A 54848-nucleotide genomic window follows, 5' to 3' on the forward strand; every position below is an offset into this window, starting at 1 on the left:
GAGGCATTGACGGTCTGGAGTTCATCAAGAGGCTGCACGTCCTGCATCCTTCGGTGCGCTGTCTGATCCATACAGGCTCCACGGATTTTCAGCTGGACAATGAATTGCGGACCATCGGCCTGACGGAGCGCGAGGTGCTTTTCAAGCCGGTCCTGGATATGGGCATTTTCGAGACCCTTATTCTGGAAAAGGTCGCGGAGGGCAGGTCATGAACCAAGATGGGAGGCCCGTGGTCCTGACCATCGACGACGATCAGGCGGTGCGCGAAAGTCTGGCTAATTTTCTTGAGGACTTCGGATACGGCGTGCTGCAGGCCGGGGACGGTCAGCAGGGCCTGGAAGTCTTTGCGGCCAACCGGCCCGATCTGATCCTGGTGGATCTGCGCATGCCGCGCATGGACGGATTGCAGGTTCTGGCCAAGGTGCGGGAGCTCTCCCCGCAGACGCCCATCATGGTGGTTTCCGGGGCCGGAGACATCCGCGACGTGGTCGAGGCATTGCGGCGCGGCGCCTGGGATTATCTGGTCAAGCCCATCCAGGACATGAATATCCTCCTGCATTCCGTGGAGACTTGCCTTGAGCGGGCCAGGCTGCAGCGTCAGAACCGGGAGTACCAGCAGAGTCTTGAGGAATCCCTTGAAAAATTGCACCGCACCCAGAAGGAGATGATCCAGTCGGCCAAAATGGCGGCTCTGGGCGATCTGGTGGCAGGGGTGGCCCATGAGGTGAACACGCCCATCGGGGTGAGCGTCACGGCGGCGTCCTTTCTGTCCGAACGGACGCGGCAGTTGCGGGAGCTATACGAGAAGGGGGATATGAAGCGTTCGGATCTGGAGAAGTACCTGGCCCTGGCCGAGGAATCTTCCGGATCGGTGCTTTCCAATCTGGAGCGGGCCGCTGAGCTGGTGCAGAGCTTCAAGAAGGTCGCCGCGGATCAGAGTTCCGAAGAGAAGCGCGCCTTCGAGATGAAGAATTATCTGGAACAGATTCTCCTGAGCCTGCGGCCTCAGTTCAAGCGCACCCCGCATCAGGTGCGAATGCAGTGCCCCGATGACCTGATCCTTGATTCCTACCCCGGGGCGATCATGCAGATCATGACCAACCTGATCATGAACTCGCTTATCCACGGTTTCGCGGACGGACGGCCCGGGGAGATATCCATCAATGTGGAGTCTGCTGGCGAAAAAGTTTTGCTGACCTATCGCGATACGGGCATGGGCATGGACCGTGAGCAAAAGGAGCGGATCTACGATCCGTTTTACACCACCACGCGCGGATCTGGAGGAACGGGTCTGGGCATGAACATTGTCTACAATCTGGTCACCCAGACCTTGAGAGGGTCCATCCTGCTGGAGACCAGCCCCGGGCAGGGCGTCGTATTCATGCTGACTTTGCCCAAGGATCCGGACAGAGCCGCTGCCTTGTCCGAAACCCCGTCATAGGTCGTTTGTTCCGGCTTGCTCCGCGTCCAGGGTTTGCGGCAATCCGGCCACGAAATCCCGGATTTCGTCGCGTACCCTCCGGTAGACCGCCAGGATCTCATCTTCATTCGTCATTTCCGCGCACAGGCTCGGAGGATCGTCAAAGCCCCGGTGCACACGCCTGACCTGTCCTGGAAAGAAGGGGCAGGTTTCATTTGCATGTCCGCACAACGTGACCACCACCTCGAAATTTTGGTCCGGCAGTTCGTCCAGGGTTTTGGATGAATGCCCGCTCATGTCCACTCCGGCCTCTTCCATGACGCGCACGGCATGGGGGTTCATGCCGTGGCGCTTGATGCCCGCGGAACAGGCCTCCACTTGTCCTTTCTTCAAGTGCTTGGCCCAGCCTTCGGCCATCTGGCTGCGGCATGAATTGCCTGTGCATAAAAAGAGAATTTTCACGGATAGCTCACTGGTTGGCGAATTGGTCAGGACATGGAGGAGTTATGATGTCTCAGTCACAGGATTGTGACGATTTGGTTGCAAGAAAGTCGAAATATCGCCGGTCGTCCTCAAGGCAGACGGGGTGTGTCACGATATGCGTCGTGAGGGCCTCGGCGACCGAGGATTGCAGGGATGGCTCGGAGCCTAGGAGTTGGTAGTAAACCCATTTTCCGCTGCGGCGTGCCTTGACCCAACCGGCGTTCTTCAGAAACGCCAGATGCCTTGAGACCTTGGACTGCGGCGTTTGCAGGGCTTCCGTCAGATCGCACACGCAGAGTTCGCCGTGCCGGAGCAGGCTGACGATGCGCAGTCGGGTGGGATCGGACAGGGCTTTGAGTGTTTCGGCTATTTTTTCCATGTCCGCAACATATCCGCATGGGCAAATATGTCAAGTACTCAAAATCGCTTGTGCCGCCTCCACATTCCGGGGTAATTGCAAGAACTTACGGATCCGGATGGATTCAAAAATGTCGCATGAATCAAGGAGGAGGATTTGCTCACACATTCTTGCAGGTTGCCTCAAGGCATGTTCCGGGCGCATTTCTCGCGGTCGCGGCAGCCGCTTGCGGCGAAACGCATCGCGCCGGAGGAATCCAGATCATGAGCGCGGATCTTCTGTTGCTTGTCCTCGTTGTCTTTCTGGCGCTGGGCTTTTCTTTTCTTTGCTCCGTGGCCGAGGCCGTGCTCTTGAGCATCACCCCGTCCTACATCGCGAGTCTTCGGGAAAAGAATCCGGGGCGAGCGGACGTTCTGACGCAGCTTCGCCTCGACAAGGTGGACCAGTCCCTGTCCGCGATCCTGACGCTGAACACCATCGCCCACACCGTGGGCGCCATAGTGGCCGGGGCGCAGGCGCTTGTGGTTTTCGGCAATGCGTGGATCGGCCTTTTTTCGGCGGTGATGACGCTGCTCATCCTGTTTTTGTCCGAGATCGTGCCCAAGACCATCGGCGCGATTTACTGGCAGTCGTTGACCGGAATGACGGCATATTTCGTCAGCGCGTTGATCAGGATTCTCTTTCCCCTGGTCTGGCTCTCCAACGGGCTGACCAAGCTGATCTCCCGGGGAAAAAGGGAGCATGTCTTCAGTCGCGACGAATTCATCGCCATGGCCGGCATCGGAGAGCAGTCGGGACATCTGGAGGAGCATGAGTCACGGATCATCCGCAACATTTTCCGTTTCGGTTCCGTGGCAATCACCGCCGTGATGACTCCTCGCACGGTCATGACGGCCCTTCAGCAGGACATGAGCATCGCAGACTCCCTGCCCTTTGTCACCAAGACTCCGTTTTCCAGGTTGCCTGTCTACGGCGCGGATCTGGATGACATCACCGGTCTTGTGCTCAAGGACGAGGTGCTGATCTGCATGTCCAAGGGGGGCTGTGAGGGTTCTCTGGAATCATTGAAGCGTCCGATACTGTCGGTGCCCGACAGCCTCTCTCTTTCCGATCTGCTGGAATTCTTTCTCGATAAGCGTCAGCATTTGGCCATTGTCTTGGACGAATATGGCGGAACCCGGGGGGTGGTGACGCTGGAGGATGTGGTTGAGACCCTCTTTGGGATGGAAATCGTGGATGAAATGGACAGCGTGGCCGACATGCAGGCCCTGGCCCGGCAGCAGTGGGAAAAAAGAGCTCGCTCGTTGGGCATTTTCGAACAGGAACAGGACCAGGAAATTGAGTCCGAGAAACATATCCGCCCGTGACGCAGCAAGGAGTTCTCGCCCATGAATGACGTATGGTTTGCCCTGGCTCTGACCACGTTTGCGGGCCTGGCCACGGGAATAGGCAGCATCATAGCCTTTACCGCCAAGCTTTCCAGCTACCGTTTTCTGTCCGTGGCCACGGGGTTTTCGGCGGGAGTCATGCTCTATGTCTCCTTTGTGGAAATATTCTTCAAGGGGCAGGAATCCCTGGTGAACCATTACGGGGATCCTCTTGGATATTGGGTCAACGTGGGGTCGTTTTTCGGGGGCATGCTCCTCATAGGACTCATCGACAACCTCATCCCCGAAGAGACCAATCCGCATGAGATTCCTTCCGAAGCCGAGGCTGACCGGCTGCATGGCAAGGTCGCAACCCTTTTGAACATCGGGGAAAACAGCTGCGGTCCGGCCAAGACTTCGTTCAAGCCTCAGGCCGGCCATGAAAAAAAACTCATGCGCATGGGGCTTTTCACCGCGCTGGCCATCGGAATCCACAATTTTCCCGAAGGGTTGGCAACTTTTCTGGCCGCCCTCGATGACCCAAGCCTTGGTGTCGCCATCGCCATCGCCATTGCCCTGCACAATATTCCGGAGGGCGTGAGCGTGTCCGTGCCCATCTACTACGCCACAGGGAAGCGCAGGACGGCATTCTTCTATTCCTTCCTGAGCGGCCTGGCCGAACCGATCGGGGCGGGCATCGCCTATCTCGGCATCCTCTATTTTGCCGGGGGGCCGGACGGAGTTCTGCCGCCGCAGCTCATGGGCATCCTTTTTGGAGGGGTGGCCGGGATCATGGTCTACATCAGCCTCGACGAACTCCTGCCGACCAGCCAGGCCTACGGGGAAGGCCATGACAGCCTCTTCGGACTGGTGGGCGGCATGGCGGTCATGGCGCTCAGCCTATTGCTGATGCGCTAACAGCTAAGTTGCGGGATATTTGGGAAGCATTTGAAGCGCTGGAAGATGACGGTAGCCTGACGCGGCGTGACGACGGGTAACGGCGCAAAATAGCCTGGAATGAAGCGTGGCAAGTCGGTCCCAGGCATCCAATGATGGCCGGGACCGGCTTGCCACGCTTGCGTTCACTTCCTGGCTTCAAGAACGGTCATGAAGGCGGCAAGTCCTGGCTTGCCGTCCTTGGTGGTGACGCCTTCAAGCCATTTGGGCGCCATTTCGGGATGGGCCGCCACCCAGTCGAGAGCGGCGTCGCGGGCCTTCATCTCGGGGCTTTCGTGCATGGTGACCATGATCGAGTTCATCATGCCGACCGGGACGACGTAGTTTTTGAGAAAGCGGGCCACGTTCGGCATGTCCTCGGGGAGACCCTTGCGCACGTTGGTGTAGACCGTGGCCGTGCCGTCGTCGGGACCGAAGGTCTCATCCGTGCTGCCCGTCAGGTAGCGCATGTCGATCTTCTCGTTCATGCTGTGCGGGGACCAGCCCAGAAAAATGATCCATTTCTTTTCGCGCATGAAGGACTGCACCTGCGCCAGCATGCCGGATTCACTGGATGCGACCAGCTCGAACTTGCCAAGGCCGAACATGTTCGTGTCGATCATGGACTGGATGATGTCGTTGCCGTCGTTTCCTTCCTCGATGCCGTAGATCTTCCATTCCAGTTTGTCGCCGTATTTGGCGATGTCCTTGAAATCCTTGATTCCTCCGTCCACGACATAGGCCGGAGCGGCCAGGGTGTATTTCGCCCCGGTCATGTTCGGCACGAGCTGGATCACGTTGCCGGAGTCGAAATGCGGCCGGGCCACGCTTTCCATGGACGGCATCCAGTTACCAAGGAACACGTCGGCTTCGCCGGTGGCCAGGGCCTGATAGCAGATGGGCAGGGATGTCATCATGTTGGAGGAGGAGTAGCCGAGGCTCTGCAGGATGGCCACGGCCAGTTCGCTGGTCACGGTGACGTCGGTCCAGCCGACGCTGGTGATGCGTACATCGTCGCGGCTCGCCTGAGCCGGGGCGGTGAAGAGGGCCAGAAGCAGGACAAGGACGGGGATGGTTTTTTTGAGTGTGGCGATGGTCATGGATACTCCCTTGTTGAGATGAAAGGGTCGCTGATGCGGGGCCGGGACATCCCGGCCCTGCGTGCTACACGCCGAACCAGCGGATCGGGCGTGCGTTGTGGTTCTGGAAAATGTGTTTGACTTCCGTGTATTCCTCAAGGCCCATGCGGCCGAGCTCCCGGCCCAGGCCGGACTGCTTGTATCCGCCCCAGGGCGCCTGGGTGAAATAGACGTTGAAGTCGTTGACCCAGACCGTGCCGAAGCGCAGGCCCGCCGACATGCGCCGCATGCGGTCGGGGTCGCGGGTCCAGAATCCGGCGGACAGGCCGTAGATGGTGCTGTTGGCCCGGGCAAGGGCCTCGTCTTCGGTGCTGAAGCGCTCCACGGTGATGACCGGTCCGAAGACCTCCTCCTGTACGATGCGCATGTCGTTCGTGCACTCCGTGAACAGGGTCGGTTCCACGAAAAAGCCATTGGCCAGGGCCGGATCAGCCGGACGATTTCCGCCAAGCCTCAGCCGGGCTCCTTCCTCGCGGGCGATGCCGATATAGCTTTCCACCTTGTCGCGGTGCGCGGCCGAGATGAGCGGCCCCATCTGGGTGCCGTCCGTCATGCCGTCTCCCAAGCGGATCTTGGCCATGCGGCCTGCAAGGGCCTCAACCATGCGGTCGTGGATGCCGTCCTGCAACAGGACCCGGGCTCCGGCGGAACAGATCTGCCCGGCGTGGAAGAACACGCCGTTCAGAATGTAGTCCAGGGCCGTGTCGAAGTCGGCGTCGTCGAAGATGATGTTCGGATTCTTGCCGCCAAGCTCAAGGGCGACCTTTTTCACGTTTGCCGCCGCCGCGCGCATGATGGTCTTGCCGGTCTCGATGCCGCCGGTGAAGGAGATGAGGTCCACATCGGGGTTCTCGGCCAGTTCCGCGCCCACCGTGGCGCCGGGCCCGAGAACCAGATTGACCACGCCCTCCGGAAATCCGGCCTCCGCGCACAGTTCGGTGACTTTTATGCTGGTCAGGGGCGTGATTTCACTTGGCTTCATGACCACGGTGCACCCGGCGGCCAGCGCCGGAGCAAGCTTCCAGGCGGCCTGCAGCAGGGGATAGTTCCAGGGCGAGATCTGGCCGCAGACCCCCACGGGCTCGCGAACCACGATGCTCGTTGAATCCGGGACCGGGGACGCGATGACCTCGCCCCCGTCCTTGTCCGCAAGCCCAGCGTAGTAGCGGAAGATGCCCGCGATGTCGGCCATGTCCCAGCGGCTCTCCTCCAGGGTTTTGCCCGTGTTCAGGGTCTCAAGCCTGGCCAGTTCCTCGGTGTCGCGTTCGATCAGGTCCGCCAGGAGCAGCAGCTTGCGCCCGCGCTCCGGTCCGGTGGTCCTGGACCACGGGCCACGGTCGAAGGCGCGCCGCGCCGCATCGATGGCGTCACGGGCATCCGCGCGCCCCCCTTCCGAGACGGTCGCGATGACGCCCTGGTCGAAAGGGTTGATGATGTCCCGTGTGGCCGTCGATTGGGCGCGGGTCCAGAGGCCGTCTATGTGCATCATTTTTTCGGTCATTTCTTCTCCTTGGCCGAGGCCTTGCCTCCGTGGCGGTAGAAGGGGGCGGTGTCGGGCGCCAGCGGCGTGTTGCCGAGGATCATGTCCGCCGCCTTCTCGGCGATCATCATCACCGGGGCGTAAATGTTGCCGTTGGTCACGTAGGGCATGATTGAGGCGTCGACCACGCGCAGTCCCTGCACGCCATGTACGCGCAGCTCGTTGTCGACCACGGCCATGTCATCGTAGCCCATCTTGCAGGTGCAGCTCGGATGATAGGCGCTCTCGCCTTCGCGGGCCACGAAATCGAGGATCTCCTCGTCGGTCTGTACGTCCTCGCCCGGAGCCAGTTCCCGTCCGCGCAAGCTGTCGAAGGCGGGCTGGGTCATGATCTTGCGGGTCAGGCGGATGGCATCGACCCAGTCTTTGCGTTCCTGCTCCGTGGACAGGTAGTTGAACAGGATGGACGGGTATTCCTTTGGATCGGAGCTCTTGATCTTCACATGGCCGCGTACGTCGGTGTTCATGGGGCCGACGTGAACCTGATAGCCATGCCCTTCGTTGGGGGAGGACCCGTCGTAGCGGATGGCGATGGGCAGGAAGTGATACTGGATGTTCGGGTATTCGACCTGATCATTGCCGCGAATGAAGCCGCCGGCCTCGAAATGGTTGGTGGCCGCCTCGCCGGTCTGGCCGAAGAGCCATTTCAGGCCGATCCAGGGCTGGTTCCACCACTGGAGGGCCGGGAACATGCTGACGGGCTTGGTGCAGGCGTACTGCACATAGAGCTCCAGGTGGTCCTGCAGGTTCTCGCCAACGCCGGGCAGGTCGTGGACCACGGGGATGCCCAGTTCGCGCAGCTGAGCCCCGTTGCCTATGCCGGAGAGCTGCAGGAGCTGCGGGGAATTGATGGCCCCGCCGCAGCTGATGATCTCACCGCCGTTGACGCGGTGCATGCGGCCCAGGCGCTCGTATTCGACGCCCACGGCGCGGGTGCCTTCAAAGAGGATGCGATGGGCCGTGGCCTTGCACTTGACGGTCAGGTTGCGCCTGTTCTTGACGGGATGGACGTAGGCCCGGGCGGCGTTCCAGCGCCGGCCGCGGTACGTGGTGCGGTCGAACTTGCCGAAGCCTTCCTGCTGGTAGCCGTTGACGTCGGTCAGGGGGTACCCGGCCTCCTGCACGGCCTGGAAAAAGGCGTCGAAGAGCGGGTTGTCGCAATCCGGGCTGGTCAGATACAGGGGGCCCGCGCCGCCCTGATATTCGTCCGTGCCCTTGAGCCGGTATTCGAAGCGCTTGAAGTAGGGCAGGCAGCGGGCGTAATCCCAGTTCTCAAGGCCCTTTTCGCGCGCCCATTTTTCGAAGTCCATGGCGTTGCCGCGAATGTGGATCATGCCGTTGATGCAGCTCGACCCGCCGAGCACCTTGCCGCGCGGCTGATAGATGCGCCGGTTGTGCATGTGCGGTTCCGGCTCGGATTCGTACCACCAGTTGTAGGTCTTTCCGGCCAGGGGATAGGTCAGGGCAGCGGGCATGTGGATGCGGAAATCAAGGCGAAAGTCGGGCAGGCCCGCTTCGAGGACCAGGACGCTGGTTTTGGGATTGGCGCTCAAACGGTTGGCCAGGACGCTGCCGGCGGAACCGCCACCGACAATGATGTAATCATAGAACTTCATGTAATATCCTTATAAGATGAGGGTTGCCCCGCTTTAGGAATCGTCGGGCGAAACACGGGGGGAGGAAGACGCCGCTGCGCGCTCGTTCAGGCAGGACCTGAGCATCGCGTAATGGTAGCCGATGAGGCTTCTGGCGCGCAGGGGGTCGTTTTCAGCAATGGCGCGGGCGGTCTCGGCCCAGTTGGCGGCGGTGCGCTCGCGGTACATTGGCGTGTCGTAAAGGGTGTAGTCATGGGAGCTGAAGCCGCGTTGCAGCGCCTGCATGATCCACTCGAAAATCGGGTTGGCGGCCATGCCGGCCAGAGTCAGGTTCAGGTCCCGGTCCAGATGCCCGATCCTGTCGGCGTCGTGCTCGTCCTGCCGCAGGCAGGCCTCGAACTCTTCGGCCATGGACACCAGGGTCCGCTTGGCTTCGGCCGAGCCCCGGGCAATGGCCAGCAGGACCAGGGTCTGATCCACGCTCTCGCGAAATTCGATGAGGGCCGAAGGCGCGACATCGTGCTGCTTGAGAAAGAGGGCCAAGGACTCCCCGATGCTGACCATGCCGACCTTGCACACATAGGCTCCGCCCTTGACTCCCTTGCGGATGTCTAGGAGCCCTTTTTGCTTGAGCGCCCGCAGGGCCTCGCGGATTGCGCCGCGTCCGGTGCCGAACTGTTGCTGCATCTCGCGTTCGCTGGGCAGGCGCTCTTCGGGCGCCAGTCGCCCGGCCAGGATGGCAGCTTCGATCTGCAAAGCGACGTCTTCGCTGGCGCGTCCGGCCTTGGCCGGAAAGAAGAGGGGTTCAGAGGTGGTCATTGGTAGTACCTTTTGGTGATATTTTGCGCAAAAACGGGTAAAAAATGGCATTGAAGAGCTTTTTACTCGCAAATGGTAGGACCTTTCTGCCCAAGTAAGACTCAGGTGTCAACCCGGTTGGTGGAAAAAGAGGGAAAAGGTCGGACCATTTGGTCCGCAGGACGGGTTAAAAGCCGTTTTCGGATTGGCCAATGCGGTTTTTGAGACGGGCGCGGGTCATGCGTTCGGACTGGCCCCCGTCTTCGACGAAGGCTTTTTCGAGCTGCCTGATTTGGCGGTCGAGCAGGTAGTTGGTCTGGTGGATGAGGCAGACGAGGATGTTGGCGACGGTTTCGGGCGGGCGGGTTTGAATATAGGACCTATAGGTCTCATAGGACGTATTTTTTTGGCTGCCGAGTTTGCGGACGTACAGGGCCTGTTCGCTGGACTTATGCCAGAGCGTTTGTCCGCGTACGCGCAAGTAGTCGCGGTAGTCTTCGAGCAGTTCTTCCAGGCTGGCGCGGGCAACATTGATCAGCTTGATCTCGCTTTTCTTCGAAGTCGCCGAGGCCATGCAGCCTTCGATGATGTTCTGCTTGCCCGACCGCGCCGCTTGGACCATCTGGTCCACGGTGCGGTCCCGCCTGTGCATGAACCGCTCACAGAAGCACACCGTGCCGTCATAGACAATGACAGCCTTGCGGTAGGAAAGAAGCTCTTCGTAGGCGCCGTGTTTGGAAATAAAGTGCTGCGTCATGGCGCAGCATTCTTACTATGGGTCCTATAGGTCGTATATGACCTATGGGACCTATTTTTTTACAAACGAGGTAAGTACTTTTCCAACTCGTAATTCGTCACCTGCGAGCGGTACTGGTCCCATTCGATGTGTTTGTTTTCCACGAACTTGGTGAAGATGTGCTCGCCCAGGGCTTCGCGGATCAGGGTGCTGCCTTCCAGGGCCTCGAGGGCCGTCTCCAGGCTGCCGGGGAGGCTGCCGATGCCGCGGTCCCTGCGCTGGCCCGCCGTCATGACGTAAATGTCCTCTTCCACGGGCGCCGGCAGCGTGTAGTTTTCCTCGATGCCCTTGAGACCGGCGGCGAGCATGCAGGCAAAGGTCAGGTACGGGTTGCAGGCCGGGTCCGGAGATCGCAGCTCCACACGGGTGGCGGCTTCCTTGCCGGGCTTGTACATGGGCACGCGGACCAGGGTGGAGCGGTTGCGCCGGGCCCATGCGATATTGGTCGGGGCCTCGAAGCCGGGCACGAGGCGCTTGTAGGAGTTGACCCACTGGTTGGTGATGGCCGTGAACTCCCTGCAGTGCGTGAGCAGTCCCGCGATATAGGCCTTGGCCTCACGGCTCAGGTGATGATCTCCGTCGGCATCGTAGAAAAGATTGCGTCCGTTCTTGAACAGGGACTGATGTACGTGCATGCCGCTGCCGTTTTCGCCGTATAGAGGCTTTGGCATGAAGGAGGCGTAGCAACCGTTCTGGCGCGCGATTTCCTTGACCACCACGCGGTAGGTGATGGCCGTGTCCGCCATCTTGAGGGCGTCGGCGTAGCGCAGTGCCAGTTCGTGCTGGCTGGGCGCGACCTCGTGATGCCCGTATTCAACGGGAATGCCCATGGAACGCAGGCAGGATATGATCTCGCGGCGGATGTCCCCGGCCAGGTCCAAGGGCGGGGCGTCGAAATAGCCGCCCGCGTCGAGAGGCTTGGGAGACGTCGAGCTCTCGAACAGAAAGAATTCCAGCTCCGGGCCGACATAGAAGGAATAGCCCTTGCTCGCCGCGGCCTGCAGGTTCCGTTTCAGGCAATGACGGCTGTCTCCGGCAAAGGGGGTGCCGTTTGGTTCCAGGATGTCGCAGAACATGCGCGCGATGGGTGCGGCTGTCTGCCGCCAGGTGACCAGCTGAAAGGTCGCCGGGTCCGGGATGGCGATCATGTCGCTTTCTTCAATTCTGCAAAATCCTTCCAGGGAAGAGCCGTCGAAACCCATGCCCTCCTCGAAGGCCGCCTCCAGTTCGCCGGGCAGGACCTGGAAGCTTTTCAAGGTTCCAAGCACATCCACGAACCAGAACTGGACCAATTCGATCCTGTGTTCACGCACGGCTTTGACGACATCGTCGGAATTCTTGCAGTTGAAGATGGGAAATTCGGGCATGGGTGTTCCTCCGCGACATGGTGTTTGACTGCGCGGAACCTAGCAAAGAGAGGGGCGCTTGTCTTGTTTTTGGCGGTGATTTGCAAAATTGGAAAATCGTTGCGTGGTGGCGCGAGGTGTTTTGCAATGCGATATGTTGTGTGGGTGCGGTGTGTTTGCCAAGACGACACGTTGTAGGGGCAGGCCTACGTGCCTGCCCTCTTCGTTCCGCCCCTGTCCGATTTCAGGACCTGGGGTGCCAGGGTGGTCACGCAGGGCGAAGAAGGGCGGCCACGTAGGGCCGCCCCTACGGTGTGTGGATTTTCGGAAATGGGTAAATCATGACGTTCGATTGGCGTGGGGCAGGCCTGCGTGCCTGCCCTCTTCGTTCCGCCCCTGTCCGATTTCAGGACCTGGGGTGCCAGGGCGGCCACGTAGGGCCGCCCCTACGGTGTGTGGATTTTCGGAAATGGGTAAATCATGACGTTCGATTGGCGTAGGGGCAGGCCTGCGTGCCTGCCCTCTTCGTTCCGCCCCTATCCGATTTCAGGGCCTGGGGTGCAGGGGCGGCCACGTAGGGCAGAAGAAGGGCGGCCACGCAGGGCCGCCCCTACGGTGTGTGGATTGTTGGAAATGGGTAAACCGTGGCGTTCGGTCGGCGTAGGGGCAGGCCTGCGTGCCTGCCCTCTTCGTTCCGCCCGTACGGTGTGATTATCGGCGCCATGTGCATTCCCGGTTTTTCATCCCTGGCACGCCGCCAAAAAATCATCCACGGCCCCAAGACCATCAGCGTCCATCAGATTGATGATGTGGCTGCCGATTACGGCCACGTCGGCCAGGCCGTCCAGCATGCGTACGTGCTCGGGCCGCGAGATGCCGAATCCGGCGGCGATGGGCAGACCGGCCTTGGCTTTCAGCGCCTTGACGTAGTCGACCCCGGCCTGATCCATGCTTGTCCCCGCGCCGGTGATGCCGACCTTGAGCGTCGTGTAAAGAAGGCCCGAGGCGCGTTCGAGAATGCCCGCCAGGCGTGGAGCCGGGGTGTCGGGGGAGATGACCATGATCGGGTGCAGACCTCTTTGTCGCGCGGCTTGCGCATAATCCCCGTCCGCCTCGTCCCAGGGCAGGTCGGGCAGGATGGTTCCGCTGGCGCCGCTGGCCGCTGCCTTGTCGAGAAAGGCCTCCATGCCCAGCGCGTAGGGAATGTTGGCGTAGGTCATGAGCATGAAGGCCACGTCGAGTTCCCTGGATAAGGCCGCGCACAGTTCAAAGCAGTGCGCGGGGGTGATCCCTGCGTCCAGGGCGGCCTGGTTGGCGCGCATGATGGTCGGCCCGTCGGCCAGGGGGTCGGTGAAGGGGATCTGGATTTCGACCAGCCGCACCCCTCTGCGGGCCATGAGGCGGATCAGGTCGGCGTTGACATTAAGGCTCGGGTATCCGGCCACCACGTGGGTCATGAGCTGGATGCCCTTCGCCTCTTTGAGGGCCAGGTCGATTCTATTTTCCATGACGTACCTCGTTTTCCAGAAAGGCAATCCAGTTTTCGCGGTCCAGCTCCATGGCCGTGATGAAGATGTCCTTGTCGCCCCGGCCTGAGATGTTGACGATCATGATCTCGTCCCTGGGCAGCGTCGGGGCCAGTTCGATGGCCCGGGCCACGGCGTGGGAGGATTCAAGGGCCGGGATGATGCCTTCAAGGCGGGTCAGCCGCTTGAAGGCGTCCAGGGCTTTCACGTCGGTGATGGGCGAGAACTCAACGACGTTCTGATCGAACAGCCAGGCCAGCTCTGGCCCGACTCCCGCATAATCGAGGCCTGCCGAGACCGAATGGGTGTCCTGCAGCTGTCCGCTCTCGTCCTGCAGGAAATAGCTCTTGTAGCCCTGCACGATGCCGACCTTGGGGCTGCCGCCGAAGCGGGCCGCGTTGTCGCCGATTTCGGGACCGCGCCCGCCCGCCTCCGCCCCGTGGAAGCGGATGCCCTTTTCCCCCAGGAAGGGGTGGAAGAGGCCGATGGAATTGGAGCCGCCGCCCACGCAGGCCACGAGATGGCTCGGCAGCCTGCCTTCGCGTTCCATGATCTGGGCGCGCGCTTCGCGGCCGATGACGGACTGGAAGTCGCGCACCATGACCGGGTAGGGGAAGGGCCCCAGGGCCGAGCCCAGGATGTAGTGCGTATCCTTCAAATTCTGAATCCAGTATTTGAGCGTGGCGTTGACCGCGTCCTTCAGCGTCCGCGTGCCATCGGTGACCGGGACGACCTCGGCCCCCAGAAGCTTCATGGCGTAGACGTTGGGGTACTGACGACGCACGTCCACCTCGCCCATGAAGACCTTGCACTCAAGGCCGAAGCGCGCCGCAACGGTGGCCGAGGCCAGCCCGTGCTGGCCCGCGCCCGTCTCGGCGATGACCTTGGTCTTGCCCAGGCGTTTGGCCAGCAGGGCCTGGCCCAGGGCGTTGTTGATCTTGTGCGCGCCGGTGTGCGCCAGCCCTTCGAGTTTCAGGTATATCTTGCAGCCGCCAAGCTCGCGGGTCAGATTTTCCGCGAAATAGAGGGGCGTGGGACGGCCGCAGTAGTTCTGGTACAGGTCGGCCAGTTCGGCCGTGAATTCGGGGTCGTCCTTGTATTTCAGGTAGCCCTGTTCCAGTTCCTCAAGGGCCGGGACAAGCATTTCCGGCACATAGCGCCCTCCATAAGGGCCGAAATGGCGCGGGAGCATGTCTGATATCGTACTCATGGTTTTCCTCGCAGCAGTTGTAAGGCGTGGCGTATCTTTTCGTGATCCTTGATTCCGGGGGCGCTTTCCACTCCGGAGTTCAGGTCGAACCCGGCCGCGCCGGTGGTTTTCATGACCGTCAGGTTGTGTGGGCCAAGGCCCCCGGCCAGGTACCAGGGATGCGGGCATTGCAGGCGTTGCAGATCCTTGGGGGCGAGACTCTTGCCGTGTCCGCCGCCGCTTTTGCCGCTGTCCAGCAGAATGGCCCGGCAGGCCGGAGCAAAGAGCAGCATGTCCGCGGCCAGCCGCTCCACCGTTGGGTAGCGCTCGGGCCACATGGTCTTGATGACTCGCTCTGGACCCAGGGCGAGGCATTGTTCCACGGTGTGCCCGCCGTGAAGCTGGAGCAGATCGAGGCCCGCCTTGGCGGCGATGGCCCGGATTTCCTCCACGCCCTGACGCACGAAGACTCCGGTCTTGAGGGCGCGTCCGGGCTTTTGGGCGGCGACCCAGTCCTGTACGACGTTTCTGGGGCTCTCGGGGTGAAAGATGAAGCCCAGCAGGTCGATGCCGAGCGCGTCGCAGAATTCGACATCCTCCGCTCTGGTCATGCCGCAGACCTTGATGATCATGATCGGCCTCCGCTCAGCCGGGCCAGGCCCAGACCGGGACTTTCGTGTTGCATGAGCGCCGTGCCGATGAGCAACGCGTCCAGGCCGGCAGCCTTGAGCCTGCTTACCTGTTCAGGGGTGCTTATGCCGCTGGCGCCGATCCAGATCTCTCCATCCTCCTTGCGTCGGACCATGTCCAGACAGCGTCCGATGTCCGTGGTCAGCGTGTCCAGGTCGCGGTTGTTGACCTGGATGATGGTGCTCCCGATTTCCTTGGCCCTGTCCAGGTCACGTTCATCGAAGACCTCGACCACCGGTTCAAGACCGCTTGTCAGGCACAGGTCGTGAAGTTGAGCCAGCTCGTCAAGGTCCTCGAACATGCGCACGATGAGCAGGATGGCCGAGGCCGAAGTGGCCACGGTTGCCTCCACCTGCAGGGGATGGATGATGAAATCCTTGCGCAGCAGAGGCAGGCCCAGCGGTGCTACCTCCGACAGAAAGCCGAGGCTCCCCTTGAAATAGTTCGATTCCGTCAGGATCGAGAGGGCGCAGGCTCCGGCCTCTGCGTATCCCCGGCAGGCTTGCAGGGGCAGGACATCAAGATTGATGTCGCCCTTGGACGGGGAGGCGCGCTTGTACTCGGCGATGATCCCCGAGGTCCCGGGCCGGGTCAGTGCCGCGCCGAATTCGGGGCGGACGCCCTCATGCGGGATGTGCCTGTGCCCCGCGTCACGGAGGCGGATGAGTTCGTCGACTTCAGCTTGCTTGGCCCGGCGGAATTTCTCAAGCATGGAGCGCTCCGCCGAGGAGCCCTTGCTCCACTTTGGCTTGGGCCATTTCCATGGCCAGTTCCAGGGGCAGGTCGTCTTCCAGCAGGAAAAGGGCCACGCCCAGATTGAGGGTGACCATGTCCTGGAGGGATTTTGGTCCCTGTCCGGCCAGAACCTGGCGCTGGAGCTTTAGTGCATCTTCCTTGCTGTCGCAGGCCAGGTCCCTCGGGACGCAGGTGGAGAGTCCGAAATCCGCAGGGTCAATGACCGTCTCGCGGATCTTGCCGTGTTCCACGAAAATGACCTGACCGGGTCCGCAGGGCGTCAGTTCGTCGAATCCGCCCGCGCCGTGCACGATGGCCGCGCGTTCGAGACCTTTTCTGGCCGCCAGCACCTGGGCGATCATGGGCGCGAATCGGAAGTCCGGCACGCCGAGAATCTGGTGGGTGGGCAGGGCCGGGTTCAAAAGCGGGCCCATGAGGTTGAAGATGGTGCGTACTCCCAGTTGCTGCCGTACCGGTCCCACGTGTTTGAAGGCCGGATGGAAATGCGGGGCGAAGAGGAAGACGAAATTGCGTCGCGCAAGCTCGTCCCTGACCGCTTCGGGGTCCGTGACCAGGGGGTAGCCCAGATCTTCGACCACGTCGGCGCTGCCGCATTTGCTCGACACGGCGCGGTTGCCGTGCTTGACGACCTGATAGCCCATGTCGGCCAGGAAAAAGGACACGGCCGTGGAGCAGTTGAAGCTCTGCTGCCCGTCTCCGCCCGTGCCGCAGGTGTCGATGCGCTTGCCCGAGAGTCCGGGGATGAGCCGGGCCTGTCCCAGGGCCGCATCCACGGCGGCCGAGAGTTCGGCGGCGGTTTCGCCCTTGGCCCGCAGGCCCATCAGAAAGGCCCCGGCCTGCACCGGGGAAACCGCGCCGGTCAGCAGGAGATCGAAAGCCTCCTTGGCCTGAATGCCGGAAAGATCGGCGCCCGTGGTCAGATATTCAAGAATATGGCTGATGGTGTTCATGGCTTACTCCGCTTGGATGTTGCACATTTTCAGGAAGTTGTTCAGCAGTTTCGGCCCTTCCGGCGTGAGCACGGATTCGGGGTGGAACTGCACGCCGACCCAGGGGCGGTCCTTGAAGGCCAGGGCCATGATCTCATTGTCTTCGGTGCGGGCGGTGACGGTGAAGGGCAGGTCCCCCTCCCCATGCACGGCCAGGGAATGGTAGCGGCCGATCTGCATCGGGTTTTGCACCCCTTCGAAAAGCCCGGTCTCGTCGTGTCGGATGTTTGAAGTCTTGCCGTGCATGATCCGCTGGGCCGCGCCCACGTTCACGCCGCTGTGATGCGACAGGGTCTGATGTCCGAGACACACGCCAAGGACCGGGACGCTGCGTGGCACCAGATCGAGAAACTTAAGGCACAGCCCCGTGTTGCGCGGATGGCTCGGGCCGGGGGAGATGATCGCTCCTTGCAGGCGCGGGTCCGTGGCCAGGGTCAGGATTTCCGGCTCGTTGTTACGAAGCACCAAGGGGTTTGCGCCCAAAGATTGGAAAACCTGAACCAGGTTGAAAGTAAACGAGTCAAAGTTGTCTATCAGTAAAATCATCTCCGCCTCCGGTGCTGGTGATGGCCTTCAAAATCGCCCTGGCCTTGTTGTGGCACTCCTGCCATTCCTTTTCGGGGTCCGAATCAAAGACCAGCCCCGCCCCCGCCTGCCAGTTGATTTGGCCGTTTTCCACCCACAGGGAGCGGATGGTGATGCCTGTATCCAGATTGACCTGCCCCTGGTCCAGGCCGATCCAGCCGATACCGCCTGCATAGGGGCCGCGATCGAGCTTCTCTTCGTCCGCGATGATCTGCATGGCCCGGATCTTGGGCGCTCCGGAGACCGTCCCGGCCGGGAATCCGGCCTTCAAGACGTCGATGGCGTCAAGGCCCTCGGCCAAGTGCGCCGAGAGGTAGGAGGTCAGGTGCATGACATGGGAGAATCGTTCGACCTGCATGTACTTGTCGACGTGCACCGTGCCGGGGGCGGCGATGCGGCCGAGGTCGTTGCGCCCCAGGTCCACGAGCATGACGTGTTCGGCCCGCTCCTTCTCGTCGCCCAGCAGCTCCTCGGCCAGGGCCTGATCCTCGGCCTCGGTGGCGCCGCGTACGCGGGTCCCGGCGATGGGTCGCAATTGCAGGAGACCGTCCTCGCAGCGGATGAGCAGCTCCGGAGACGAGCCCATGATGGTCAGGTCCCCGAAGGACATGAAGAAGGTGTACGGGGATGGGTTGATCTGCCGCAGCCGTCTGTAAAGCTCGAAGGCGGAGCCGGAAAACGGCGCGCTGAAGCGGGTTGAGAGCACGATCTGGATGGCCTCGCCCTGGGTGATCAGTTCCTTGGCCCGGCCCACGCGGCGCAGGAATTCGTCCTGGTTCGGCGTGGTGGTGATGGCCCCGACGACCGGTGGGGCAGGCGTGCTCGGACGCTGGCAGCCGTTCAGGTTGGTGGAGGAGTCCAGCGTCAGATAGCAGCAGCGGTGGTGCAGATGGTCGAAGAGGATGACCTTGCCCGGCAGGACCATGATGGAGCGCGCTTCTTCGGGGGGCAGCTTGTCGGCCAGCGCCGGCTCGAAGATGCCGCCCATGTTGTAGGCCATGTAGCCGCACACGCTTCTGGTCACCGCCGGAAGCGGGCCCAGATTTTCGGGGCCGGTGACGGTCAGTTCGGCCAGGCAGGCGCGCAGCCCGGAAACGTAATCCTGGCCGCTGAATTCCTTCAGGCCGTGCAGGCGCGGGTCGTAGCTCTGGACGTCGAGCTTGCCGGAGACGCAGGACAGGATCAGCCGAAAATCCCAGCCGATGAGGCTGTAACGGCCAAGCCGTCCGTCCACTTCGGTGCTCTCAAGGAGAAATCCCTGCTTTTCGCGCACCAGCGTCAGATACAGGGAGATGGGCGTCTGTGTGTCCGCCGGGAGCCAGGTCCCCTGTTGGGGTAGGATGATCATGGTGCCTCCATAATCGATTGTTGAATTTCGGATAAAAAAAAGCCGGATCCCCTGGAGGATCCGGCTTTTTATGCCTTTTATGCCTGAACTAACGGCACTACGATGCCGTCAGGAAGCGGGTCCCCCTGCGTCATGCTGCTTGCGCCACCACCAAAGAGCCTTCTGGCTCAAGAGTTCCAGATCGCCGCCGGCAGCGACGTTCAGGTATGAACGGAATATGCGCACGGCCTCAAGGCTGTGCGGATTTGCTTCGAACATGGTGGAGAAGAGGGGAGCGTCCTGGGTGATCATTTTCGTGGCCGCCTCCATGCGTCGCCCGAACGAGGGCGTGAAGAAACGCTCGATTCCGTTTTCCAGAGGGGAAGCACAGAGATAAGCGACGGTGGTCACGAAGTTGAGTCCTTGGATGTAGGCCATGGCTTGGTCATGCTCATCGGCCGTGGTGTTGAACGGGGAGAATCCCAGCGAGCGGAGGCAGTCTGATAGATTATCGCTTGCCTCTTGGTCACGCCCCACGGTTACGGCAATACGCAGCTCCGCGTCAAGTGTTCCGGGCCCGAAAAGTGGATGGGTGCCGACCACGGGCGTCGTGGTCAGCGCCAGCATTTCGCGCAGGGGCTGGACCTTGACCGAGCAGATGTCGGCCAGGATGCAATCCTGCGTAAGATACGGCGCTATCGCCTGGGTGACATCCTTGACCGCCGTGATGGGCACGCACAAGAGGACCAGCGCGGCGGTGCGTACGGCCTCGGGCAGGGCGGCAAGGTCCAGCGGGTGGTCGAATTCCGTGACGGGATTTCTCGCCTCGCGAAAGCGCTGCGCAAACCGCGCGCCCATCTGCCCCTTGGCACCGATGATCACGATGGGCGATGCCGGGCTAAGCCTCATGAGCTTCTCCAAGACCGTTGCCGAGGCGAACCTTGCCCCAGACGTCCCAGAATCCGGGAAAGGATTTGGCCACGCAGGACGGGTTGTCGAGGTGAACGCCGATGCCGCCCAGTTCGAGAATGGCAAAGCTCATGGCCATGCGGTGGTCGCCGTGGGTGAGCATGTCCACGTCGCGGGGCAGGAGTCCGCCGTTGCCGCGAATGACCATGCCGTCGGGCCGGGCCTCAATGTTCACGCCTGCCTTGGACAGCTCCGTGACCGGGCCCTGGATGCGGTCGCATTCCTTCAGGGTCAGATGCGCGGCACCGGAGATGACCGTTTCCCCGGTGGCGAAGGCGGCCATGGCCGCAACCGTGGGCACGATATCGGGGCAGGCGTTCATGTCGACGTGCACGCCGTGCAGCGCGGATGGAAAAACCGTGACCACGTCATCGGTCCATTCGATGCGCGCTCCCATGCGGGTCAGGATCTCAAGCATGAAGCGGTCGCCCTGGGCCGAGGATGGGTTCAGCCCGGAGATGCGCACCGGAGCGACGCCGACGGCTCCGGCCGCCAGAAAGTAGGATGCATTGGACCAGTCGCCTTCCACGCGCATGGTTCCGGCGCGGTAGGGCGCCGGATGGACGATGAGACGGATGTCCGTGGGGGGCAGGTTTGCGGCCTCGGCGTGGGCGCACGGCTGCCAGTCGTCGAGGATCCGGCGCTCCAGGATCACGGGCACGCCGAAGCGGGCCATGGTGTCGAGGGTCAGGGCGACATAGGGCCAGGAGGCCACGGACTTGCCGATCAGCCGGATGGTCGTCGTCCCGGTCGCCAGGGGTGCGGCCAGGAGCAGGCCCGAGAGGTACTGGCTGCTCTGTTCCAGATTGATGGTCACCTCGCCGCCGGACAGGCCGGGGCTGGACATGACCAGGGGCGGGTAGCCGTCCTTTTCCTCGAAGGTGACGCGCACTCCCTGGCGGGTCAGGGCGTCGGTCAGGTGTGAGACGGGTCGGTCGTGCATGCGCCCCTCGCCGAAAATGCGGTAAATGCCGGGGATGGCCGTGACCACGGCGGCCATGAGCCGGCAGGTGGTGCCGGACTCTCCGACGTTCATGGAGACCGGCTCGGATGCGTCTGGCCGCGACGCCGCGCCGATGCCGTGCACGAAGAGCTTGTCTTCCCGGGGTTCGATCGTCGCGCCGAGCAGGCGCAGACACTCGGCGGTGCGGGTCAGGTCCTGGCTGTCGAGCACCCCTTCAAGCAGGGAGTCCCCTGTGGCCAGGGCCGCGCAGATGAGTGCCCGGTGCGACAGGGACTTGGATGAAGGCGCGGTGATGCGGATGAGCGGGTTCATGAGGACTCCTGGGTTATGCCTGCGCCGTAGAGGTGCGGGCCCGTAGGATAGCTGCCGAGCACGCGCATGGTGTGGCAGAGGCTGGTCAGATGCTTCATGGTGTTCTCGTACTGCTCCTGGGACAGGTCGCATTCCACGTCCATGAAGAAGACGTATTTCCACTTTTCGCCCTTGAGCGGCCTCGACTCCAGTTTGGTCAGGTTGAGCCCCTGGTCGGCCAGGAGGTTCAGGATGGCGGCCAGTGCGCCGGGCTTGTCCGGAGTGGTGAAGAGCAGCGACGTCTTGTCGCGGCTGCTGCCCACCGTCGGCGTGGGGCCGATGACCAGAAAGCGGGTCCAGTTGTCGGGCAGGTCCTGGATGTCCAGGGCCACGGCCTTGAGTCCATAGCGCTCCACCAGACGCGGATGGCCGATGGCGGCGGAACCCTCGCCCTCGCGCTCGGCCTGGGCTGCCGCCGCTGCGGTGCTCTCGGTGGGGACGACGACGGCCTGGGGTACGTTGGTGCGCAGCCAGCCCGAGCACTGGGCCAGGGCCTGGGGGTGGGAATAGACCGTGCGCACCGATGCCAGATCGGCGTTTGTGGCCAGCAGCGCGTGGCTTATGCGGCTGAAAAGCTCGGCGTGGATATAGACGTTGTATTGCAGAAAGAGGTCCAGGCTCTGGCCGACGCTGCCCTGCAGGGAGTTTTCAAGCGGGATCACGCCAAGGTCGGCCTTGCGCGAGGCCACGGTCAGAAAGACGTCGTGCAGGGTCGGGCAGGGCGAGAAGTCCATGGAGCGGCCGAGGTATTCAAGGCCCGCCAGATGCGTGAAGGTCCCTTCGGGGCCGAGGTAGGCCACGGTCTGGGGCTGCTGCAGGCGGCGCGAGGAGGACAGGATCTCGCGGTAGATGGCGCGCAGGTGATCTTCGGGCAGGATGCCGGGGCTTAACGCGTTCAGCCGGTTCAGGACCTCCTTTTCGCGAAAGGGCTTGAAGACGATGTCCAGGGAATCGGACTTGAGCTGGCCCACCTCGCGGCTCAGGGAGGCGCGCCGATTGAGCAGGCCCAGGAGTTGTTCGTCCAGGTCGTCGATCTGGGTCCGGATCTCGGTCAGACGCTGCGTGGATGCGCTCATTCCTTGATCTCCTCGGTGATGCGCATGCCGAAATGCCTTCCTGCCTGATCCGTGCGGCACAGCACCTTGTCTCCGGCCTTGAGGTCGACCACGCTGACAGGGCGGCCGTCGGTCCGGACCATGCGGATGGTCTCGGCGTTCTGCAGGAAGAGGGTTCCCATTTTCCCGTTGCACTCGGCCTCGATGAGCAGCATGGGCCGGATTTCGACCTTGCAGCGGCCCACCGTGGCCAGGGTGGTGGCACCGTCGGCCCCGACGATGAGCACTTCGGTGCCGGTCTTGAGTTCATCGAGATACGTGGTCCTGTCCCCGGGCATGGCGGCATAGGCGTGCACGGCCCCGGCATTGATTCGGAACGGGCGGGGCGCCACGTAGGGGTTGGACTCGGTTTCGGCGTTGATGAGGAAGGTGAAGGCGCTCGAATTGCCGACCAGCATGCCCTGACCGGATTTCAAAAGGCTCATGGTGTCCACGCAGACACGGTGGCCGAGCCCGGCGGAGGTGACGGCGGTGATGGTCGCGGTTTCCAGTTCCATGGTTCCCTGGCTCAGTTTGAGTTCACGCACGATGGTCTTGAGATCCTCGGCCGCGCCGGGCAGGACGACGACGGTTTCGACCCCTCGCTCAAGGATGCCGGCGGCCAGCCTGGCGCGGTCGAGGCTGGCGGCTTCAACGGCCAGGCGGTCGGACTGGGCCAGGATGTTTTCCACGGGAATGATCTCCCAGCCTTCACGCAGGATGACTTCCCTGCCCTGGCCCAGGAGACGCACGGCCTCTTCCTCGTCGGCCTTGGAGGACAGGAGCACATAGGGCTGGTCTTCGGCGGCCAGGACCTGGATCTTGCTCAGCGCTTGCACGGAGGCGACATGCTCGCGTTCGACAATGACCGCGTCCACGCCGGATTCCAGAGCCAGGGTGATTTCCCCCTTGTCGAAGGGGACGCCGGAAAAGAGTACTTTTTTCATGACACTGGCCTAGAGTTTGGGTTCTTCGAGCAGCGCCAGGGCCTGTTCGACGGAGTAATCCATGTGCACCACGGCGTGCAGGGCCTGTACGAGCCGGGTCGGATCTTCGGCCTGGAAGATGTTGCGTCCCATGGACAGGCCCGCGCCACCCGCGCTGATGGAGTCGTGGGCCATCTGGATGATGTCGCGCGGGGAGTCCATGCGCGGTCCGCCGGCAATGACGATGGGGATGCAGCAGCCTTCGGTCACCCTGGCAAAGGATTCGGGATCGCCGGTGTAGACGACCTTGATCACGTCGGCGCCCAGTTCTTCGGCCAGACGTGCGCAGTGCGCCACGGTCGCCGGATCCCATTCGGATTTGACCTTGGGGCCTCGTGCGTAGACCATGGCCAAAAGCGGCATGCCCCATTCGGCGCACTTGGAGGCGACCTGGCCCATGTCGCGCAGCATGTCGCGTTCGGACTCGTCACCGAGGTTGAGGTGCACGGACACCGCGTCGGCGCCGAGTTTGATTCCGTCCTCGACTGTCCCGACCAGGATCTTGGCGTTGGGGAAGGGAGAGAGGGTGGTGCTGGCCGACAGATGGATGATGAGGCCCACGTCGCGGCCATGACCCCGGTGCGAGCAGCGCGGCAGACCTTTGTGCATGAGCACCGCGTTGGCGCCGCCCTCGGCTACCTTGTTCACTGTGGAGCGCAGGTCCACCAGACCGTGGATGGGGCCGACGGTGGTTCCGTGGTCCAGGGGCACGATGATGCTGCGGCCCGTGTTGCGGTTGAAGATTCTTTCCAGCCTGACGCTTTTTCCCATGTTCATGATTTCCTCCGGTTTCGGCCGGGCACCCGGGGCCTTAAAATGTAAAAAAGGGCCGCCGGCGTATTGCCTGCGGCCCTAAGGTTGGTTTGCTTCGTCAAAAAGGCTAAAGCAGTCCCCTCAGACCACAGGCTCTGCTAAAATAAAAGTACCAAAAAAAGTACAGGCTGTGATTGAGGGAGAAGTTTGTCATAACGATTGCCTGATTACTCAGTTTGTCCGAAGGCTGTCAAGAATTTTTATGACCGCCGGTCATTTTTATTTTGGGTGGTGATTTCGCCGTTGATGCGCGGCGTCCGGAGTTCTCCATTTTGGGCATTGATGCACGCTGGGTTCGCGCGTATGGTGGGGCAATTCCATTCCGCCAGGACCAAGGAGAGGGGTGCATGGCCGCCAGGAACGCAATGCCCGGAGTGATCCGGAAAATCTGTCTGTGCTGTCAGGGCGGGAGCCCGAAATTTGTCAGGGAGTGCGAGCATGTCCTGTGCCCGCTGCATTCGTGCAGGATGATCGAGGACGGGGAGGACACCGGTCTGCAGAGTTGTATTTCGGCTTTTTGTCTGGCCTGCGCGGGTAGTGCCGAGGCGGTGGCCGATTGCAGCGCGAACGTTCCCATCGGCGCGCAACCGCCATGTCCGGCTCATCCTTTCCGCATGCCCGCAGAGGCTCCTCCAGAGCAACAGGTCCGCCCTTTGCCTGGCCTTGGCGCAGTCCCGGAACGGCTTGCGAAGTCAGGCGCCCGTGGGAATGCGCGAATTTTGGAATCCGTAGTGGATGATTTGCCAAGGGTTTCGGTGACATTGGACCAGTCTCGTCATGAAGGGCTGGCGGGCATTTCACCCGGGCGTGCGCCCGAAGCGTTGGATATTTGATATGACGGAAAAAATCGAAAAGGTGGATGGAATTCTGGGAAATTTCGAGCGGCGGCGGCAGATTGAAAAAGAGGTTGCCGAGTCCAAGTCCGTCGGGCGGACCCGTCCCAGGCAAAGGGAAACTGCCCCGGGTTCCCCGGTCTGGAATGAACTCCATGCCGAGGACAGACTGGTGGATGAGAAGGGGTGATCCCTAGCCGCGAATCAGGTCTATTCCGGCCAGAATCCAGCTTTGTAGCACATGGTAGCCGCTTGCGATGACATCCCACCAATGATTGGCCAGGGAGAGCACGGACAGGACGGACAGGAAAAAGAGGACGGTCCAGACCCTGTGAATGATGGCCCGGAGAATGCGCATGAAAAGGGATGAATTGGAAGCCATGGAACTCCTCTTGATGTCTTGATCGGTCTACTTTCTTCCCCGGCCTTTGCGTCCGCCCCGACCTTTCGGGGGGAAACCGATGTTCTTGATCACCCAATAGGCGGCGTAGCCAAAGGCCGCGAGAAGGAAAAAGCGCGGAAAAAACAGGCAAAACAGTAATCCCGCGATAAGAATCAGGGGATGAATGCCTAGTCGACGGATGAACGTCTGCGCTTGCCGCAGTAAATTTTCAGCTTGTTTCATTGCCGGAATCCTTTATTATTAGGCTCAGCTTACTAAGCCGAATCATCTTGAAAGTAAACGGAAAATACTTTTTTTTGCGAGTCATCGTCCCCTTTCTTTTCGCTCATCACCCTTATCTTCCACAGGAAATCACATGCCTTTCGTTTCGTGTTGTCCCGAGTCGGGTTTCGATATCCGTGCCCTTGAGTCCCTTTTTACCGACCGCATGCCGCGTCTTGCGCACATGCGTGACGCCGCGTCCTTTGCCCAGGATCTGTCGGAGAGCTTTTCCCTGCCGACGGAACATGCGCGGCTGCTGATCCGTTCAGCACTGCTGCACGACATCGGGTACGCCTCAGCGCTGCGCCGTTTCGAATACCATGCCCTCGACGGGGCACTGTTCCTGGAGGAGAAGGGCGAACATCCATGGGTGGTGGAAGGGGTGCTGCGTCATTCCCAGGCGGACAGGAAGGGGGGCGGATGCCTCTCGTGAGCGAACACTACGCCAGTCGGCCGCCGCTGGTCGAGGCGGATTGGCTGGTGCGGGCCGTGACCGTGGCCGATTGGCGCGCCGCCGGTGTGGGCAAGCGGGTTTCCTTTGCGCGGCGCTTCGAGGATATCGCCGCGCGCAACCCGGACAATCCCGGCAAGGTGCGGCAGGCGGCAGCCATGGTGAACGAGGTGCGGGATTCGTTTTTGGAGTGGGCGCGGGACATGGCCACGGAACGCCGCCCCCTGCCTTGGGTTTTTTGCGATGTGGACAACACGCTCATCCGTCCCGGAGACGGGCTCTCGGATGCAAACAAGACGGCGGTCAAGGCCTACGTGGCGGCAGGCGGAGCCTTTTCCGTAGCCACGGGCAAGCATCCTTTGAGCATCGCCCCTCTGGTTTTGCAGTTGGGCCTGAACACCACCCAGGTGGCGGGCAACGGGTCCTGCCTGCTGGACAGGAACGGGATAACCGTCCTTGACGAGCTCAGGGGGACGGAGGAGGCCCTGCGCAGCGCCCTTGAGAGCCGGGGGCTGCCCATCGCCGTGTACCGCCCGCAAGGCATCGAGACGGGAGGACTGTGGCCGGCATCCCTGGATGAGATTTTCGACCGCTACGGAGAGATCCGCCCCACGCGGACGCGCTTGCCGGGCGCGGCGCTGAAGATTCTGTGCATTGTGGATGGTGATGACCTCCGGCGTGAGGATGAGCTGCGCCTTCTGGCTGCGGAACTGGGCGTGGATTGCTGCCGCAGCGACCGGCATTTTCTGGAATTTCTGCCCAAGCGGGGGAACAAGGGACAGGCTGCCCGTACCGTCATGGAACGTGCCCAGTGGCCGGTTTTGCACTCCCTGGCCGTGGGCGACACGGAAAATGACGAGCTGCTCTTTGCCCTCTGCGGAGCTTGCGCCGCCGTGGCCAACGCCGGGGAGTGGACGCGGCGTGGCGCGGACTGGACCATCGGACAGTGCGCGGACAGCGGTGTCGGAGTATTTTTGGACCGGCTGCGTCTCGGTTTGGGCTGGGCCGGGCTGCGCTCGGACATGACCTTCTGAAAAAGGGGGGGGGAGGGCCTGCCGGGGGCCATGCTGTGTCGGCCGCGAGGACCCCGTTGAGTTCAGCGGGCTATTGCTGGGGCGGGACGGGATCGTCGATTCCATCCCGCCCTTCGATATCGGCGTTGCGGATGGTTGTGATGATCTGTTGCAACTGGCCAGCGCTGATCAGGTGCTGGGAATGAAGCCAGTGGAATTTGCGGATTTCTTCCTCGGGATCATTGGCGAAGTTGATGTTGCCGTACCATTCGAGCAGCTGTTTTTTTCTGCGCTCGCGTATGGCCTCCATGATGCGGTCGTAGTGCCTGTCGTGGAGCAGGACGATTTCTCCGGCGTCGGAACTGAGTGATGTCAATTCGATCTTGGTCATGAAATGGAGAAGGAAGCACGCGATTCCGGGGAAGAGGAAGATGATCCCGAGAAGATCGCCGTGGGCCATGGTGTAACCAGCCTGCGCCAGCCCCCAGGCCGAAAGGAGAATCCCTCCGTTGAACAGGGTTGCGTTCCGCTCCGAGGTGCGTTGCGGGTCCATGCCGATGGAGCCGTAGGGCAACTGAAAGGAGTGCGAACCGTAGGCGTCGACCCTGGTGTAGCTCAGGGTGTCGGGTTCGAACTTGAACGTGAAGGTATTTGAAAATCGTCGCTGGGTGATGAGCATGGGCGGAACTCTCCTGATTCAAGGCCGGTCATCCGTGTAGGGTTAGGTGCTTCGGGCCGGTTTCGTCAAGAATTGTGGCGGAGCCGCGGAACGGCATCTCTGGACTGGATGCACGCGGCGGAAAATTTGCGCAGACGGGCGGGCGGTGGGATGCTGAAAAGAAAAAAGGCCGCGTAATGCGACCTTGATTTCATGGTGCCGGGGGACAGAGTTGAACTGCCGACACGGGGATTTTCAGTCCCCTGCTCTACCGACTGAGCTACCCCGGCTCGACGGAAGACCGTTACTATGGAAATCGGCCTGCTTTGGCAAGCTAAAAATTGGGATTTGCAAAATTTGTGGTCGGGAGGAGTCGTTGGCAGGGATCGATGGCTCGCCGGCACATCCGGAAGGTCGATGACGTTTCGTGCCTGGTTCGGCAAAAAAGAAAAAAGGCCGCGTAATGCGACCTTTGATTTCATGGTGCCGGGGGACAGAGTTGAACTGCCGACACGGGGATTTTCAGTCCCCTGCTCTACCGACTGAGCTACCCCGGCAACGTGTGGTGAGAGGTGCTTTTATGCAAAGGCGATGGCGAAGGCAAGAGGGAATTTTGTACTTTCCGAATTTCCTTCATTTTGTTCAAACCAACTTCCGGCAGCCGAGCTGCCGGCGTGAAGATTGGTTAGGCACCTTGCAACTAAGCACTTGGGGAAGGCCGCCCGCCTTGAGTGGAAGGACGGTGATCTGGCTTGGGCAGCGCGACATTTCATGGGACTAGGGCTAGGGCCGTGCCGCCTGTTCAATGACCCGTTCCGCCCACTTGTTCAGGCTTTGCCCTTCATGGGCCGCCTTGCGAAGAGCCGCAGCATGGATTCGTGGATTGACCCGCAGCATCAATCGCCCGCTTGCGGGTTTTTCGGACTTCTGTCCCAGCTTTTCGCAGGCCGCGATATAGTCGTCAATGGAAGTGTGGAACGCGGTTTCAAACTCGTGAACGGATTCAGCATGGAAAACAATGGTGTCTTCAATGTCCAAGACCTTGCCCACAAGAATTTTGTCTTCCACGTCAAAGTCTATGCGGGCAGTATATCCTTTGTATTTCATGGTATTCATGGTTTGACTCCCAGGGTTGCAAGATATTCACGGACAGCACGGACGCGATAGCGCAAGGCTTCACGTTGCGGGTGCGGCCGGTGGAAGTGAGCGCGTTTTCCGTCTTTCTCGAAGGTGATCGAAGAACCACTTCCCCCAATGGCTTGGCAGCCTAAAGAAAGAAGCAAAGCCTCGATTTTCGCCCATTCAAGGCCACCGTTCACAGGGTCCGAAAAAATGGCTTCAAGGATTTTCCTGTGCTTGTTGTTCATGACAAAATGATAGCGCTTTTTAGAATAAGTGCAAGCATCGATGCGTGGAGTTTTTTGGCCGGAGGGTTGGTCGATGAGCCATGCCGCATAGGTAGCTCAGAAATATGATACACGCCGGACGCGAAGGCGGCTGTTTTTGCGTCCCGCTGGTTTGCCCTGGAGAAAATCCGTTGAGCATCGGCTAGGGTCTGGATAGTGATTTCGAGTGAAAAGCTTTATCGTGGGGACAGATGGGGGCAAAATTATTGTAAAGGCAGATAACAACAAAAGGCCTACCGCAATTTTGCATGTAAGCCTATGTTAATCTTGGCCCGCCCTGCATGATTCGAACATGCGACCAACGGATTCGAAGTCCGGTACTCTATCCAGCTGAGCTAAGGGCGGAATTGGGGATTAATGGTGATGCTTGTCGGGTCCGTGTTCCTTGTTCAGGGAATAGACGATAAGGCCGACGCAGCAAAGGCCCAGGGCAAGAATGAGTCCAGAAAACATGGGATGCCTCCTCTTGATTATGATCTAGTCCAAAAACATAGGCGAGATCCTTCTTGACTTCAAGTGCTTTTCTTCACAAGTCGGTAGCAGCTTGAGGCGACGGGGTGGCGTTTTGAAGCGGTGGAGAGTATGTGACCCTGATTGCGGAGAAAACTTTTCAAACAACCGGTTCCGGAGTGTTTTATGAGAATATTGAAATGCGGTTTGTGCATGATTTATTTCTGTTTCTTTTCCCTTCCTGCCTGGGGCGCGGAGACCTTGACCATGCGGGAAGCCGTGGAGATCGGACTGAAGTCGAATCCTTCGGTTCTGGCCGCGCGCGAGGCGCTTATGGCCTCGGACTATGCCGTCAAATCGGCCAAGGCGGCTTTTGGGCCATCCTTCAGTACGCAGTATGGCTACACCCGGCTCGACGAACGGCCGCGTTCCTTCGGGGTCAACGCGGGCACACTGGACAACTGGGAACTTGCCTTCAATGTGCACCAGCCGCTGTTCACCGGATTCAACCTGTTGACGACGCACGAAAGAGCCATCTTGGAGAAGGAGCAGGTCGCATCGCAGATCGACAATGTCGAGCTGCGGCTGATCGTCACCATCCAGGACACGTTCCTGCGTTTGCTGCAGGCGCGGGAGAATGTGCGCTCCGCCGAGGATTCCCTTGTCCGACTGCGGTCACAACTGAAGGTGAACACCGCGTTTTACGAGGTCGGCCTGCGTCCCAAGCTCGACATGTTGCAGGCCCAGGTGGACGTGGCCACGGCCGAGCAGTTGCTGTTGACCGCAGAAAACAACGAAGCGACCTTGATCGCCCAGCTGAACACGTTGCTCGGCAAGAGTGTGGAGGCGGATGTAAGCTATGTCGGAGAATTGCGCTATTTTCCCATGCCTTTGACCCTCGAAGAATGCCTGGAGCGCGCGGGCCGGCATCGTCCGGATCTGCGCATTGCCCGTCAGGCCGTCATGCTGGCGGAAAAGGACAAGGTGCTGGCGGCGGTGCCGTACTATCCGCAGGTGGCCGCCGACTTCAATTACATCCGCCAAGGGGAGGATCCCCTAGTGCACGGCGGAGACTACCATACGCCCAGCCAGTGGAACGCTCAGGTTGGGATGAAGTGGACCTTTTTCGAATGGGGAAAGACCTATTACGGGGAAAAGCAGGCGGAAAAAAATGTGAGCCGGCTGGGGCAGGAGTATCTGAATCTTGAGAATGACGCCTCGTTTGAGGTCAAGAAGAGCTTTTTGCAGATTCAGGCCGCTGAAAAACGCATCTCTGCCGCGAGGCAGGGGCTCATCGCCGCCAAGGAGAGCTACCGCATGGCCGTGGCCAGGTACGAAGCTCAGGTGGGCACCAACACTGACGTGCTCGATGCCCAATCAAAGCAGACGGTCAGCGAAGCCAGCCTGCACGAGGCACTGTCGGATTATGAGCGCTCCGTGGCCGAGCTTTATGGGGCCATGGGCCAAAGAAATCCGGAGCTTTTGGCTCAGTGAGGGAAGTCTGGAGCTCTTTTTAGAATCCAAGGCCAAAATCGAAGAAAGCCGGACCCTTTTCAGGATCCGGCTTTTTTTATGCCTTTTCGCCTGGGCATGGCGCATTTCTTTTCCGCGAGAACCGCAAGCTCGGTCAGCCTCTCGTCCACGGCCGCGTAGATGGAGTTTTGCGAGAAGCGGCCGTCCTTCAGGCGTTCTCCGGCTCTCTTGCCGGTCAGGAACTCCATGGCCTCCTCGATGGTGCTGACGGGATGGATATGAAATTGTCGGTCCTTTATGGCCTGTAGCACATTGTCCCGAAGCACCAGGTGTACGATGTTGTCCCTGGGAAGCAGCACTCCCTGCTGGCCGGTGAGGCCACGTCGCCTGCAGACTTCGAAAAAGCCTTCAACCTTGTGCGTGACCCCGCCCACGGCCATGATGGCCCCCGACTGGGAAATGGCTCCGGTAAAGGCCAGATCGAGGCGGATCGGCACGTTTGAAAGGGCGGAGAGCAGGGCCGCGAGTTCCGCACCCGACGCGGAGTCCCCATCGACCTGGGCGTAGCTTTGCTCGAAGCACAGGCTGCCGGTCAGGACGAGTGGCTTGTTGCGGGCAAACAGGTTCACGAAATAGCTTTTGAGGATCATCATGCCCTTGGTGTGGATCGGGCCGCCGAGTTCGGCTTCACGTTCCAGGTCCATGATGCCGCCGTGGCCCACACCCACAGTGCAGGATATCTGATGCGGCAGGCCCATGACGTAATCCCCGACCTGGGTCACGGACAGGCCGTTGGCCACGCCGACTCCCTGCCCTTGGGTGCGGACCTTGATGGATCTGCGATCGTATTCACGCAGGAACTCCTCCTGGTACAGGTTGGTCCTGTATTCGCGTTCCTCAAGGGCCTGCTTCACGATGACGGCGTCAATGACCCGTTTGTCCTGGGTGATGGCCAGGGCATTGGATTCGATCATGATCTCGCGCAAATGCGAAAAATGCAGGGACAGGCGCTCCCGGTCTTCGGCCATGCGGGTAGAGTAATTCACCAATTCCGCGAAGGCGTCCTTCGTGAATCCACGCAGGCCGGTTTCGCGTCCGGCGCGATCCAGGGCCTGGGCAAACCCGGTGATGGACTCGGGGGTGCGCTCGACGGTGTCCTGAATATGCGCCTTGAGCTTGAATATCTTCCGGAACCGCTCGTCATGCATGTAGAGCAGTTCGTATGTCTCGTCGTCGCCGATGAGCAGAACCTTGAGGGAGAGCGGAATCGGGTCCGGACTGATGGTGCGAGTGCGTAGCAAATCATAATGATCCGTAGGGTCGTCCAGGCTCGACTGCTTGGTGCGCAGGCAGCGCAGCAGGCCTTCCCAGGCGGCGGGGTGGTTCAGGAGGTCGTCCACGCGCAGGATGAGGAATCCGCCATTGGCGCGATGCACCGCCCCGGCCTTGATCAGGGAAAAGTCGGTGTAGTAGGTGCCCCATTCCGTTTCACGCTCCACGCAGCCGAGGAGGTTGAAAAAGCCGGGGTTGATTTCCTTGACCACGGGCGCGCCGGTGACTTCGGAATTGTCCACAAAGAGGTTGACGTCGTAGCGCTGGAAAAAGGAATCCGACAGGCCTTCCCCCTGCTGTTCCGGCCCGGTGCGGGGCTCGCGCTCCTGCCGGCCCTGATAGTGGGGAAGGTTTTCAAGAATGTCTTCCTTGAAGGAATCGAAATATTTCTTGAGCGCCTTGTTCTCGGTGAATTTTTTGTGGATGGGCATAAGCAGACGGTCCACGAGGCTTGCGGCATGCTCTTGCGCCAATTGCACCTCCTTGGCCCGGAATTCCTGCTCGCTTTTATTGACCAACCGTGAAAGGTCCGCGATGGTGTTCAGGACGGCACTGCTCTGGTCCTTGAGAATTTTCTTCTGGGAGGACTCAAGACGTTCGAATTCTTCCGAACTGAGGACCTTGCCGTCCACCAGTGGCGTCAGTGAAACCGCTCCGGTGTCATCGATGTTCAGACTGAACCCTTTTTTCTGGGCGGCTTCATCCATCCTGTCCATCAGATCGTCCCGCACCAGGGCTAGTTTGGTGAAGAGCTTGTTCTGGAGCCTGAGGTAGCTGGCCTGCTCGAAATGACGCGGCAGGTCGCGGCGAAGACGTTTGACGACGCGCTGCAGGTTCTCTTTGAGAACTTTGCCCTGACCGGGCGTCAGGCTGACCAGAAGCGGCTTGTCGGGGTTGTCGAAGTTGTTCAGATAGACGAGGTCTGGAGGCGTCGTTCCTTCTTTGGCCCGGGGGAGAAGAAAGTTCTCGACAAGATATGTCCGTCCAAGTCCCGGTTCTCCGGCGACATAGACATTGTATTCCATGCCCGGAATGGAGAGCCCCATTTCCAGGGCCTTGCGGGCTCTGGGCTGGAACAGGCAAACGGCGTTCGTGTTGTCGCGGATATCGTTGCTGCGCAGGATCTTGCGTGGGTCCGGCTCGATCTTGAGTTGACGGGCTTTGAGTTCAGGGATGTTTTTCATTGATTCTCGTGCTGCCGGCTTTTATGCCGGGGTTGTTGATTTCGTGTCCGGGCATAGTGCGAATAGGTCCTGCTGGCAAGCCGACCTCTTCCGGCGGGATTGGGCTTTGTAATTGATGGATGTGCACGCAGGGCATGGGTGGAGGGGTTTTAAAATTCATCAGGCGAAAAACTTTGGTTGACGCGAAGTTGGGGGGTGTGGTAGCCCCGACTTCGATTTGTGATTTATTGCACGAACGATCTGGGACAGCAAAAACCCATCGAGACTAACATATGCTCTTTAACAGGAAAAATTCCAAACATTTCGAGTCGCTGGGTATTGCTTCGGTGATGGGGCTTCAGCTGGTATCCGGGGTGGTAGTGGGCTTTGCCATGGGCTACTATCTCGACAAATATTTCGGAACAAAACCTTGGTTGACGCTGATTTTTTTGGTGTTTGGCATCATCGCCGGATACAGGAACATGTTTCGGGAAATGCAGCGCATCCAGAAGAAAGAAGCGGAAGCCGATGCTCGCAACAATGCAGAAGAAGATTGAGCGCGTTCTCTACGCCCGGGGATTTCACGTCCCGGAGGTGCGCAAGATGGCGTTGCGACAGGTTTACTTTCTGCTTGGAGCCCTGCCGGCGCTGGCTTTTGGCTGGAAAGGCCTGGACCTTGCAACCGGTGTGCTGCTTGGAACCCTCAACTTTCTGGCGCTGGCCAAGTTGATTCAGGAATTGGTCTATTTGCAAAAAAGTGCGGTGGTTGTTCAGATTTTCAGTTTTTACGGACGCCTGATGATAACGGCATTGGCCTTTTATGTGCTGATCGCCCATCTGGGTTCCTCTGGTGTCTGGCTGCTGATGGGATTTTCCACTGTGCTGATCAATATTTTGCTTTGGGGAATGTCACAATTTTTGGGGAAAACTTCTAAGGAGGCGTAAAAATGGCAGGGGATTTACATCCAATTTTCTTAGTAGAGGAAGTAGTAAAAGCCATTGGTCTCGTGGACGCTCATGGTCACAGCTTGATACCGGGCCAAGTCCTCCACGCGTGGGTGGTCATGGGTGTGCTCATCGCTCTTGGCATATTGGCCACGAAAAAACTCTCCCTTGTTCCTAAAGGGTTGCAGAATTTTTTTGAGCTGCTCATCGAATCATTAGAGAACTTTGTCGTTGCCAACATGGGCGAAGACGGTCGAAAGGTCTTCCCGGTACTTGCGACCCTGTTTATTTTCATCCTGTTCAGCAACTACGAAGGTCTGGTGCCCGGCCTGGACGCTCCTACCGCGAACATCAACACCACTCTGGCCATGGCCGTGTTCGTGTTCGTGTACTACCAGTACTGGGGGTTCAAGCTGCATGGATTCCATTACATCCATCACTTCACCGGGCCTGTTCCGTGGCTTGCTCCGCTTATCTTTCCCATCGAGGTAATCGGGCATTTCGCACGCATGCTTTCGCTCTCTTTGCGACTTTTCGGAAACATCAAGGGTGAGGAAATCGTGCTGGTCCTGCTGTTCATGCTGGCCCCGGTCGTATCCACCGTTCCGATTTACTTCCTGTTCATGTTGCTGAAAGTCATCCAGGCTTTGGTCTTCTTCATGCTGTCCATGCTTTATCTGAAGGGAGCATTCGAAGAGGCGCACTAATTTGGGGGAAATGGTCTTTTCGACCACTAATCATTATACGTTTTAGGAGGTTTTTGAATCATGCGTAAAGGTTTTCTGTCCGTACTGGCCACTGTCGCTCTGGTAGCTGTCGCTTCTTCCGCTTTCGCCGCTGACGCTGCTCCTGAAGTCATCTCCACCATCGCTTGGGCTGCTTCCTTGGGAATGGCCATCGCCGCTGCTGGTTGTGGCATCGCTCAGGGTCTCGCCGTCAAGGCTGCTTGCGAAGGCACCGCCCGCAACCCCGAAGCTTCCGGCAAAATCACCGTGACCATGCTGATCGGTCTTGCTCTGATCGAATCTCTGGCCATCTACGCCCTGGTTGTTAACCTGATCCTGCTGTTCGCCAACCCCTTCGTTGGCTAACTCTGATCGAAAAAGGGGGGGAGGCCCAGCCTCCCCCCTTTTTTTGGCTATTTTAATGAAATAGCTCACAAAGTTATTGTTTGGAGTCATTTTGAAAAGCGCCCACATACCTCGCGCCACGATTCAGCGATTGGCTGTCTACGTACAAGTTTTAGAGACGCTCCTTCAAGAGGGGGATTCCGTCATATCGTCCGACGGCCTGGCCCGTGCTTGCGGCGTAAATCCTTCGCAGATTCGAAAAGATTTGGCTTATTTTGGTGAATTCGGCGTGCGAGGCGTCGGATACTATGTTCAGGATTTGCTGACCGCCATCAAACAGTCTCTAGGCATCGACCGGACATGGAATGTCGCGCTGGTCGGCGTCGGCAATCTGGGGCGGGCATTGCTCAGGCACGGCATTTTCAGGCGTCGCGGGTTTATTCTCGTGGGAGCCTTTGATTGCGATCCCTTCAAGATCGGCGAGGAAGTTGCCGGTCTGGAGGTCGTCTGTTCGCGCAGACTCAAGGAAAAAGTCAGCGAACTCGAGATTGAAATAGGAATCATCACGACACCTCCCGAACGAGCGCAGCGTGCCGCCAACTACCTGATTGAAGCGGGTGTGCGGGGCATCGTGAATTTCGCGCCGGCCAGAATTTCGGTTCCGGAAAATGTTGCCGTTGAATACGTGGACTTCATGCACCATATTTTTTCCGTGGCCTTCAATATTTCGATAAATCAGGCCAAGGGCCTTTCCTAACTCCCTTTTTTTCCCAATTCAGGTTACGTGAATTTCGGCTTGCCATTCGTCTCCGAGTGGTTTAGTTGTCCTCTCTCTTTTGAAACTGGAGGTTTCCCATGAAGAAAGATTTGCATCCCAAGGTTTATGAAACCGCAGTACGTTGTGCCTGCGGTTACGAGTTCACCACCAAGTCCACTGTTGGCGCGGAACTCAACGTTGAAATTTGTTCGCATTGCCATCCCTTTTTCACGGGTGAGCAGCGTTTTATCGATTCTGCCGGTCGTATCGACAGGTTCAGAAAGAAATACGCCAGCCTGGCAAAATAATTGTTGAAATTTAGCCGACGTCGAGCACAGCATACACATGGTCGATAAATTAGAAAGTCTTGCGGCAAAGTACCGCGAACTTGAGCGCGAAATGAGTACTCCTGAGATTTTTCAGGATCAGGAGCGCTATCGGAAAATCGCCAAAAAGCATGCTGAGCTTGACGAGATCGTCAAGGCTTTCGAGCTCTACAAGACACTGCTTCGCGAGATGGCTGAAAATCAGGAGCTTGCCAAGGATCCGGATCCCGAGCTTTGCGAGATGGCCCAGGCGGAAATTGTCATTCTGAAAGCCAGGATCGGGGAGCAGGAGCGGTTGCTCAAACAGCTTTTGACCCCCAAGGATCCCCTGGATGAGAAAAACATCATCCTTGAGATCCGTGCCGGTACCGGCGGAGAAGAGGCGGCCCTGTTTGTGGCCGATATCTTCAGGATGTATTCGCGCTATGCCGAGCTGCATTCCTGGCGTGTGGAAGTTATGAGTAGCAGCGACACGGGGACTGGAGGCTTCAAGGAAATTATTGCGTCCGTTTCCGGGACCAATGTTTACAGCAAGCTCAAGTTCGAGTCGGGTGCACATCGGGTCCAGCGTGTTCCGGCAACCGAAAGTCAGGGCCGCATTCACACTTCCGCCATCACCGTCGCGATTCTTCCGGAAGCTGAAGAAGTCGATGTGAAGATCGATCCGACCGATATCCGGGTGGATGTGTTCCGTTCTTCCGGTCCGGGCGGTCAGTCGGTCAACACGACTGACTCGGCCATCCGCATCACTCATCTCGCCACGGGTCTGGTCGTCATTTGTCAGGACGAGAAATCGCAGCACAAGAACAAGGCCAAGGCTCTCAAAGTGCTGCGTTCCCGTCTTCTTCAGGCCGCCCAGGATGAGACGAAGAAGGCATATGACGACAACCGCAAGTCACAGGTAGGTTCTGGCGATCGTTCTGAGCGCATTCGCACTTACAATTATCCTCAGGGGCGTGTGACCGACCACCGCATCAACCTCACGCTTTATAATCTTGATCAGGCCATGGAGGGTCACATCGATGACATCATTGATGGTCTGGTTCAGCATTACCAAGCAGAAGCCATGAAAGAAAGCTGAGGAGACTCGGCTTTTTTTTTGCCCATGCCGTCCCGCAAATCAATACTGGAGCACTGGGAGAAATTGCTGCTTGAAAGCGGTGTTGATTCCCCCCGCCTGTCCGCGCAGGTTCTGCTGGCGCATGTCCTTGGCATTTCCCGACTCGACATGCTCCTTGAGAGTGGCGCCTCGGTGGACGAGCCATGTCGCTTGCGGATGGCTGAACTTTGCAGGCGGCGAATGGCCGGCGAGCCCGTGGCGTACATTGTTGGCGAAAGGGAATTTTACGGATTTGCCTTCCACGTCGGCCCCGAGGTACTCATCCCCAGGCCCGAGACCGAGCTGATTATCGACCATTTGCTCGATTCGCTGGGCAAGGATTCATGCCTGAAGGTCCTGGATGTCGGTACTGGAAGCGGCGCCCTGGCCGTATCCTGTGCCAATCTTTTTCCCAACTTTCGGATTGTGGCGGTTGACATATCCTTTGATGCGCTAAAAGTCGCACGCAAGAATGCGCGGCTTCACAATGTCAAGGACCGGATTCTCTTCTTGCAAGGAGATCTGCTCGAATCTCTGCGCACGGATGTTTTCGATGTCGTGCTCGCAAATCTTCCCTACGTACCCCTGTCCACGCGAGAATCACTCAGTCGGGAAGTGCTTTGCCATGAACCGGAAATCGCACTTTTTTCCGGTCCTGACGGTCTGGATTGTTATCGTGCCCTGGCTCTGTCGCTTCGCGGCGCCATGAAGCCCGGAGCCCTGCTCCTGTGCGAAATTGACCACACCCACGGACAGGCCATGACCGAGTTGTTTTCAGGGATCGCCAGGGATGTGCGTATCGTGCAGGATTATGCTGGGCTGGACCGAGTGGCGATTGTTGTTTTTTAGCACTTAATATGTTGTCTGAAAGGAACTGTCATTGAGGCGGAAGTGTGTAGTTCGGTTAAAAGTGATTGATTTCGGGTTGTTGCGTTTGCAGAATTTGTGGCATGAAGTTTGATAACAGCTGGTCATGAAACAGACTACACTACGAAAAGAAGTTCGATGCTCCGGCGTCGGTTTGCATAGCGGCCAGAAGGTTGAGATGGTTCTCAAGCCCGCGCCTGCCGATACAGGGGTCATTTTTTCCTTGTCGACCAAGAGCGGGCGACAGGTCGTGGTGCCGGAGCCTGGAAAGGTCGTAGGCACAGGGTTGGCCACAACTTTGGGCACTGCGGGGGCCAAGGTTTCCACGGTGGAACACCTTCTTGCCGCCCTGGTCGGTTTGGAAATAGACAATGTCCTAGTCGAAGTTGATGGAGAGGAAATCCCCATTCTCGATGGGAGCGCTTCCGTATACGTGTACCTGATCAATTCCGCCGGGATCCGGGTTCTCGATCGTCCCCGCGAGGTTGCCAAGATCAAGCGTACCCTTGTTTTCGAACAGGACGGAAAACGCGTTGTGGCCAAGCCCTTCAATGGTTTGAAGATTGATTATCAAATCAACTTCCCGCATCCGCAGATCGGCACGCAGAATTTTAGTTTCGAGTCCACTCCGCTTACTTTCTCCCACCGCATCGCCCGGGCCAGAACATTCGGGTTCATGAAAGATGTTGAGTGGTTGCAGAAGAACGGCCTAGCTCTTGGCGGTTCACTCGAAAATGCGGTTGTCTTTGACGACTACGGAGTGGTCAATCCCGAAGGCTTGCGTTTCACAGACGAAATGGTGCGCCACAAAATTTTGGATTTCATGGGTGATATAGCTGTGGGAAGTCACCGCATTTGGGGGCATTTTGAAGTCTCCTGTTCCGGTCATGACTTCAACAACAGATTCATGCGTTATCTTTTTGATAATCAGTCAGAGTTCCTGGATTTTGTTGCTCTTGAAGACACTGTGAGCCATGCCAAATGCCCTGACCCGGTGCTTGTGCCTGTAGGGGTGCCTGCCTGGGCCTGAGTCGAAAAGCGTCGAAAGACGCTTTTTTTAATTTCCTGAAAATAATGCTTGCCTTTGAGATTGAATGCTCATAATGACTTCGTTCTCACGGGCTGGCGTAGCTCAACTGGTAGAGCAGCTGATTTGTAATCAGCAGGTTGCGGGTTCAAGTCCCATCGCCAGCTCCAGGTGATGGAGGGGTTCCCGAGTGGCCAAAGGGAACAGACTGTAAATCTGTCGGCGTACGCCTTCGGAGGTTCAAATCCTCCCCCCTCCACCAAGAAGAAGCCGTGAAAACCAGTAGGAGACAGAGATCATGCTGTCGCCTGACTACTGAGATGAAATGCGGGAGTAGCTCAATGGCTAGAGCATCAGCCTTCCAAGCTGAGGGTTGCGGGTTCGAGTCCCGTTTCCCGCTCCATTTCCTCGTCTCACCAGTCTTGCGCCTCCATTTTTCCTCATCTCTTCTTAAGTAGCATTCACTTATACATATATAGTAATTCGTAATTTTATTAGGGGGTAATGTATGGCCAAGCAAAAATTTGAAAGAAAGAAGCCGCACGTCAATATTGGTACGATTGGTCATATCGACCATGGCAAGACCACGTTGACCGCCGCGATCACCAAGATCGCGAGCCTCAAGGGCGGTGGATCCTATGTAGCGTTCGATGAGATCGACAAGGCTCCTGAAGAAAAGGAACGCGGTATCACCATTGCCACCGCGCACGTCGAGTACGAGACCTCCAAGCGTCACTACGCTCACGTGGATTGCCCCGGTCACGCCGACTACATCAAGAACATGATCACCGGCGCGGCCCAGATGGACGGCGCGATCATCGTTGTCGCCGCCACCGACGGTCCCATGCCCCAGACTCGTGAGCACATCCTGCTCGCTCGTCAGGTCGGCGTTCCCTATGTCGTGGTTTTCCTGAACAAGGTTGACCTGGTTGACGACGAAGAGCTGATCGAACTGGTCGACATGGAAGTTCGTGAACTCCTGTCCAAGTACGAGTTCCCCGGCGATGACGTTCCTGTCATCCGCGGTTCCGCACTGAAGGCTCTTGAGAGCGACAGCGCCGACACCGATGAGGCCAAGTGCATCCTCGAGCTGCTCGACGCCTGCGACGCATACATTCCCGATCCGATCCGCGAGACCGAGAAGCCCTTCCTGATGCCCATCGAAGACGTGTTCTCCATTTCCGGTCGCGGCACAGTCGTCACCGGTCGTGTTGAGCGCGGCATCGTCCGCGTTGGCGAGGAAGTCGAGATCGTCGGCATCACCGACACCCGCAAGACGACTTGCACCGGTGTTGAAATGTTCCGCAAGCTTCTTGACGAAGGCCAGGCCGGCGACAACATCGGCGCCCTGCTTCGCGGTATCAAGCGTGACGACGTCGAGCGTGGCCAGGTTCTGGCCAAGCCGGGCAGCATCACCCCGCACACGAAGTTCTCTGCCGAAGTGTACGTTCTGAGCAAGGAAGAAGGCGGCCGTCACACACCTTTCTTCTCCGGCTATCGTCCTCAGTTCTATTTCCGTACGACAGACATCACCGGTGTGGTGACTCTGGACGAAGGCGTAGAAATGATCATGCCTGGTGACAACACGACTTTCCATGTGCATCTGATCAACCCGATCGCCATGGAAAAGGGTCTTCGCTTCGCTATCCGCGAAGGTGGACGTACCGTTGGCGCTGGTGTTGTTTCCGAAATTGTGGAGTAAAGAATGCGCATCAATATCCTTCTTGCTTGTGGTGATTGCAAGCGTAGAAATTACGCTACCCAGAAGAACAAAAAGAACACGACTACGAAGCTTGAGCTGAGCAAGTTCTGTCCTTTTTGCGGAAAGCACACGAAGCATCGCGAATCTAAATAGTGTAATGCAGATGCTGCCAAAGCGGCATCTGCATTGAAAATTTCCCTCACGCAGGCCAGTAGCTCTAACGGTAGAGCATCGGACTCCAAATCCGAGGGCTGGGGGTTCGAATCCCTCCTGGCCTGCCATACATTTACTAGCGATGGACATAATGAAAAAGAATGCCGAAGCAGAATTGCAAAAACAAGGAATCATGCAGAAGTTAACTGATCTGCGTGTATTCTTTGACCAAGCAAAAGTGGAACTGAAGAAAGTTGTTTGGCCTGACAAGCAGGAAACCATCAGTACCAGTTCGGCGGTTTTGTTGTTGGTAGTCGTAATGGCACTCTTTCTTGGCGTTGTGGATTTGGTGCTGACCAAAATCATTGCAGCCGTTCTGTCCTAAGGCGAGGCCATCATGAGCGACGAACCTAAGGCGCGCTGGTATATAATTCACACATATTCGGGATTCGAACAGCGGGTGGAGCAGACGATCAGGGAAATGATCCGTACCGGACAGGCCAAGGGCCTGGTCGAAGACGTGATTGTTCCGACGGAAAAAGTGGTTGAACTGATCAAGGGGCAGAAGCGCACCTCCACGCGCAAGTTTTATCCCGGCTATGCAATGGTCAAAATGGTGTTCACGGACGATTCATGGCACATGATTCAGTCCATTCCGAAAGTAACCGGGTTCATTGGCGGAAAAAGCCGGCCGGTGCCGCTTACGGACAAGGAAGCGCAGAGAATTCTGGCGACAATCGAGACCCGGAAAGAACAGCCCAGGCCAAAATTTCATTTTGAACGTGGTGACGATGTCCGCGTAATTGACGGTCCTTTTGCAAATTTCAATGCCACGGTTGAAGATGTGAATTACGATAAAGGCAAATTGCGTGTCTCGGTATCTATTTTCGGAAGACAAACGCCGGTTGAGCTGGACTTTGTTCAGGTGACCAAAGGCTGATAATTTTTAGATATGAGGTGGTGTTATGGCCAAAAAAATTAATGCAATAATCAAACTGCAACTTCCCGCAGGAGCTGCGAACCCTTCACCCCCCGTTGGCCCTGCCTTGGGTCAGCATGGTGTGAATATCATGGAGTTCTGCAAGGCGTACAACGCCAAGACTCTCAATGATAAGGGTACGATCATTCCGGTTGAGATCACGGTCTTTTCCGACCGTTCTTTCACCTTCATCACCAAGACTCCTCCGGCTGCAGTGCTTTTGGTCAAGGCTGCCAAGCTGCAAAAGGGATCTGGTGAGCCCAACAAGAAAAAGGTTGGGAAGGTGAGCATGGCTCAAATCGAGGAAATTGCGAAGATCAAGATGCCCGACCTTTCGGCTTATGATCTGAATGCCGCATGCAAGACCATTATGGGCACTGCACGCAGCATGGGAATTGAAGTGGAATAAGGGAGTAAGCGAGCTATGCCCAAGCACGGAAAAAAATTTCAGAAAGTATTTGAGGCCATCGATGGTCTCAAGATGTACGATGTGGCTGAAGCTGTCGAGTTGGTTCTCAAAAGCTCGTATGCCAAGTTTGACGAGACCGTTGATGTCGCAGTAAATCTTGGAGTCAATCCCAAGTACTCCGATCAGATGGTGCGCGGTGCTGTATCCATGCCCCACGGCCTGGGCAAGACTGTCCGCGTGGTCGCCTTCTGCAAAGGTGAAAACGAAGAAAAGGCTCTGAGCGCCGGTGCCATTGCGGCAGGCGGAGATGAGCTCGTCGAGAAGATCAAGGGCGGCTGGCTCGAATTCGACAATGCCGTAGCCACTCCCGATATGATGGGACACGTCGGCAAGATCGGTAAGATCCTCGGACCCCGTGGTCTCATGCCCAATGCCAAGACCGGCACGGTCACCGTCGAGCTGGAGAAGGCCATTCAGGAACTGCTCGCGGGCAAGGTGGAGTTCCGTGTGGACAAGGCCGGCGTTATCCATGCTCCCATTGGCAAGGTATCCTTCGGTTCCGAGAAGCTGCTTGGCAACCTGCGCACGGTAATCGATGCGCTGATCAAGCTCAAACCCTCCACCGCCAAGGGTACGTATGTGAAGGCAGTGTCCCTGTCCTCCACTATGGGACCGGGCGTCAAGGTTGACGCTGCTTCCCTGCGCAAAGCGGGTGAATAAGTTTCAAAACAAGTAGATGAGTCAGAGAATGCAGGTGGATCTTCCTTAATATCCTGCTGAGACTGCTTTGGCTCAGTCTGCCTAGCTATAGAGAGGTATGTGGTGAATAGGGCAGAAAAAGCAAAAATCATCGATGGCCTGAAGGAGAGGGCTGACAAGGCGAGCATCGCCATTGTCACGGATTTCCATGGGCTCAAAGTGGCAGAGCTTACTCCCTTGCGTGCAAAATTGCATGAGGTGGGGTGCGACTATCAGGTCGTGAAGAATACTCTGGCACGGAAAGCTTTCATGGAAGGACCGCATGTGGTACTCAATGATCATTTGAAGTACAACTGCGCCGTGGCTTTCGGTTATGACGACCCTGTCGTCGCTGCAAAGGTCCTGGTTGAGTTTGCAAAGAAGAACGACAAGTTTTCCGTGCGTTATGCCAGTCTTGAAGGCAAGTTCCTGGAAGAGGCATCCATTAAGGCCCTTTCCGAGTTGCCCGGACGCGAACAGCTGCTTGCATCTGTTCTGGGTACGATGAACGCGGTTCCGCAGAATTTCGTTTCTCTCTTTGCCAATGTTGTTCGAGGTATGGTCAATGTACTGACCGCTCTCAAAGACAAAAAAGAAGAATGAGCCAAAGCTAATATTTAGGAGGATAAAATGTCTGATATCACCAAAGAACAGGTTGTCGAATTTATTGCTAACATGACTGTGTTGGAACTCTCCGTCTTCATCAAGGAACTCGAAGAGAAGTTCGGCGTATCCGCCGCAGCTCCCGTTGCCGCTTTCGCCGCTGCTCCTGCAGCCGCTGCCGAAGCCGCTGAAGAAGAGAAGACCGAATTCGATGTCGTCCTGACCGAAGCCGGCGCCAACAAGATTGGTGTCATCAAGGTTGTGCGCGCTCTGACCAGCCTGGGTCTGAAAGAAGCCAAGGCCAAAGTCGACGAGACTCCTTCAGTGATCCTTGAAGCCGCTGCAAAGGACGCCGCCAACGACGCCAAGAAGCAGCTTGAAGAAGCTGGTGCAAAGGTTGAAATTAAGTAGTTTTTTGCTTTCTGTTTGACTTTTCGTAAAGAGTGTAAGGGGAAAAAAACCTCTTACACTCTTTACGCCTTTTTGTGTAACACCACGCCTTAAGCGTCAGCATATGCGACTGAGTGATTTTTCACCATAGCTTCTCTCCCTTTGGTCCCAGAACGCTTTGCCTGCCCAGCAACATCCCATTTCCTGAGGGGAAACGATGAACAAACTGATCAAGAAATTCGGACGAATTAAAGATTCCATTGATATCCCTCATCTTTTAAGCCTTCAGCTTGATTCGTATAATAAATTTCTGCAGACCGACGTTCCTGCGAGCATGCGCACGGATATCGGTCTTGAAGGCGTTTTTCGTTCTGTTTTTCCGATTCATGATTTCAATAAGACGGCCACCCTGGAATATGTCAGCTACGATATCGGCAAGCCAAAATACGATGTCGATGAATGCATCGCCAAGGGTCTAACTTTCGAAGCTCCCTTGCGGATCAAGGTTCGCCTTGCCGTGTACGACGTCGATGAGGCGTCCGGCAGTCGCACCATCCACGACATCAAGGAGCAGGACATATATTTCGGAACGATCCCTCTCATTACCCAGAAGGGAACGTTTTTGATCAATGGCACCGAGCGCGTCATTGTTAACCAGCTGCAGCGTTCGCCCGGCATCATTTTCGAGCACGATTCGGGCAAGACTCATTCCAGCCGCAAAATCCTGTACAGCTGTCGCATAATTCCCATGCGCGGGTCCTGGCTGGATTTTGATTTTGATCACAAAGACATCCTGTATGTGCGCATCGATCGCCGTCGCAAAATGCCCGCCACGATTTTGCTCAAGGCCATGGGCATGACCAGCGAGGATATCCTCGACTACTATTACGCCAAGGAGACCTTTCGGCTGGAAGGAACCTCCGTTCTGCGTCGCGTCGAGGATTACAACTTCCGCAAGGAACTGGCCCATGCCGATGTAGTCACCTCTGACGGGACGGTGATTGTCGCTGCCGGCAAGGCTCTGACCAAGGGCATGTGGAAGCGGATGATCAAAGCCGGAATCGAGTATTACGAAGTTCGCCCCGATACGCTTGAGACGGAATATGCAGCCAAGGATATTGTCGACCCCGCTACCGGCGAGGTCATCCTGCGCGCCGGAGACCCCTTTGTCGCCAGCGCCGTGGAGAAATGTCTTAGCGCCGGCATTACCGAACTCGGTGCGATCTTTTCCTCGGGTGCCGAGGCGTCGGCGTGTTTGCGCGACACCCTGGCCATGGACAAGTGCGAGGATTTGGAGAGCGCTCAGATCGACATATACAAGCGTCTGCGTCCCAGCTCTCCGCCCACGGCCGAAATTTCCGCCAGCTTCTTCGACAACCTGTTCAGGAATGCGGATTATTACGATCTTTCGCCAGTTGGACGCTATAAGCTCAATTCCCGTCTGAATCTGAGCCTGCCCATCGACCACCGTACTTTGTCCAATGACGACATCTTCCGGTCGGTCAAGAAGCTCATTCAGCTCAAGGACTCGCACGGTCCCGCGGATGACATCGATCATCTTGGCAACCGCCGTGTGCGTCCCGTCGGCGAATTGGTCGAAAACCAGTACCGCATCGGACTGGTGCGCATGGAGCGCGCCATCAAGGAGCGCATGAGCCTGCAGGAAGTCGCCACGCTCATGCCCCACGATCTGGTCAATCCCAAACCGGTCACCGCAGTGCTGAAGGAATTTTTCGGCACGTCGCAGCTTTCCCAGTTCATGGATCAGACCAACCCCTTGTCCGAGGTTACGCACAAGCGCCGACTGTCCGCTCTTGGACCGGGCGGTCTGACGCGTGAGCGCGCAGGATTCGAGGTACGCGACGTCCATCTGAGCCATTACGGCCGCATCTGCCCCATTGAAACTCCTGAAGGTCCGAACATCGGCCTGATCGTCTCCCTGACCACGCATGGGCTGGTGAACGACTACGGCTTCATCGAGACGCCTTACCGGGTGGTCAAAGATGGGTTCGTCTCCGACGAGATCCAGTACATGGAGGCTTCCACCGAGAGCGGACACATCATTGCCCAGGCCAACGCCCTGTTCGGCGATGACCGTCAGTTCATCAACGCTCAGGTCGAGGCCCGGGTCGAGGGCGAGTTCGCCATCGTGCCCCGTGAGGAAGTGACGCTCATGGATATTTCTCCTGGGCAGATTGTTTCCATTTCTTCCGCGCTGATTCCCTTCCTGGAGCATGACGACGCAAACCGTGCGCTCATGGGCTCCAACATGCAGCGTCAGTCGGTTCCGCTTCTGGTGACCGAGGAGCCCCTTGTCGGTACCGGCATCGAGGGCAAGGTTGCTCAGGATTCCGGTAGCTGCCTCTTGGCCGAGGGTGACGGCGAAATCATGTACGTGGATGCGGACCGGGTAATCGTCTCCTATACCGACGATCTGTACCCGGAAGCCGGCGGCGTTCGTTTTTACGAAGTGCAGAAGTATCACAAGTCCAACCAGAACAGCTGCTTCGGCCAGAAACCCCGGGTTCAGATCGGGGACAAGGTCAAGAAGGGCGCGGTTCTGGCAGACGGCCCGGCCATCCATAACGGAGAGCTGGCGCTCGGCAAGAACCTGCTTGTGGCATTCATGCCTTGGTGCGGCTACAACTACGAAGACTCCATCCTGATTTCGGAGCGGGTTGTGAAGGAGGATGTCTATACCTCCATCCATATCGAGGAATTTGACGTGTTCGCCCGCGACACAAAGCTCGGACCTGAAGAAGTCACCCGCGACATTCCCAACGTTGGCGAAGAAATGCTGCGCAATCTCGACGAGAGCGGCATCATTCGCATCGGAGCACGGGTAAAGCCGGATGATATCCTGGTCGGTAAGATCACGCCCAAGGGCGAGACGCAGCTGACCCCGGAAGAGCGGCTGCTGCGAGCCATCTTCGGTGACAAGGCCCGCGATGTGAAGAACACCTCGCTCAAGGTTCCGCCGGGAATCGAGGGCACGGTTATTGACGTCAAGGTTTTCAACCGCCGGTCCGGAGACAAGGACGAGCGCACGCATCTGATCGAGAATCACGAGCTTGAGCGCATTGACGTGCGCGAGAGACAGCATGCCGCTGCCTTGACCGAGACCACCCGGCGCAAGATCTGGGAAGTTTGCAAGGGCAAGAGCGTAGCCAAGACCATCATGGGCAAGCGCAAGGGCGAAGTGCTCCTTGAGGCTAACCAGCCCATCAAGGAAGATGTTTTTGCAGAAATTCCGCTGAAGAAGCTTGTGGGCGCATTCGCGGCCAAGGACGTTAACGAGGCCGTGAAAGTGCAGCTCGATTATTTCGACCTGCAGCTCAAGTTCGTCAAGGACGTCTACGAAAGCAAGCGCGGCAAGGTCACCGAGGGCGACGATCTGCCTCCGGGCGTCATCAAGATGGCCAAGGTCTATGTGGCCGTGAAACGCAAGCTCAATGTCGGCGACAAAATGGCCGGCCGTCACGGCAACAAGGGCGTTGTCTCCAACATCCTGCCGGAAGAGGACATGCCTTTCTTTGCCGACGGAACATCCATGGACGTGGTTCTGAATCCTCTGGGTGTGCCTTCGCGAATGAACATCGGTCAGATCATGGAAACCCATCTGGGCTGGGCGGCCAAGTCGCTTGGCCAGCAGATCGCGGCCATGGTCGATGAAGGCGTGGCCAAGGTCCGCAGCGAGATCAAGGACATTTTCGATTCTCCCGAGACCTCGGCGCTGCTTGATACCATGACCGATGACGAGGTGATTGAAGCCGCCCGGGATCTCAATCGCGGCATTATCATGAAAACTCCCGTTTTTGACGGCGCCGATGAGAGTGAAATCTGGGCGCTGCTCAAGAGAGCCGGCCTGCCCGAAGATGGAAAGGCGCTGCTTTTTGACGGTCGCACCGGAGTGCCTTTCCACAACAAGGTCACTGTCGGTTATATGTACTATTTGAAGTTGCACCACTTGGTTGACGAAAAAATTCATGCCCGCTCGACGGGTCCTTACTCCCTGGTCACCCAGCAGCCCCTCGGCGGCAAGGCCCAGTTTGGCGGACAGCGTCTTGGAGAAATGGAAGTCTGGGCACTGGAAGCATATGGCGCCGCCTATCTGCTGCAGGAGTTTTTGACGGTCAAATCCGATGATGTGAACGGTCGTGTGAAGATGTATGAAAAGATTGTGAAGGGATCCAATTTCCTCGAAAGCGGAATGCCCGAATCATTCAACGTATTGGTCAAGGAAATGATGGCGCTGGGTCTTGAAGTCACCCTCGTGGAAGACGACAAGAAGCGCCCGAGGAAGAGATGATCCCTCGGCAAGACCGGCCACAGCATTGCAATTCGACCAAAGCAAGAGGAATACACGATGAGTCTTGATGATCTTTTTACACAACGGGGCAGTGCATCCAGCTCTTTCAATAGCCAGAATCTCAAAGCGATCGGAATCAACGTCGCTTCTCCGGAGAAGATTCGCGAATGGTCTTTCGGTGAAGTAAAAAAACCCGAAACGATAAACTATCGTACATTCAAACCTGAGCGGGACGGCCTTTTCTGCGCCAAGATCTTTGGCCCGGTTAAGGATTACGAGTGCAACTGCGGAAAGTACAAGCGCATGAAGCATCGCGGCATCGTCTGCGAAAAGTGCGGTGTCGAAGTAATTGCCTCCAAGGTCAGGCGCGAGAGAATGGGGCACATTGAACTTGCCGCCCCAGTCGCTCACATCTGGTTCTTGAAGTCCCTTCCGTCCAAGATTGGCACCTTGCTCGATATGACCATGGCTGATCTGGAAAAAGTGCTTTATTTTGATTCATATATAATTCTGGATCCGGGCGAGACGACCTTGCTGAAGAAGCAGGTCATTTCCGAGGAACAGTATTTTCAGATTCTCGATCATTATGACGACAACGCCATAACGGTCGGTATGGGTGCCGAATCCATCAAGATCTTGCTTCAGGAAATTGATTTGGCGAGTCTGCGCGTGGAATTGCGCGAAGAATCCCAGTCCACCCGGTCCCAGACCAAGAAAAAGAAGTTGGCCAAGCGGCTGAAAATCGTCGAGGCTTTTCTGGAATCCGGGAACAAGCCCGAATGGATGGTCATGGACGTGATCCCGATCATTCCGCCAGAGCTGCGCCCCCTGGTTCCGCTCGACGGCGGCAGGTTCGCCACGTCGGACCTGAACGATCTGTACCGCCGGGTCATCAACCGCAACAATCGCTTGAAGCGGCTTTTGGAGCTTGGCGCTCCGGACATCATCATCCGCAATGAAAAGCGCATGTTGCAGGAGTCCGTGGACGCCCTTTTCGACAACGGCCGCCGCGGCCGCGCCATAACCGGCACCAACGGGCGTCCGCTGAAATCCTTATCCGACATGATCAAGGGCAAGCAGGGCCGTTTCCGTCAGAATCTTCTCGGCAAACGCGTCGACTATTCCGGTCGTTCCGTTATCGTGGTCGGACCGTATCTGAAACTCCATCAGTGCGGCCTGCCCAAGAAGATGGCTCTGGAACTCTTCAAACCCTTCATCTATTCCAAGCTTGAGGAGCGGGGTTATGCCAGCACCATCAAGAGCGCGAAGAAGATGGTCGAGCGCGAGGAAATCGCCGTATGGGATATCCTCGAAGAGGTCGTGCGTGAATACCCCATTCTGCTGAACCGCGCACCGACATTGCATCGTCTTGGTATCCAGGCCTTTGAACCGATTCTGGTCGAAGGAAAGGCGATACGTTTGCATCCGCTGGTGTGTACGGCCTTCAACGCCGACTTTGACGGTGACCAGATGGCCGTGCATGTGCCTCTTTCGGTTGAGGCCCAGATCGAATGCCGCGTGCTCATGATGTCCACGAACAACATTCTGTCCCCGGCCAACGGTTCTCCGATCATCGTGCCTTCGCAGGATATCGTTCTTGGCCTGTACTTCCTGACCGTGGAGCGTCCTTTCGAGCGTGGCGAGGGCATGATCTTCGCCGATCCCGATGAGGTCATCTGCGCCTTTGACGCAAACCACGTGGAGCTGCATGCCCGGATCAAGGTCCGTATCGACGGTGCATTGGTCGAGACCACGCCCGGGCGCATCATCATCCGCGAGATCGTGCCGACGGAAGTTCCTTTCGAAGTGTACAACCGCGAGATGAGCAAGAAAGTTATCGGCCGTCTGGTGGGCGAAGCCTATCGTCTGGCCGGCACCAAGGCCACGGTCATTCTGTGCGACAAGCTCAAGGATTTGGGTTTCGAGTATTCGACCCAGGCCGGCATTACCGTCGGCGTGAAGGATCTGACCATCCCGCCAGCCAAGTCCGGCATCCTGGACCGCTCCCACACAGAAGTTTCGGATATCGAGCAGCAGTACCGCGAGGGTATCATCACTCGCACGGAAAAATACAACAAGGTCGTTGACGTCTGGACAAAGGCGACCAATGACGTGGCCGACGCCATGATGCGGGAGCTCAAGTACGACACCGTGCTCAACCCGAAGCAGGATGATTCCCCGCATGTCAAGCATGCGCTGCGTTGGGAAGTTTCCAAGCTCAAGGAAGAGCGCTGCAACAGCTTCAACTCGGTGTTCATGATGGCCAACTCCGGCGCCCGAGGCAATCAGGACCAGATGCGCCAGCTGGCCGGCATGCGTGGTCTGATGGCCAAGCCTTCTGGCGAAATCATCGAGACGCCCATCACCTCGTCCTTCCGTGAAGGGTTGACCATTCTGCAGTACTTCACGTCCACGCACGGAGCACGCAAAGGTCTCGCCGACACCGCGCTCAAGACCGCGAACTCGGGCTACCTGACACGCCGTCTGGTTGACGTAGTGCAGGATGTCATAGTCAGCGAGCATGACTGCAAGACGGTTGACGGTATCGAGCTCACGCACGTCACCAAGAGCGGTGAAATCACCGTGCGTCTGAGTGAGCGCGTTCTTGGCCGGACAGCCATGTACGACATTCTTGATCCTGAAACCGGCGAGGTTTTCATCCCCGCCAATGCAATGATCAACGAGGAATTTGTCTCCGAGATCGAACGGCGCAACATCTCGACCATCACCATCCGTTCCGCGCTGACCTGCAAGGCCAAGCACGGTGTGTGCGCGCTGTGTTATGGTCGCGACCTGGCGCGGGGCCATCTGGTCAATGTCGGTGAGGCTGTAGGCATCATCGCCGCCCAGTCCATCGGTGAGCCTGGAACGCAGTTGACCATGAGAACATTCCACATCGGTGGTACCGCCTCCAAGGAAATCGAGCAGAGCAGGTATGAGGCTCTGAACAAGGGTCGGATCGTTCTCTCTCGTGTGCGGACGGTTACCAATAACCGTGGGGAGCGCATGGTTCTCGGCAAGAGCGGCCAGCTGCGCATTGTCGATGATCAGGGCGTCGAACGTGAAAAATACGCGTTGCCTTCCGGCGCGAAGTTGTATTTTGAGAACGGTGCCGAAGTCAAAAAAGGCGATCGTCTGGCTGAATGGGATCCCTTCAACGAGCCCTTCGTCACGGATGTCGAGGGTGTTGTTCATTTCACGGACATCATCGAAGGCCGCACCGCTCAGGAGCGCATAGATGAAGCCACGGGCAAGTCGACTCTGACGGTTATTGAATTCAGGTCGTCGAGCTTCCGTCCAGGTATCTCCATTTGCGATGAGAATGGCGTCTGCAAGACCAAGCCGGACACGGGAACTCAGACTTCCTATGCACTGCCGGTTGGCGCCATCGTCATGGTCAACGACGGTGATGTGGTCCAGCCGGGCGACATCATCGCACGTAAGCCGCGTGAAACCATGAAGACCAAGGACATCGTCGGTGGTTTGCCCCGCGTTGCCGAACTCTTCGAGGTGCGCAAGCCCAAGGATCAGGCGATTCTGTCCGAAATCGACGGTATCGTCAGCTTCGGCCCCGACTCCAAAGGCAAGCGTAAGCTTATTGTCGAGCCGGAAGTGGGAGACGCCCGCGTCTACCTCATTCCCAAAGGCAAGCATATCAGTGTTGGTGAAGGTGACTTCGTTGAGAGCGGAGAGCTGCTGACAGAGGGCACCCCGGATCTTCACGACCTGCTCAAGGTCAAGGGTGAAAAATACCTGGCCTTTTACCTGGTCGAAGGAGTGCAGGACGTGTACCGTTTCCAGGGTGTTTACATCAATGACAAGCACATTGAGATCATCGTCCGCCAGATGCTCAAGAAATTGCTGGTCATCGATCCGGGCGAGACAGGTCTGCTCATGGGCGAACAGGTCGATAAGGCCAAGTTTGCCAACATCAACGCCAAGTGCGTAGGCACCGGGATGCAGCCGGCGACTGCCGAGCCGCTGGTGCTTGGAATCACGCAGGCATCCTTGTCCACGGAATCGTTTATCTCCGCGGCGTCCTTCCAGGAGACGACAAAGGTGCTGACCGAAGCCGCGTTGATTGGTAAAAAGGATTACCTCTACGGCCTCAAGGAAAATGTCATTGTCGGCAGATTGGTCAACGCCGGAACCGGGTTCAGATCTTATATCGAAAACGGAATTGTGGTGCCGGATCAGCCGGAAAGCCCTGACAAGTTCCTGGAAGATTTGGAGAAAGATCCGTTTTTCATGGGACAATAACTTTTTATTGTCTCGGCAGTTGAGTTGACAGGGGAAGGGAGTTCAATTATGAACCCCCTTCTCAAAATGTTTATTAATGGAGTTTGAAATGCCCACTATTAATCAGTTGGTCCGTAAAGCACGGGTCCTCCAGGTGAAAGGCAAAAAGAGAGCCGCGCTGCAGGAATGCCCGCAGCGCCGGGGAGTTTGCGTGCGCGTCTACACCACGACGCCCAAGAAGCCGAACTCCGCTCTTCGGAAAGTGGCCAGAGTGCGTCTGACCAATGGAATTGAAGTGACATCCTACATTCCCGGTGAAGGGCACAATCTGCAGGAGCACTCAGTGGTCATGATCCGCGGCGGCCGCGTAAAGGATCTGCCCGGTGTCCGCTATACCATTATCAGAGGTACGTTGGATGCGGCCGGTGTTCAGGATCGCCGGAAGAGCCGCTCCAAGTACGGAGCCAAACGTCCTAAATAGGTACAAGGAGATTGACGTATGCCTCGCAAGGGAGCCACGCCAAAGCGTGAAGTGCTGCCGGATCCGAAGTACGGAAGCCGGGTGGTCACAAAATTTGTGAACCAGATGATGTATGACGGCAAGAAAAGCGTTGCCGAAACGATATTCTATGATGCCATTGAAGAACTTGGAAAGCGCACCGACAGTGAGCCGCTGAGGGCTTTCGAGCAGCTCATTGAAAAGGTGAAGCCGCAGATGGAAGTCAAATCCCGTCGAGTCGGTGGCGCCACCTATCAGGTTCCCATGGAAGTCCGCCCGGCACGACAGGAAGCATTGGCTATCCGTTGGCTGGTAAACTATGCCCGTACTCGTGGAGAGAAAGGCATGGTATTGCGTTTGGCGGCTGAATTTCTGGATGCTTATAACGATCGCGGTGGTGCCATCAAGAAGCGTGAAGACACCCATCGAATGGCAGAAGCCAACAAAGCTTTTGCTCATTACCGCTGGTAAAAGAGGTTCTTTCCGTGTCTAAACGTGTTCCCATAAAAGATCAGCGCAATATCGGTATCATGGCCCACATCGATGCGGGCAAGACCACGACTACCGAACGTATTTTATATTACACCGGTGTTTCTCACAAACTTGGAGAAGTTCATGATGGCCAGGCGACCATGGACTGGATGGAGCAAGAGCAGGAGCGTGGCATCACGATCACCTCTGCTGCGACAACCTGTCACTGGCGTAATTGCCGCATCAACATCATCGATACTCCCGGTCACGTGGATTTCACCGTTGAAGTAGAACGTTCGCTGCGCGTGCTTGATGGCGCTGTTGCTGTTTTTTGCGCTGTTGGTGGAGTCGAGCCGCAGTCCGAGACTGTATGGCGGCAGGCGGACAGATACCGGGTTCCCCGGATCGCCTTTGTAAACAAGATGGACCGCTCGGGAGCAGATTTCTACCGGGTTGTCGACATGATCAAGGATCGTCTCAAGGCGAAGCCTGTTCCGCTGCACCTGCCCATCGGCGCAGAGGAGAACTTTTTGGGGCAGATCGACCTCGTTCGCAAGGTCGCTCTCTATTATGACGCTGATTCCAAGGGCGAAACGATTGTCGAGCGCGAGATCCCGGCTGAAATGATGGATCAGGCTGATGAATGGCGCATGAATCTTGTCGAGGCTATCGCTGAGGAAGATGAGACCCTGCTTGAAAAGTATTTGGGCGGAGAAGAGCTCCTGCCTGAAGAAATCATGGCGGGAATTCGTTCCGCCACCATCGGCATGAAAATTTGCCCGGTGATTTGCGGTTCAGCGTTCAA

General features: G+C 58.1%; 57 protein-coding genes and 7 tRNA genes (2 of these 64 only partly in view). 35 read left to right on the forward strand and 29 right to left on the reverse strand.

The window, feature by feature from the left end:
* Both BMZ24_RS06580 and BMZ24_RS06585 read left to right on the forward strand, forming a co-directional pair.
* On the forward strand, positions 1–212 hold the 3' portion of the coding sequence (locus tag BMZ24_RS06580) for a response regulator (protein ID WP_161949063.1). It extends 193 nt beyond the left edge of the window; the window shows 212 of its 405 coding nt (coding positions 194–405); its start codon lies off the left edge, out of view; it ends in the stop codon at positions 210–212.
* Positions 209–1441 (forward strand): response regulator, encoded by a 1233-nt coding sequence (locus BMZ24_RS06585; protein WP_092190522.1) that lies wholly within the window; start codon positions 209–211, stop codon positions 1439–1441. Before BMZ24_RS06580 ends, BMZ24_RS06585 begins: the two co-directional genes overlap by 4 nt.
* On the opposite strand, the gene BMZ24_RS06590 is transcribed toward BMZ24_RS06585, so the two are convergent.
* Entirely contained in the window at positions 1436–1882 is a 447-nt protein-coding gene (locus BMZ24_RS06590) for an arsenate reductase ArsC (protein WP_092190523.1), read from the reverse strand. The genes BMZ24_RS06585 and BMZ24_RS06590 overlap by 6 nt on opposite strands.
* A gap of 52 nt (positions 1883–1934) precedes the next feature.
* Positions 1935–2282, reverse strand: coding sequence for an ArsR/SmtB family transcription factor (locus BMZ24_RS06595; protein ID WP_092190525.1), 348 nt, complete (start codon positions 2280–2282; stop codon positions 1935–1937).
* Between the two features lie 242 nt (positions 2283–2524).
* On the opposite strand from BMZ24_RS06595, the gene BMZ24_RS06600 reads away from it, so the two are divergent.
* A complete protein-coding gene (locus BMZ24_RS06600; protein ID WP_092190898.1) occupies positions 2525–3628 on the forward strand; it encodes a hemolysin family protein in 1104 nt (367 codons plus the stop codon).
* A gap of 21 nt (positions 3629–3649) precedes the next feature.
* On the forward strand, positions 3650–4546 hold the full coding sequence (gene zupT / locus BMZ24_RS06605; RefSeq protein WP_092190527.1) for a zinc transporter ZupT: 897 nt from the start codon (positions 3650–3652) through the stop codon (positions 4544–4546).
* Positions 4547–4710: 164 nt separating this feature from the next.
* Here zupT and BMZ24_RS06610 read toward each other — a convergent pair whose 3' ends face one another.
* The 18 genes from BMZ24_RS06610 to BMZ24_RS06690 all read right to left on the reverse strand — a co-directional run bounded on the left by BMZ24_RS06610 (position 4711) and on the right by BMZ24_RS06690 (position 23981).
* Positions 4711–5664, reverse strand: coding sequence for an ABC transporter substrate-binding protein (locus BMZ24_RS06610; RefSeq protein ID WP_092190529.1), 954 nt, complete (start codon positions 5662–5664; stop codon positions 4711–4713).
* Positions 5665–5728: 64 nt separating this feature from the next.
* Positions 5729–7204 carry a betaine-aldehyde dehydrogenase gene (gene betB, locus BMZ24_RS06615; protein WP_092190531.1) on the reverse strand — a complete coding sequence of 492 codons (1476 nt, stop codon included), beginning with the start codon at positions 7202–7204 and terminating at the stop codon, positions 5729–5731.
* Complete coding sequence (gene betA, locus BMZ24_RS06620; protein WP_092190533.1) at positions 7201–8859, reverse strand: choline dehydrogenase; 1659 nt, start codon at positions 8857–8859, stop codon at positions 7201–7203. The genes betB and betA overlap by 4 nt, the downstream gene beginning before the upstream one ends.
* Before the next feature lie 33 nt (positions 8860–8892).
* Positions 8893–9657 (reverse strand): FadR/GntR family transcriptional regulator, encoded by a 765-nt coding sequence (locus tag BMZ24_RS06625; protein ID WP_092190535.1) that lies wholly within the window; start codon positions 9655–9657, stop codon positions 8893–8895.
* Between the two features lie 166 nt (positions 9658–9823).
* A complete protein-coding gene (locus tag BMZ24_RS06630) occupies positions 9824–10393 on the reverse strand; it encodes a four helix bundle suffix domain-containing protein (RefSeq protein ID WP_092190537.1) in 570 nt (189 codons plus the stop codon).
* A 59-nt stretch (positions 10394–10452) separates the two neighbouring features.
* Positions 10453–11799: a glutamine synthetase family protein gene (locus BMZ24_RS06635; protein ID WP_092190539.1), complete on the reverse strand. Its 1347-nt coding sequence runs from the start codon at positions 11797–11799 to the stop codon at positions 10453–10455.
* A gap of 719 nt (positions 11800–12518) precedes the next feature.
* Positions 12519–13286: a tryptophan synthase subunit alpha gene (trpA, locus tag BMZ24_RS06640; RefSeq protein WP_092190541.1), complete on the reverse strand. Its 768-nt coding sequence runs from the start codon at positions 13284–13286 to the stop codon at positions 12519–12521.
* Positions 13276–14514: a tryptophan synthase subunit beta gene (gene trpB, locus BMZ24_RS06645; protein WP_092190543.1), complete on the reverse strand. Its 1239-nt coding sequence runs from the start codon at positions 14512–14514 to the stop codon at positions 13276–13278. The genes trpA and trpB overlap by 11 nt, the downstream gene beginning before the upstream one ends.
* Positions 14511–15125: a phosphoribosylanthranilate isomerase gene (locus BMZ24_RS06650; protein WP_092190545.1), complete on the reverse strand. Its 615-nt coding sequence runs from the start codon at positions 15123–15125 to the stop codon at positions 14511–14513. The genes trpB and BMZ24_RS06650 overlap by 4 nt, the downstream gene beginning before the upstream one ends.
* Positions 15122–15895 (reverse strand): indole-3-glycerol-phosphate synthase, encoded by a 774-nt coding sequence (locus BMZ24_RS06655; RefSeq protein WP_092190547.1) that lies wholly within the window; start codon positions 15893–15895, stop codon positions 15122–15124. The genes BMZ24_RS06650 and BMZ24_RS06655 overlap by 4 nt, the downstream gene beginning before the upstream one ends.
* Positions 15888–16889 carry an anthranilate phosphoribosyltransferase gene (gene trpD / locus BMZ24_RS19785; RefSeq protein WP_161949064.1) on the reverse strand — a complete coding sequence of 334 codons (1002 nt, stop codon included), beginning with the start codon at positions 16887–16889 and terminating at the stop codon, positions 15888–15890. The genes BMZ24_RS06655 and trpD overlap by 8 nt, the downstream gene beginning before the upstream one ends.
* A gap of 3 nt (positions 16890–16892) precedes the next feature.
* Positions 16893–17474 (reverse strand): anthranilate synthase component II, encoded by a 582-nt coding sequence (locus BMZ24_RS19790; protein WP_161949065.1) that lies wholly within the window; start codon positions 17472–17474, stop codon positions 16893–16895.
* Positions 17449–18861, reverse strand: a complete 1413-nt coding sequence (locus BMZ24_RS06665) for an anthranilate synthase component I family protein (protein WP_092190549.1) — start codon at positions 18859–18861, stop codon at positions 17449–17451. Before BMZ24_RS06665 ends, BMZ24_RS19790 begins: the two co-directional genes overlap by 26 nt.
* A gap of 108 nt (positions 18862–18969) precedes the next feature.
* The gene (locus BMZ24_RS06670) at positions 18970–19749 is read right to left on the reverse strand and encodes a prephenate dehydrogenase/arogenate dehydrogenase family protein (protein WP_092190551.1); all 780 of its coding nucleotides are present in this window, start codon (positions 19747–19749) and stop codon (positions 18970–18972) included.
* Positions 19739–21085, reverse strand: coding sequence for a 3-phosphoshikimate 1-carboxyvinyltransferase (gene aroA / locus BMZ24_RS06675; RefSeq protein ID WP_092190553.1), 1347 nt, complete (start codon positions 21083–21085; stop codon positions 19739–19741). Before aroA ends, BMZ24_RS06670 begins: the two co-directional genes overlap by 11 nt.
* Positions 21082–22200: a prephenate dehydratase gene (gene pheA, locus BMZ24_RS06680; RefSeq protein WP_092190555.1), complete on the reverse strand. Its 1119-nt coding sequence runs from the start codon at positions 22198–22200 to the stop codon at positions 21082–21084. The genes aroA and pheA overlap by 4 nt, the downstream gene beginning before the upstream one ends.
* Positions 22197–23165: a 3-dehydroquinate synthase II family protein gene (locus BMZ24_RS06685; RefSeq protein WP_092190557.1), complete on the reverse strand. Its 969-nt coding sequence runs from the start codon at positions 23163–23165 to the stop codon at positions 22197–22199. Before BMZ24_RS06685 ends, pheA begins: the two co-directional genes overlap by 4 nt.
* Positions 23166–23174: 9 nt before the next feature.
* A complete protein-coding gene (locus BMZ24_RS06690; protein WP_092190559.1) occupies positions 23175–23981 on the reverse strand; it encodes a 2-amino-3,7-dideoxy-D-threo-hept-6-ulosonate synthase in 807 nt (268 codons plus the stop codon).
* Positions 23982–24364: 383 nt separating this feature from the next.
* Between BMZ24_RS06690 and BMZ24_RS19795 the strand changes: the two genes are divergently transcribed.
* Positions 24365–24850, forward strand: a complete 486-nt coding sequence (locus BMZ24_RS19795; RefSeq protein ID WP_092190561.1) for a hypothetical protein — start codon at positions 24365–24367, stop codon at positions 24848–24850.
* A 1-nt stretch (position 24851) separates the two neighbouring features.
* Positions 24852–25040, forward strand: a complete 189-nt coding sequence (locus BMZ24_RS06700) for a hypothetical protein (protein WP_092190563.1) — start codon at positions 24852–24854, stop codon at positions 25038–25040.
* 3 nt (positions 25041–25043) lie between these two features.
* Here the strand turns inward: BMZ24_RS06700 and BMZ24_RS06705 are convergent, their stop codons facing one another.
* Both BMZ24_RS06705 and BMZ24_RS06710 read right to left on the reverse strand, forming a co-directional pair.
* Complete coding sequence (locus tag BMZ24_RS06705; RefSeq protein WP_092190565.1) at positions 25044–25232, reverse strand: hypothetical protein; 189 nt, start codon at positions 25230–25232, stop codon at positions 25044–25046.
* 27 nt (positions 25233–25259) lie between these two features.
* Positions 25260–25475 (reverse strand): hypothetical protein, encoded by a 216-nt coding sequence (locus BMZ24_RS06710; RefSeq protein WP_092190567.1) that lies wholly within the window; start codon positions 25473–25475, stop codon positions 25260–25262.
* A 133-nt stretch (positions 25476–25608) separates the two neighbouring features.
* On the opposite strand from BMZ24_RS06710, the gene BMZ24_RS06715 reads away from it, so the two are divergent.
* Both BMZ24_RS06715 and BMZ24_RS06720 read left to right on the forward strand, forming a co-directional pair.
* Positions 25609–25947, forward strand: a complete 339-nt coding sequence (locus BMZ24_RS06715; RefSeq protein WP_092190569.1) for an HDIG domain-containing metalloprotein — start codon at positions 25609–25611, stop codon at positions 25945–25947.
* A complete protein-coding gene (locus tag BMZ24_RS06720; protein WP_161949066.1) occupies positions 25944–26999 on the forward strand; it encodes an HAD-IIB family hydrolase in 1056 nt (351 codons plus the stop codon). The genes BMZ24_RS06715 and BMZ24_RS06720 overlap by 4 nt, the downstream gene beginning before the upstream one ends.
* Positions 27000–27069: 70 nt before the next feature.
* On the opposite strand, the gene BMZ24_RS06725 is transcribed toward BMZ24_RS06720, so the two are convergent.
* The 6 genes from BMZ24_RS06725 to BMZ24_RS06750 all read right to left on the reverse strand — a co-directional run bounded on the left by BMZ24_RS06725 (position 27070) and on the right by BMZ24_RS06750 (position 29387).
* Positions 27070–27657 (reverse strand): hypothetical protein, encoded by a 588-nt coding sequence (locus tag BMZ24_RS06725; RefSeq protein ID WP_092190573.1) that lies wholly within the window; start codon positions 27655–27657, stop codon positions 27070–27072.
* Between the two features lie 193 nt (positions 27658–27850).
* Positions 27851–27926, reverse strand: a tRNA-Phe gene (locus tag BMZ24_RS06730).
* A gap of 191 nt (positions 27927–28117) precedes the next feature.
* Positions 28118–28193, reverse strand: a tRNA-Phe gene (locus BMZ24_RS06735).
* A gap of 226 nt (positions 28194–28419) precedes the next feature.
* The gene (locus BMZ24_RS06740) at positions 28420–28752 is read right to left on the reverse strand and encodes a type II toxin-antitoxin system HicB family antitoxin (protein WP_092190575.1); all 333 of its coding nucleotides are present in this window, start codon (positions 28750–28752) and stop codon (positions 28420–28422) included.
* Complete coding sequence (locus tag BMZ24_RS06745; protein WP_092190577.1) at positions 28749–29003, reverse strand: type II toxin-antitoxin system HicA family toxin; 255 nt, start codon at positions 29001–29003, stop codon at positions 28749–28751. The genes BMZ24_RS06740 and BMZ24_RS06745 overlap by 4 nt, the downstream gene beginning before the upstream one ends.
* Positions 29004–29310: 307 nt before the next feature.
* A tRNA-Arg gene (locus BMZ24_RS06750) sits at positions 29311–29387 on the reverse strand.
* Positions 29388–29705: 318 nt separating this feature from the next.
* Here BMZ24_RS06750 and BMZ24_RS06755 point away from each other — a divergent pair.
* Positions 29706–30986, forward strand: a complete 1281-nt coding sequence (locus tag BMZ24_RS06755; RefSeq protein ID WP_161949067.1) for a TolC family protein — start codon at positions 29706–29708, stop codon at positions 30984–30986.
* Positions 30987–31045: 59 nt separating this feature from the next.
* Here the strand turns inward: BMZ24_RS06755 and BMZ24_RS06760 are convergent, their stop codons facing one another.
* On the reverse strand, positions 31046–33481 hold the full coding sequence (locus tag BMZ24_RS06760) for a Lon protease family protein (RefSeq protein WP_092190581.1): 2436 nt from the start codon (positions 33479–33481) through the stop codon (positions 31046–31048).
* 272 nt (positions 33482–33753) lie between these two features.
* Between BMZ24_RS06760 and BMZ24_RS06765 the strand changes: the two genes are divergently transcribed.
* The 26 genes from BMZ24_RS06765 to fusA form a co-directional block, all read left to right on the forward strand.
* Positions 33754–34017 carry an AtpZ/AtpI family protein gene (locus BMZ24_RS06765; protein WP_092190583.1) on the forward strand — a complete coding sequence of 88 codons (264 nt, stop codon included), beginning with the start codon at positions 33754–33756 and terminating at the stop codon, positions 34015–34017.
* Positions 34001–34405: a hypothetical protein gene (locus tag BMZ24_RS06770; RefSeq protein WP_092190585.1), complete on the forward strand. Its 405-nt coding sequence runs from the start codon at positions 34001–34003 to the stop codon at positions 34403–34405. The genes BMZ24_RS06765 and BMZ24_RS06770 overlap by 17 nt, the downstream gene beginning before the upstream one ends.
* A 2-nt stretch (positions 34406–34407) precedes the next feature.
* Positions 34408–35112, forward strand: a complete 705-nt coding sequence (atpB, locus tag BMZ24_RS06775; RefSeq protein ID WP_015774960.1) for a F0F1 ATP synthase subunit A — start codon at positions 34408–34410, stop codon at positions 35110–35112.
* 60 nt (positions 35113–35172) lie between these two features.
* Positions 35173–35496 carry an ATP synthase F0 subunit C gene (gene atpE / locus BMZ24_RS06780; RefSeq protein WP_092190587.1) on the forward strand — a complete coding sequence of 108 codons (324 nt, stop codon included), beginning with the start codon at positions 35173–35175 and terminating at the stop codon, positions 35494–35496.
* A 91-nt stretch (positions 35497–35587) separates the two neighbouring features.
* On the forward strand, positions 35588–36232 hold the full coding sequence (locus BMZ24_RS06785) for a redox-sensing transcriptional repressor Rex (protein ID WP_092190589.1): 645 nt from the start codon (positions 35588–35590) through the stop codon (positions 36230–36232).
* Positions 36233–36330: 98 nt separating this feature from the next.
* Positions 36331–36540 carry a 50S ribosomal protein L31 gene (gene rpmE, locus BMZ24_RS06790; protein WP_092190591.1) on the forward strand — a complete coding sequence of 70 codons (210 nt, stop codon included), beginning with the start codon at positions 36331–36333 and terminating at the stop codon, positions 36538–36540.
* Between the two features lie 37 nt (positions 36541–36577).
* Positions 36578–37639 (forward strand): peptide chain release factor 1, encoded by a 1062-nt coding sequence (gene prfA / locus BMZ24_RS06795; RefSeq protein WP_092190593.1) that lies wholly within the window; start codon positions 36578–36580, stop codon positions 37637–37639.
* 24 nt (positions 37640–37663) lie between these two features.
* On the forward strand, positions 37664–38506 hold the full coding sequence (gene prmC, locus BMZ24_RS06800; protein ID WP_092190595.1) for a peptide chain release factor N(5)-glutamine methyltransferase: 843 nt from the start codon (positions 37664–37666) through the stop codon (positions 38504–38506).
* 124 nt (positions 38507–38630) lie between these two features.
* Positions 38631–39554 carry a UDP-3-O-acyl-N-acetylglucosamine deacetylase gene (gene lpxC, locus BMZ24_RS06805; protein WP_092190597.1) on the forward strand — a complete coding sequence of 308 codons (924 nt, stop codon included), beginning with the start codon at positions 38631–38633 and terminating at the stop codon, positions 39552–39554.
* A 91-nt stretch (positions 39555–39645) separates the two neighbouring features.
* A tRNA-Thr gene (locus BMZ24_RS06810) sits at positions 39646–39721 on the forward strand.
* A 6-nt stretch (positions 39722–39727) separates the two neighbouring features.
* Positions 39728–39813 (forward strand) — tRNA-Tyr (locus BMZ24_RS06815).
* Positions 39814–39878: 65 nt separating this feature from the next.
* A tRNA-Gly gene (locus BMZ24_RS06820) sits at positions 39879–39954 on the forward strand.
* Positions 39955–40059: 105 nt separating this feature from the next.
* A complete protein-coding gene (gene tuf / locus BMZ24_RS06825) occupies positions 40060–41253 on the forward strand; it encodes an elongation factor Tu (RefSeq protein ID WP_092190599.1) in 1194 nt (397 codons plus the stop codon).
* A 3-nt stretch (positions 41254–41256) separates the two neighbouring features.
* Positions 41257–41406 (forward strand): 50S ribosomal protein L33, encoded by a 150-nt coding sequence (gene rpmG / locus BMZ24_RS06830; protein WP_081434452.1) that lies wholly within the window; start codon positions 41257–41259, stop codon positions 41404–41406.
* 52 nt (positions 41407–41458) lie between these two features.
* Positions 41459–41534 (forward strand) — tRNA-Trp (locus tag BMZ24_RS06835).
* A 23-nt stretch (positions 41535–41557) separates the two neighbouring features.
* Complete coding sequence (gene secE, locus BMZ24_RS06840) at positions 41558–41791, forward strand: preprotein translocase subunit SecE (RefSeq protein ID WP_161949068.1); 234 nt, start codon at positions 41558–41560, stop codon at positions 41789–41791.
* 12 nt (positions 41792–41803) lie between these two features.
* Positions 41804–42346, forward strand: a complete 543-nt coding sequence (gene nusG, locus BMZ24_RS06845) for a transcription termination/antitermination protein NusG (RefSeq protein WP_092190604.1) — start codon at positions 41804–41806, stop codon at positions 42344–42346.
* Between the two features lie 25 nt (positions 42347–42371).
* Positions 42372–42794, forward strand: a complete 423-nt coding sequence (gene rplK, locus BMZ24_RS06850) for a 50S ribosomal protein L11 (protein ID WP_092190606.1) — start codon at positions 42372–42374, stop codon at positions 42792–42794.
* Positions 42795–42809: 15 nt separating this feature from the next.
* On the forward strand, positions 42810–43514 hold the full coding sequence (rplA, locus tag BMZ24_RS06855) for a 50S ribosomal protein L1 (protein WP_092190608.1): 705 nt from the start codon (positions 42810–42812) through the stop codon (positions 43512–43514).
* Positions 43515–43616: 102 nt separating this feature from the next.
* Positions 43617–44135 (forward strand): 50S ribosomal protein L10, encoded by a 519-nt coding sequence (gene rplJ / locus BMZ24_RS06860; RefSeq protein ID WP_092190900.1) that lies wholly within the window; start codon positions 43617–43619, stop codon positions 44133–44135.
* 27 nt (positions 44136–44162) lie between these two features.
* Complete coding sequence (gene rplL, locus BMZ24_RS06865; protein ID WP_092190610.1) at positions 44163–44546, forward strand: 50S ribosomal protein L7/L12; 384 nt, start codon at positions 44163–44165, stop codon at positions 44544–44546.
* A gap of 196 nt (positions 44547–44742) precedes the next feature.
* On the forward strand, positions 44743–48834 hold the full coding sequence (gene rpoB / locus BMZ24_RS06870) for a DNA-directed RNA polymerase subunit beta (protein WP_092190612.1): 4092 nt from the start codon (positions 44743–44745) through the stop codon (positions 48832–48834).
* Positions 48835–48891: 57 nt separating this feature from the next.
* Positions 48892–53094 (forward strand): DNA-directed RNA polymerase subunit beta', encoded by a 4203-nt coding sequence (gene rpoC, locus BMZ24_RS06875; RefSeq protein WP_092190615.1) that lies wholly within the window; start codon positions 48892–48894, stop codon positions 53092–53094.
* 88 nt (positions 53095–53182) lie between these two features.
* The gene (gene rpsL, locus BMZ24_RS06880; RefSeq protein WP_092190617.1) at positions 53183–53554 is read left to right on the forward strand and encodes a 30S ribosomal protein S12; all 372 of its coding nucleotides are present in this window, start codon (positions 53183–53185) and stop codon (positions 53552–53554) included.
* 18 nt (positions 53555–53572) lie between these two features.
* Complete coding sequence (gene rpsG / locus BMZ24_RS06885; RefSeq protein ID WP_092190619.1) at positions 53573–54043, forward strand: 30S ribosomal protein S7; 471 nt, start codon at positions 53573–53575, stop codon at positions 54041–54043.
* 14 nt (positions 54044–54057) lie between these two features.
* Positions 54058–54848, forward strand: partial view of an elongation factor G gene (gene fusA, locus BMZ24_RS06890; RefSeq protein WP_092190621.1) — the start only. Its footprint extends 1279 nt past the window's final position; 791 of the gene's 2070 nt are visible here — the first part of the coding sequence; its start codon is at positions 54058–54060; its stop codon lies off the right edge, out of view.

The organism is Desulfomicrobium norvegicum (genome assembly GCF_900114595.1).
Classification (GTDB): Bacteria; Desulfobacterota; Desulfovibrionia; order Desulfovibrionales; family Desulfomicrobiaceae; genus Desulfomicrobium; species Desulfomicrobium macestii.

Excerpts from the sequence above, each read along its gene's own strand:
- BMZ24_RS06585 (WP_092190522.1), top strand. The coding sequence starts at position 209 with ATGAACCAAGATGGGAGGCCCGTGGTCCTGACCATCGACGACGATCAG.
- BMZ24_RS06595 (WP_092190525.1), bottom strand. The coding sequence starts at position 2,282 with ATGGAAAAAATAGCCGAAACACTCAAAGCCCTGTCCGATCCCACCCGA.
- BMZ24_RS06600 (WP_092190898.1), top strand. The coding sequence starts at position 2,525 with ATGAGCGCGGATCTTCTGTTGCTTGTCCTCGTTGTCTTTCTGGCGCTG.
- zupT (WP_092190527.1), top strand. The coding sequence starts at position 3,650 with ATGAATGACGTATGGTTTGCCCTGGCTCTGACCACGTTTGCGGGCCTG.
- BMZ24_RS06610 (WP_092190529.1), bottom strand. The coding sequence starts at position 5,664 with ATGACCATCGCCACACTCAAAAAAACCATCCCCGTCCTTGTCCTGCTT.
- betB (WP_092190531.1), bottom strand. The coding sequence starts at position 7,204 with ATGACCGAAAAAATGATGCACATAGACGGCCTCTGGACCCGCGCCCAA.
- betA (WP_092190533.1), bottom strand. The coding sequence starts at position 8,859 with ATGAAGTTCTATGATTACATCATTGTCGGTGGCGGTTCCGCCGGCAGC.
- BMZ24_RS06625 (WP_092190535.1), bottom strand. The coding sequence starts at position 9,657 with ATGACCACCTCTGAACCCCTCTTCTTTCCGGCCAAGGCCGGACGCGCC.
- BMZ24_RS06630 (WP_092190537.1), bottom strand. The coding sequence starts at position 10,393 with ATGACGCAGCACTTTATTTCCAAACACGGCGCCTACGAAGAGCTTCTT.
- BMZ24_RS06635 (WP_092190539.1), bottom strand. The coding sequence starts at position 11,799 with ATGCCCGAATTTCCCATCTTCAACTGCAAGAATTCCGACGATGTCGTC.
- trpA (WP_092190541.1), bottom strand. The coding sequence starts at position 13,286 with ATGGAAAATAGAATCGACCTGGCCCTCAAAGAGGCGAAGGGCATCCAG.
- trpB (WP_092190543.1), bottom strand. The coding sequence starts at position 14,514 with ATGAGTACGATATCAGACATGCTCCCGCGCCATTTCGGCCCTTATGGA.
- BMZ24_RS06650 (WP_092190545.1), bottom strand. The coding sequence starts at position 15,125 with ATGATCATCAAGGTCTGCGGCATGACCAGAGCGGAGGATGTCGAATTC.
- BMZ24_RS06655 (WP_092190547.1), bottom strand. The coding sequence starts at position 15,895 with ATGCTTGAGAAATTCCGCCGGGCCAAGCAAGCTGAAGTCGACGAACTC.
- trpD (WP_161949064.1), bottom strand. The coding sequence starts at position 16,889 with ATGAACACCATCAGCCATATTCTTGAATATCTGACCACGGGCGCCGAT.
- BMZ24_RS19790 (WP_161949065.1), bottom strand. The coding sequence starts at position 17,474 with ATGATTTTACTGATAGACAACTTTGACTCGTTTACTTTCAACCTGGTT.
- BMZ24_RS06665 (WP_092190549.1), bottom strand. The coding sequence starts at position 18,861 with ATGATCATCCTACCCCAACAGGGGACCTGGCTCCCGGCGGACACACAG.
- BMZ24_RS06670 (WP_092190551.1), bottom strand. The coding sequence starts at position 19,749 with ATGAGGCTTAGCCCGGCATCGCCCATCGTGATCATCGGTGCCAAGGGG.
- aroA (WP_092190553.1), bottom strand. The coding sequence starts at position 21,085 with ATGAACCCGCTCATCCGCATCACCGCGCCTTCATCCAAGTCCCTGTCG.
- pheA (WP_092190555.1), bottom strand. The coding sequence starts at position 22,200 with ATGAGCGCATCCACGCAGCGTCTGACCGAGATCCGGACCCAGATCGAC.
- BMZ24_RS06685 (WP_092190557.1), bottom strand. The coding sequence starts at position 23,165 with ATGAAAAAAGTACTCTTTTCCGGCGTCCCCTTCGACAAGGGGGAAATC.
- BMZ24_RS06690 (WP_092190559.1), bottom strand. The coding sequence starts at position 23,981 with ATGAACATGGGAAAAAGCGTCAGGCTGGAAAGAATCTTCAACCGCAAC.
- BMZ24_RS19795 (WP_092190561.1), top strand. The coding sequence starts at position 24,365 with ATGGCCGCCAGGAACGCAATGCCCGGAGTGATCCGGAAAATCTGTCTG.
- BMZ24_RS06700 (WP_092190563.1), top strand. The coding sequence starts at position 24,852 with ATGACGGAAAAAATCGAAAAGGTGGATGGAATTCTGGGAAATTTCGAG.
- BMZ24_RS06705 (WP_092190565.1), bottom strand. The coding sequence starts at position 25,232 with ATGGCTTCCAATTCATCCCTTTTCATGCGCATTCTCCGGGCCATCATT.
- BMZ24_RS06710 (WP_092190567.1), bottom strand. The coding sequence starts at position 25,475 with ATGAAACAAGCTGAAAATTTACTGCGGCAAGCGCAGACGTTCATCCGT.
- BMZ24_RS06715 (WP_092190569.1), top strand. The coding sequence starts at position 25,609 with ATGCCTTTCGTTTCGTGTTGTCCCGAGTCGGGTTTCGATATCCGTGCC.
- BMZ24_RS06725 (WP_092190573.1), bottom strand. The coding sequence starts at position 27,657 with ATGCTCATCACCCAGCGACGATTTTCAAATACCTTCACGTTCAAGTTC.
- BMZ24_RS06740 (WP_092190575.1), bottom strand. The coding sequence starts at position 28,752 with ATGAATACCATGAAATACAAAGGATATACTGCCCGCATAGACTTTGAC.
- BMZ24_RS06745 (WP_092190577.1), bottom strand. The coding sequence starts at position 29,003 with ATGAACAACAAGCACAGGAAAATCCTTGAAGCCATTTTTTCGGACCCT.
- BMZ24_RS06755 (WP_161949067.1), top strand. The coding sequence starts at position 29,706 with ATGATTTATTTCTGTTTCTTTTCCCTTCCTGCCTGGGGCGCGGAGACC.
- BMZ24_RS06760 (WP_092190581.1), bottom strand. The coding sequence starts at position 33,481 with ATGAAAAACATCCCTGAACTCAAAGCCCGTCAACTCAAGATCGAGCCG.
- BMZ24_RS06765 (WP_092190583.1), top strand. The coding sequence starts at position 33,754 with ATGCTCTTTAACAGGAAAAATTCCAAACATTTCGAGTCGCTGGGTATT.
- BMZ24_RS06770 (WP_092190585.1), top strand. The coding sequence starts at position 34,001 with ATGCAGAAGAAGATTGAGCGCGTTCTCTACGCCCGGGGATTTCACGTC.
- atpB (WP_015774960.1), top strand. The coding sequence starts at position 34,408 with ATGGCAGGGGATTTACATCCAATTTTCTTAGTAGAGGAAGTAGTAAAA.
- atpE (WP_092190587.1), top strand. The coding sequence starts at position 35,173 with ATGCGTAAAGGTTTTCTGTCCGTACTGGCCACTGTCGCTCTGGTAGCT.
- rpmE (WP_092190591.1), top strand. The coding sequence starts at position 36,331 with ATGAAGAAAGATTTGCATCCCAAGGTTTATGAAACCGCAGTACGTTGT.
- prfA (WP_092190593.1), top strand. The coding sequence starts at position 36,578 with ATGGTCGATAAATTAGAAAGTCTTGCGGCAAAGTACCGCGAACTTGAG.
- prmC (WP_092190595.1), top strand. The coding sequence starts at position 37,664 with ATGCCGTCCCGCAAATCAATACTGGAGCACTGGGAGAAATTGCTGCTT.
- lpxC (WP_092190597.1), top strand. The coding sequence starts at position 38,631 with ATGAAACAGACTACACTACGAAAAGAAGTTCGATGCTCCGGCGTCGGT.
- tuf (WP_092190599.1), top strand. The coding sequence starts at position 40,060 with ATGGCCAAGCAAAAATTTGAAAGAAAGAAGCCGCACGTCAATATTGGT.
- rpmG (WP_081434452.1), top strand. The coding sequence starts at position 41,257 with ATGCGCATCAATATCCTTCTTGCTTGTGGTGATTGCAAGCGTAGAAAT.
- secE (WP_161949068.1), top strand. The coding sequence starts at position 41,558 with ATGAAAAAGAATGCCGAAGCAGAATTGCAAAAACAAGGAATCATGCAG.
- nusG (WP_092190604.1), top strand. The coding sequence starts at position 41,804 with ATGAGCGACGAACCTAAGGCGCGCTGGTATATAATTCACACATATTCG.
- rplK (WP_092190606.1), top strand. The coding sequence starts at position 42,372 with ATGGCCAAAAAAATTAATGCAATAATCAAACTGCAACTTCCCGCAGGA.
- rplA (WP_092190608.1), top strand. The coding sequence starts at position 42,810 with ATGCCCAAGCACGGAAAAAAATTTCAGAAAGTATTTGAGGCCATCGAT.
- rplL (WP_092190610.1), top strand. The coding sequence starts at position 44,163 with ATGTCTGATATCACCAAAGAACAGGTTGTCGAATTTATTGCTAACATG.
- rpoB (WP_092190612.1), top strand. The coding sequence starts at position 44,743 with ATGAACAAACTGATCAAGAAATTCGGACGAATTAAAGATTCCATTGAT.
- rpoC (WP_092190615.1), top strand. The coding sequence starts at position 48,892 with ATGAGTCTTGATGATCTTTTTACACAACGGGGCAGTGCATCCAGCTCT.
- rpsL (WP_092190617.1), top strand. The coding sequence starts at position 53,183 with ATGCCCACTATTAATCAGTTGGTCCGTAAAGCACGGGTCCTCCAGGTG.
- rpsG (WP_092190619.1), top strand. The coding sequence starts at position 53,573 with ATGCCTCGCAAGGGAGCCACGCCAAAGCGTGAAGTGCTGCCGGATCCG.